The organism is Facklamia sp. P9177, from assembly GCF_050409585.1.
In the GTDB taxonomy this organism is placed as follows: Bacteria; Bacillota; Bacilli; order Lactobacillales; family Aerococcaceae; genus Facklamia.
On sequence record NZ_JBNUPE010000014.1, the window covers coordinates 1 to 47,589 of the forward strand.

Annotated in this window: 48 protein-coding genes, 1 tRNA gene and 2 pseudogenes; 13 read left to right on the plus strand and 38 right to left on the minus strand. The window is 35.9% G+C overall.

What is annotated here, in order from left to right:
* Positions 1-378: 378 nt before the first annotated feature.
* Genes ACQV18_RS07415 through ACQV18_RS07425 form a run of 3 tightly spaced genes read right to left on the minus strand, consistent with a single transcriptional unit; the run spans position 379 to position 2,739 of the window.
* Entirely contained in the window at positions 379-1,722 is a 1,344-nt protein-coding gene (locus ACQV18_RS07415) for a glucose-6-phosphate isomerase (protein WP_428874507.1), read from the minus strand.
* An 11-nt stretch (positions 1,723-1,733) separates the two neighbouring features.
* Positions 1,734-2,129 (minus strand): CvfD/Ygs/GSP13 family RNA-binding post-transcriptional regulator, encoded by a 396-nt coding sequence (locus ACQV18_RS07420; protein ID WP_428874509.1) that lies wholly within the window; start codon positions 2,127-2,129, stop codon positions 1,734-1,736.
* Positions 2,130-2,151: 22 nt separating this feature from the next.
* Entirely contained in the window at positions 2,152-2,739 is a 588-nt protein-coding gene (locus tag ACQV18_RS07425; RefSeq protein WP_428874510.1) for a peptidylprolyl isomerase, read from the minus strand.
* Between the two features lie 124 nt (positions 2,740-2,863).
* Here ACQV18_RS07425 and ACQV18_RS07430 point away from each other — a divergent pair, with 124 nt between their 5' ends.
* The 3 genes from ACQV18_RS07430 to ACQV18_RS07440 are packed head-to-tail and all read left to right on the plus strand — an operon-like array spanning position 2,864 to position 4,926.
* On the plus strand, positions 2,864-3,379 hold the full coding sequence (locus ACQV18_RS07430; protein WP_428874511.1) for a divergent PAP2 family protein: 516 nt from the start codon (positions 2,864-2,866) through the stop codon (positions 3,377-3,379).
* A gap of 13 nt (positions 3,380-3,392) precedes the next feature.
* Positions 3,393-4,394 (plus strand): NAD(P)/FAD-dependent oxidoreductase, encoded by a 1,002-nt coding sequence (locus ACQV18_RS07435; protein ID WP_428875484.1) that lies wholly within the window; start codon positions 3,393-3,395, stop codon positions 4,392-4,394.
* A complete protein-coding gene (locus tag ACQV18_RS07440) occupies positions 4,387-4,926 on the plus strand; it encodes a phosphatidylglycerophosphatase A family protein (protein WP_428874513.1) in 540 nt (179 codons plus the stop codon). Before ACQV18_RS07435 ends, ACQV18_RS07440 begins: the two co-directional genes overlap by 8 nt.
* A gap of 38 nt (positions 4,927-4,964) precedes the next feature.
* On the opposite strand, the gene ACQV18_RS07445 is transcribed toward ACQV18_RS07440, so the two are convergent.
* The 3 genes from ACQV18_RS07445 to ACQV18_RS07455 all read right to left on the minus strand — a co-directional run bounded on the left by ACQV18_RS07445 (position 4,965) and on the right by ACQV18_RS07455 (position 7,478).
* The gene (locus ACQV18_RS07445; protein WP_428882412.1) at positions 4,965-5,594 is read right to left on the minus strand and encodes a TIGR01906 family membrane protein; all 630 of its coding nucleotides are present in this window, start codon (positions 5,592-5,594) and stop codon (positions 4,965-4,967) included.
* 28 nt (positions 5,595-5,622) lie between these two features.
* Positions 5,623-6,336, minus strand: a complete 714-nt coding sequence (locus ACQV18_RS07450; RefSeq protein WP_428874515.1) for a YutD family protein — start codon at positions 6,334-6,336, stop codon at positions 5,623-5,625.
* A 518-nt stretch (positions 6,337-6,854) separates the two neighbouring features.
* Positions 6,855-7,478, minus strand: coding sequence for a hypothetical protein (locus ACQV18_RS07455; RefSeq protein ID WP_428874517.1), 624 nt, complete (start codon positions 7,476-7,478; stop codon positions 6,855-6,857).
* A 157-nt stretch (positions 7,479-7,635) separates the two neighbouring features.
* On the opposite strand from ACQV18_RS07455, the gene ACQV18_RS07460 reads away from it, so the two are divergent.
* Positions 7,636-8,478, plus strand: coding sequence for a DegV family protein (locus ACQV18_RS07460; RefSeq protein WP_428874518.1), 843 nt, complete (start codon positions 7,636-7,638; stop codon positions 8,476-8,478).
* Between the two features lie 53 nt (positions 8,479-8,531).
* Here ACQV18_RS07460 and ACQV18_RS07465 read toward each other — a convergent pair whose 3' ends face one another.
* From ACQV18_RS07465 to ACQV18_RS07480, 4 genes are all read right to left on the minus strand, one after another.
* Positions 8,532-9,647: an alpha/beta fold hydrolase gene (locus ACQV18_RS07465; protein ID WP_428874519.1), complete on the minus strand. Its 1,116-nt coding sequence runs from the start codon at positions 9,645-9,647 to the stop codon at positions 8,532-8,534.
* Between the two features lie 14 nt (positions 9,648-9,661).
* Positions 9,662-10,432, minus strand: coding sequence for a hypothetical protein (locus ACQV18_RS07470; RefSeq protein WP_428874520.1), 771 nt, complete (start codon positions 10,430-10,432; stop codon positions 9,662-9,664).
* Between the two features lie 9 nt (positions 10,433-10,441).
* Complete coding sequence (locus tag ACQV18_RS07475; RefSeq protein ID WP_428874521.1) at positions 10,442-11,332, minus strand: polysaccharide deacetylase family protein; 891 nt, start codon at positions 11,330-11,332, stop codon at positions 10,442-10,444.
* A gap of 143 nt (positions 11,333-11,475) precedes the next feature.
* Positions 11,476-11,904 carry a MarR family winged helix-turn-helix transcriptional regulator gene (locus tag ACQV18_RS07480; RefSeq protein WP_428874522.1) on the minus strand — a complete coding sequence of 143 codons (429 nt, stop codon included), beginning with the start codon at positions 11,902-11,904 and terminating at the stop codon, positions 11,476-11,478.
* Positions 11,905-12,092: 188 nt separating this feature from the next.
* Between ACQV18_RS07480 and ACQV18_RS07485 the strand changes: the two genes are divergently transcribed.
* Positions 12,093-12,344, plus strand: coding sequence for a hypothetical protein (locus ACQV18_RS07485; protein WP_428892866.1), 252 nt, complete (start codon positions 12,093-12,095; stop codon positions 12,342-12,344).
* 36 nt (positions 12,345-12,380) lie between these two features.
* Positions 12,381-12,611 (plus strand): annotated as a pseudogene (locus ACQV18_RS07490) (N-acetyltransferase family protein); the annotation flags it as partial.
* 124 nt (positions 12,612-12,735) lie between these two features.
* On the opposite strand, the gene ACQV18_RS07495 reads toward ACQV18_RS07490, so the two are convergent.
* The 12 genes from ACQV18_RS07495 to ACQV18_RS07550 all read right to left on the minus strand — a co-directional run bounded on the left by ACQV18_RS07495 (position 12,736) and on the right by ACQV18_RS07550 (position 23,362).
* Positions 12,736-13,212, minus strand: coding sequence for an S-ribosylhomocysteine lyase (locus ACQV18_RS07495; protein WP_428876612.1), 477 nt, complete (start codon positions 13,210-13,212; stop codon positions 12,736-12,738).
* Between the two features lie 58 nt (positions 13,213-13,270).
* The gene (locus ACQV18_RS07500; RefSeq protein ID WP_428874322.1) at positions 13,271-13,570 is read right to left on the minus strand and encodes a hypothetical protein; all 300 of its coding nucleotides are present in this window, start codon (positions 13,568-13,570) and stop codon (positions 13,271-13,273) included.
* Positions 13,571-13,616: 46 nt separating this feature from the next.
* A complete protein-coding gene (locus ACQV18_RS07505; RefSeq protein ID WP_428892867.1) occupies positions 13,617-16,016 on the minus strand; it encodes a DNA internalization-related competence protein ComEC/Rec2 in 2,400 nt (799 codons plus the stop codon).
* The gene (locus tag ACQV18_RS07510) at positions 16,013-16,711 is read right to left on the minus strand and encodes a helix-hairpin-helix domain-containing protein (protein ID WP_428892868.1); all 699 of its coding nucleotides are present in this window, start codon (positions 16,709-16,711) and stop codon (positions 16,013-16,015) included. Before ACQV18_RS07510 ends, ACQV18_RS07505 begins: the two co-directional genes overlap by 4 nt.
* 114 nt (positions 16,712-16,825) lie before the next feature.
* On the minus strand, positions 16,826-17,311 hold the full coding sequence (coaD, locus tag ACQV18_RS07515) for a pantetheine-phosphate adenylyltransferase (RefSeq protein WP_428875366.1): 486 nt from the start codon (positions 17,309-17,311) through the stop codon (positions 16,826-16,828).
* Complete coding sequence (rsmD, locus tag ACQV18_RS07520; RefSeq protein WP_428874317.1) at positions 17,304-17,885, minus strand: 16S rRNA (guanine(966)-N(2))-methyltransferase RsmD; 582 nt, start codon at positions 17,883-17,885, stop codon at positions 17,304-17,306. The genes coaD and rsmD overlap by 8 nt, the downstream gene beginning before the upstream one ends.
* Before the next feature lie 5 nt (positions 17,886-17,890).
* The gene (locus ACQV18_RS07525; RefSeq protein WP_428874316.1) at positions 17,891-18,247 is read right to left on the minus strand and encodes a YlbG family protein; all 357 of its coding nucleotides are present in this window, start codon (positions 18,245-18,247) and stop codon (positions 17,891-17,893) included.
* Positions 18,247-19,518, minus strand: coding sequence for an FtsW/RodA/SpoVE family cell cycle protein (locus ACQV18_RS07530; protein ID WP_428874314.1), 1,272 nt, complete (start codon positions 19,516-19,518; stop codon positions 18,247-18,249). Before ACQV18_RS07530 ends, ACQV18_RS07525 begins: the two co-directional genes overlap by 1 nt.
* Positions 19,519-19,716: 198 nt before the next feature.
* Positions 19,717-20,319 (minus strand): superoxide dismutase, encoded by a 603-nt coding sequence (locus ACQV18_RS07535; RefSeq protein ID WP_428874313.1) that lies wholly within the window; start codon positions 20,317-20,319, stop codon positions 19,717-19,719.
* A gap of 139 nt (positions 20,320-20,458) precedes the next feature.
* Positions 20,459-22,288 (minus strand): translational GTPase TypA, encoded by a 1,830-nt coding sequence (gene typA, locus ACQV18_RS07540; protein ID WP_428874312.1) that lies wholly within the window; start codon positions 22,286-22,288, stop codon positions 20,459-20,461.
* 9 nt (positions 22,289-22,297) lie between these two features.
* On the minus strand, positions 22,298-23,077 hold the full coding sequence (locus ACQV18_RS07545) for an inositol monophosphatase family protein (RefSeq protein WP_428875365.1): 780 nt from the start codon (positions 23,075-23,077) through the stop codon (positions 22,298-22,300).
* 9 nt (positions 23,078-23,086) lie between these two features.
* The gene (locus tag ACQV18_RS07550) at positions 23,087-23,362 is read right to left on the minus strand and encodes a UPF0223 family protein (protein WP_428875364.1); all 276 of its coding nucleotides are present in this window, start codon (positions 23,360-23,362) and stop codon (positions 23,087-23,089) included.
* Positions 23,363-23,897: 535 nt separating this feature from the next.
* On the opposite strand from ACQV18_RS07550, the gene ACQV18_RS07555 reads away from it, so the two are divergent.
* Genes ACQV18_RS07555 through ACQV18_RS07565 form a run of 3 tightly spaced genes read left to right on the plus strand, consistent with a single transcriptional unit; the run spans position 23,898 to position 26,573 of the window.
* Positions 23,898-25,316, plus strand: coding sequence for a hypothetical protein (locus tag ACQV18_RS07555; protein WP_428892869.1), 1,419 nt, complete (start codon positions 23,898-23,900; stop codon positions 25,314-25,316).
* Positions 25,317-25,327: 11 nt separating this feature from the next.
* Complete coding sequence (locus ACQV18_RS07560; RefSeq protein WP_428892870.1) at positions 25,328-25,927, plus strand: DUF1430 domain-containing protein; 600 nt, start codon at positions 25,328-25,330, stop codon at positions 25,925-25,927.
* Position 25,928: 1 nt separating this feature from the next.
* Positions 25,929-26,573 (plus strand): ABC transporter ATP-binding protein, encoded by a 645-nt coding sequence (locus tag ACQV18_RS07565; protein ID WP_428892871.1) that lies wholly within the window; start codon positions 25,929-25,931, stop codon positions 26,571-26,573.
* Between the two features lie 556 nt (positions 26,574-27,129).
* On the opposite strand, the gene ACQV18_RS07570 is transcribed toward ACQV18_RS07565, so the two are convergent.
* The 3 genes from ACQV18_RS07570 to ACQV18_RS07580 all read right to left on the minus strand — a co-directional run bounded on the left by ACQV18_RS07570 (position 27,130) and on the right by ACQV18_RS07580 (position 29,993).
* Complete coding sequence (locus ACQV18_RS07570) at positions 27,130-27,717, minus strand: ATP-binding cassette domain-containing protein (protein ID WP_428892872.1); 588 nt, start codon at positions 27,715-27,717, stop codon at positions 27,130-27,132.
* 64 nt (positions 27,718-27,781) lie between these two features.
* Positions 27,782-29,788: a DUF1430 domain-containing protein gene (locus tag ACQV18_RS07575; protein ID WP_428892873.1), complete on the minus strand. Its 2,007-nt coding sequence runs from the start codon at positions 29,786-29,788 to the stop codon at positions 27,782-27,784.
* 64 nt (positions 29,789-29,852) lie between these two features.
* Positions 29,853-29,993: a hypothetical protein gene (locus tag ACQV18_RS07580; protein WP_428874303.1), complete on the minus strand. Its 141-nt coding sequence runs from the start codon at positions 29,991-29,993 to the stop codon at positions 29,853-29,855.
* Positions 29,994-30,752: 759 nt separating this feature from the next.
* Here ACQV18_RS07580 and ACQV18_RS07585 point away from each other — a divergent pair.
* Positions 30,753-32,162, plus strand: coding sequence for an MATE family efflux transporter (locus tag ACQV18_RS07585; protein WP_428874302.1), 1,410 nt, complete (start codon positions 30,753-30,755; stop codon positions 32,160-32,162).
* A 156-nt stretch (positions 32,163-32,318) separates the two neighbouring features.
* Here the strand turns inward: ACQV18_RS07585 and lpdA are convergent, their stop codons facing one another.
* The 4 genes from lpdA to pdhA form a co-directional block, all read right to left on the minus strand.
* Entirely contained in the window at positions 32,319-33,725 is a 1,407-nt protein-coding gene (gene lpdA, locus ACQV18_RS07590) for a dihydrolipoyl dehydrogenase (protein ID WP_428874301.1), read from the minus strand.
* A 7-nt stretch (positions 33,726-33,732) separates the two neighbouring features.
* Positions 33,733-35,451: a dihydrolipoyllysine-residue acetyltransferase gene (locus ACQV18_RS07595; protein WP_428892874.1), complete on the minus strand. Its 1,719-nt coding sequence runs from the start codon at positions 35,449-35,451 to the stop codon at positions 33,733-33,735.
* 72 nt (positions 35,452-35,523) lie between these two features.
* Positions 35,524-36,501, minus strand: coding sequence for an alpha-ketoacid dehydrogenase subunit beta (locus tag ACQV18_RS07600; protein WP_428892875.1), 978 nt, complete (start codon positions 36,499-36,501; stop codon positions 35,524-35,526).
* Between the two features lie 2 nt (positions 36,502-36,503).
* A complete protein-coding gene (gene pdhA / locus ACQV18_RS07605) occupies positions 36,504-37,613 on the minus strand; it encodes a pyruvate dehydrogenase (acetyl-transferring) E1 component subunit alpha (RefSeq protein WP_428875356.1) in 1,110 nt (369 codons plus the stop codon).
* A 292-nt stretch (positions 37,614-37,905) separates the two neighbouring features.
* Here pdhA and ACQV18_RS07610 point away from each other — a divergent pair.
* The 3 genes and pseudogenes from ACQV18_RS07610 to ACQV18_RS07620 form a co-directional block, all read left to right on the plus strand.
* Positions 37,906-37,979, plus strand: a tRNA-Arg gene (locus ACQV18_RS07610).
* Positions 37,980-38,135: 156 nt separating this feature from the next.
* Complete coding sequence (locus ACQV18_RS07615) at positions 38,136-38,690, plus strand: hypothetical protein (protein WP_428891871.1); 555 nt, start codon at positions 38,136-38,138, stop codon at positions 38,688-38,690.
* A gap of 18 nt (positions 38,691-38,708) precedes the next feature.
* A pseudogene (locus ACQV18_RS07620) lies at positions 38,709-38,843 on the plus strand (rhodanese-like domain-containing protein); the annotation flags it as partial.
* A 97-nt stretch (positions 38,844-38,940) separates the two neighbouring features.
* Here the strand turns inward: ACQV18_RS07620 and efp are convergent.
* From efp to xseA, 9 genes are all read right to left on the minus strand, one after another.
* Entirely contained in the window at positions 38,941-39,504 is a 564-nt protein-coding gene (gene efp / locus ACQV18_RS07625; RefSeq protein WP_428874295.1) for an elongation factor P, read from the minus strand.
* Positions 39,505-39,598: 94 nt separating this feature from the next.
* On the minus strand, positions 39,599-40,165 hold the full coding sequence (gene def, locus ACQV18_RS07630) for a peptide deformylase (protein ID WP_428874293.1): 567 nt from the start codon (positions 40,163-40,165) through the stop codon (positions 39,599-39,601).
* A 24-nt stretch (positions 40,166-40,189) separates the two neighbouring features.
* Positions 40,190-41,419: a GTPase HflX gene (hflX, locus tag ACQV18_RS07635; RefSeq protein WP_428882404.1), complete on the minus strand. Its 1,230-nt coding sequence runs from the start codon at positions 41,417-41,419 to the stop codon at positions 40,190-40,192.
* Positions 41,412-42,368, minus strand: a complete 957-nt coding sequence (gene miaA, locus ACQV18_RS07640; protein WP_428882403.1) for a tRNA (adenosine(37)-N6)-dimethylallyltransferase MiaA — start codon at positions 42,366-42,368, stop codon at positions 41,412-41,414. Before miaA ends, hflX begins: the two co-directional genes overlap by 8 nt.
* An 11-nt stretch (positions 42,369-42,379) precedes the next feature.
* A complete protein-coding gene (recN, locus tag ACQV18_RS07645; RefSeq protein WP_428892876.1) occupies positions 42,380-44,104 on the minus strand; it encodes a DNA repair protein RecN in 1,725 nt (574 codons plus the stop codon).
* A gap of 20 nt (positions 44,105-44,124) precedes the next feature.
* On the minus strand, positions 44,125-44,940 hold the full coding sequence (locus tag ACQV18_RS07650; protein WP_428874288.1) for a TlyA family RNA methyltransferase: 816 nt from the start codon (positions 44,938-44,940) through the stop codon (positions 44,125-44,127).
* A 10-nt stretch (positions 44,941-44,950) separates the two neighbouring features.
* Positions 44,951-45,832 carry a polyprenyl synthetase family protein gene (locus ACQV18_RS07655; RefSeq protein WP_428874286.1) on the minus strand — a complete coding sequence of 294 codons (882 nt, stop codon included), beginning with the start codon at positions 45,830-45,832 and terminating at the stop codon, positions 44,951-44,953.
* Positions 45,829-46,074, minus strand: a complete 246-nt coding sequence (locus ACQV18_RS07660; RefSeq protein WP_428874285.1) for an exodeoxyribonuclease VII small subunit — start codon at positions 46,072-46,074, stop codon at positions 45,829-45,831. Before ACQV18_RS07660 ends, ACQV18_RS07655 begins: the two co-directional genes overlap by 4 nt.
* Positions 46,075-46,077: 3 nt before the next feature.
* Complete coding sequence (xseA, locus tag ACQV18_RS07665; protein ID WP_428892877.1) at positions 46,078-47,445, minus strand: exodeoxyribonuclease VII large subunit; 1,368 nt, start codon at positions 47,443-47,445, stop codon at positions 46,078-46,080.
* Between the last annotated feature and the right edge of the window lie 144 nt (positions 47,446-47,589).

Below are 47,589 nucleotides of genomic sequence, written 5' to 3' on the forward strand. Positions count from 1 at the left end.
AGTGACAACTTCTATATACTAGCATGGTTTAGATTTTTTGTCAAACCTTTTTGAAAAGTTTTTTAAACTTTTTTCGTTTCGGTCGTTCGTGACGACAAGAAATAATATAACATGAGTTGTTTGTTAATGTCAAATACTTTTCTAAGTTTTTTATTTTTAGCAACTCAAGATGCATTGCTCTTCGTTCGTGACGACAAGAATTAATATAGCATGGGTTGTTAGCTTAAGTCAATAGCTTTTTTAACTTTTTATAAATTTTTTGTGAATTCTTTTTTGTTCTTCAATTCTATCAATAACCTCTGATGAATAAAAATCATTTGAGACGATCTATAGTCCGACCATCTCAAATGTTTTAACTTTTATTATCGATTGATAATTCTATATTCTTTGACTAAGTTCCTTTGTTAATTCTTCATAACCATCTTTACCAAGTAAGGCAAACATATTACGTTTATAGGCTTCGACTCCCGGCTGATCAAATGGGTTGACACCATTAAGGTATCCAGAAATAGCGACTGCCATTTCAAAGAAATAAATCATTTGACCGAGGCTTTCTTCATTCATTGCTGGAATGTTAATAATAAGATTAGGTACCTCTCCGTCCGTATGGGCAATCATAGTTCCTTGATAAGCCATTTGGTTAACAGTTGACATTTTTTCTCCCTCTAAATATGAAAGACCGTCAACGTCTTCTTCTAATTGAGGGATTGTTAAATCTTTCCTAACTTTTTGGAAGTTTAATACCGTCTCAAATATATTTCGTTGGCCATCTTGAATAATTTGACCAATTGAATGTAGGTCTGTTGAAAAGTTAGCTGAACATGGGAAAATTCCTTTATGATCTTTTCCTTCAGACTCGCCAAATAACTGTTTCCACCATTCACCGAAAGCTTGTAAAGCTGGTTCATAGTTGATTAACAATTCATTGACCTTTCCTTTGCGATAGAAAATATTTCTTATAACAGCATACTGCATGGCTTGATTTTTTGCTAAATCCTCATTTAGATAAAGCTCTCTAGCAATTTTTGCCCCTTCAATCAGCCTTTCTATGCTTGCACCACTTACAGCAATCGGAAGCAAGCCCACTGGTGTTAAAACTGAGAAGCGCCCACCGATACCATCTGGGATTACAAAAGACTCATAATTATTTTGTTGGGCTTCTTTTTTTAATGCTCCTTTAGCTTGATCGGTTGTCGCATAAATTCTTTGATAAGCTTCTTTTTTTCCATATTTTTTGATTAGTTTTTCTTTTAAAACCCGAAAAGCAATTGCTGGTTCCGTAGTTGTTCCTGATTTAGAGATGATATTAATAGAGAAATCACGCTCTCCAATTACTTCTATTAAATCATTCAAGTAAGTGGATGATATGTTGTTACCAGCAAAAAGTATTTGAGGCAAACTTTTGCTTGGAGCCATCATATTATAAAAAGTATGGTTTAAAAAATCTATGGCTGCTTTAGCTCCTAAATAGGATCCGCCTATGCCGATTACTACTAATACTTCCGAGTTCTTTTGAATTTTTTGAGCTACTCCTTTAATTCGCTCTATTTCGGATTGGGGGAAATCAAGTGGCCAATCAATCCAATCCGTAAATTCAGAACCTGCCCCTGTTTTTTCTTTAAGTTCACGTAAAGAGGATTCTGCGAACCCACTTAAGTGCTCCATTTCTTTTTCTTGAAAAAAGTTCAAAGCCTTCGAATAATCAAAGCTAATTGTTTCCATTTATAAACCTCCTAAACTTCTATCTTGGTATTAAACTCATTTTCTTCAATAGAATGCATTGCTTGATCAATCCATTGTGGCATCTTATCTGCTATGGTCTTAAATCCTATGTCTGGTAAATTCCGTCTTTTTTTTCTTCGATTTCTAACAGGAAACAATGGGGTGTTAATTTTATCTAGTGCTCGCATGGATAAAGAAATTTTCTTACTGTATTCATCAATATCAATTACAACTACTTTAACTTTTTCTCCAATATTAATGAATTCATCTAAAGCCCCTACATATCCATGTTTACATTCGGAAATATGCACTAGACCCTGTTCTTCATCAGAAAGCTTTATAAAAATACCATAGTTCTGGATACCGGTTACTTCTCCTTCAATAATATCTCCTATTTTAAACTTCATATCGATTACCGTGCTTTCTCACTTATTTAGAAACGGTAACGGATTCAATCATCACATCTTCAACCGGTTTGTCTTGAGGCCCTGTTGTAACATTTTGGATAGCTAAAACATTCTCCATACCTCCAACGACTTGACCAAAGACAGTATGGCGTTGATCCAACCAAGGGGTTCCTCCTTTTTCTTCATAAGCCTTCACAACTTCATCAGGGAACCCTAAGTCTTTTAACTGTTGGAGCATATCAGCCGGTACATTTGGTGCAGTTACAATAAAAAATTGACTGCCATTTGTATTTGGTCCTGCATTAGCCATTGAAAGAGCTCCATAAAAGTTAAAAAGATGCATTGAAAATTCATCTTCAAAACTTTCTCCCCATTTGCTTTCACCACCCATGCCTGTTCCTGTTGGGTCTCCTCCTTGGATCATAAAATCTTTAATAACTCTATGGAAAATCACGCCATCATAGTAGCCTTCTTCAGCTAAAGTAATGAAGTTTTCGACTGTCCTGGGTGCTTGTTCTTTAAATAATGCTAATTCAATGTCACCCTTATTAGTATGTAAAACAACTTGACTTTGTATTTCCTCTGTCTTTAATTGTGGAAAATTATTCATTTTATCGCTCCTTATATCTATTTTCTCTATCATTTTACTCGAAAAAAAACTAAATTTATAGTTAAAGGGTCTTATTTTTGTTAAGATAGTTAGTGTTAAAAATAAAAAGAAGGATAAGGATGCTATGAATTACCCATTAATTGCTGCTTTTACCGCCATTTTTTTCGCGCAAATGATTAAATATCCAATTGCCTATTATTCAAAGCGAAGTCCTAAATTAGATATAATCACTTCTACTGGTGGCATGCCCTCATCGCATTCGGCTGCCGTCGCAAGTTTAATTGCCAGTCTTATATTTGAATACGGTTTTGCTTCAGCACACGTAGCCATAGCAACTGTATTCGGTGTTATTATCATGTTCGATTCTATGGGGGTCAGACGTCAAAGTGGTGAACAAGGCCTTGTAATTGATGCTATCGTTAAACGTCTCTCTCAATCAAATTATGAGGATATAAATGTTCAATCAATTAAAGAAAAACTAGAAGACTCTGAATTTGAAACTGAAATTATTGATAATTATCAAGACCTTATAGTTACTAAATACCTTGGACATAAACCAACAGAAGTATTTGCAGGTATTATTACAGGCGGATTTGTGGCAGTAGTCATGCGCTTAGTATTCCTTGCGTTTTTTTATTAGAAAGGCAGAAATTATGGAAAATATTTATGATATAACAATTATCGGTGCAGGCCCTGTAGGCCTTTATACCGCTTTCTTCGCTCATATGCGAAACGCAAAAGTAAAAATTATTGAGTCACTTGAGGAGGTGGGGGGGCAACCAAATCATCTTTATGGTGAAAAGTTGATTTTCGATATTCCTGCCTATCCTTCGATTAAGGGGAATATTTTGAGTCAAAAACTATTTGAACAGGTCAATCATTTTAAACCAGATATTTCTTTGGGAGAAGAAGTCTTAAATCTCTCTCCCAGAGAAGATGGCATCTATACAATTCAAACTAGTAAAGAAATTTATTACTCAAAGACCGTTATCATTGCAGCAGGTAATGGAGCTTTTCAACCCCGAAAGCTTGGAATGGATAATGCGAATCATTTCGAAAATCATTCCTTACATTATATTGTTAAAAAACCTGAACATTTTAAGCATCAGAGGATAGCAGTATGTGGAGGAGGAGACTCTGCAGTTGATTGGGCACTCACCCTAGAACCAATTGCTAAAGAAGTCTATTTAATACACCGACGTGAAAACTTTCGAGCTTTAGAAAGCTCAGTATCCAAATTACATGCCTCGTCTGTTAAAATTCTAACCCCCTATAAAATTTTAACCTTAGAGGGTAAAAATCACCAGCTCGAATCACTCAAGCTTCAGCAGGTGAAATCAAAAAAAATAGTAGAACTTTGCCTCGATCAATTAATTGTCAATTATGGCTTTTCTAATTCTTTAGGCCATATAAAAGATTGGGGACTCAAGCTTTCTCGCAACCAAATCAAAGTTTCATCATTAATGGAAACTAATTTGCCTGGTGTTTTCGCTGTTGGGGATATTGCTGACTATCCTGGTAAGGTAAAGATCATTGCAGCTGGATTTGGTGAAGCCTTATTAGCTGTTAATCAAGCCTTACACTTCATCGATCCTAATTATCGACCGTCGCCCTTACATTCATCAACTATTTTTGAAGGAGAGTTCAATGACTAAAGATTATATTCACTTAAAACACCTAGAATCCAGATCCTATGAATTGCTAGCTGAAAGAGGTGTTAGCATCGAAGAAATCGCTAAAATCGTCTACGATTTACAAAATACTTATGTTGAGACTTTAACTATGCAAGACTGCATTGATAATTTACATGCTGTGATGCAAAAACGAGAAGTTCAAAATGCTATTATAACTGGAATTGAATTAGATATTGCTGCTGAAAAAGGACTTTTGTCTCCACTTCTATGTGACTTATTAATGCGTGATGAGAGCCTCTATGGAATAGATGAAATTCTGACTCTATCAATCGTCAATGTTTATGGATCAATCGGTCTTACTAATTTCGGTTATTTAGATAAGCTTAAACCGGGCATTATTGGTAAACTAAATGATGAAAAAGATCAGCGGTGCAATACATTTATTGATGACATCGTGGGTGCCTTAGCCGCTGCCGCTGCAAGCCGAATTGCGCACGCACAACCACAAACTGATGAAATTTCCGTTCCTCCAAAAAAACCAAGTCATTTATAAGCTAAAAAAGATAAGCTCAGCAGCTGAGCTTATCTTTTTTATATTTTCTTTTTAATAAACAAATAAATAATTCCTAACAATAATTCATATAGCATAACGACAACAATTAGTAATAGAAAGAAGTAACTATCTGGAAGCACATTAATGACAGGATCTGTTAAAGGATCAAACAGCCATAAATCATTTTTAAAGAAAATTTGGTGAAAAAGAATAAAGATTTTATCAAAAGCGATAACTGCTAGAAATAATAAACCAATTGGCAACATGTAACTTAGCATCATATATATCTTAAGATAGGGATTACGTCTCCTCTGCTTGCGAATATTTATCAAAACAATCGCTAAAACAAAAATTAAAAACAAAGCTGCCATCATGGTTAGCTGGATTAAAACTTTAACTTCAGCAAAATGCTGAATCCCTCCGTCAGAAGAGGCAAAATCAGGCAATAGCATTTGACTTTCCATCGGATGGGTTAAGAAATCAACAATTGTTTGATAATTTTGATTTAATTGCTCACTCGTTAATCCAACTGTTTCATGCAATTTAAAATATTGATTAAAGATTCTATAAATAACTGGCGATAGAAAAACGGTCAATGAGATTGCCCCAGTTAAGGATGCTAGGCAAAATAAGCAAACTCTGGCAAAATTTTTAATGTGGTCAGTCAAACTATGGATCCTCGCTTTCTAATAAAGGCTAGTTGGGGCGTTTTTTTATAACGAAATCCTTCTTATGATTGATTCTGTTTGTCGGCTTATTCATCTTATTAGACCCGACAGTCAAATTGTTTTTACTTTCAGATTTACTTAGTGAGTGGCTTTTTTCATTTCTTCTCTTAATTTTAGGTGTAACAGTCTTAGAACGATGGCCGAGATTTTGAATTTTTCGATTCGTTCTTTTTTGATAGCTACGTCCCCGTGTGTTTTTATTTGAAGTTCTTGGATAAAGTGTCTTACTTTGAATGTTATTTATCTTGCCCGCCCTCAATCGATCTAATAAATGAGGATATTCAGCGATAGAGCTTTTTTTTCCAATAACAAAATACTTGGCGCCAAAATTACAATATTCATTGATATAATCCTCTAACGTTTCAATACGTTGATCGAAAGCCACTTTGGGTGTTCCGATTTGATAAAACCCTCTTAAGCGAAGCTGATTAAAAGCCCAATCACCAACAATATAATCATACTTAGCGAAGAGGTCTTGATAGCGATTATAGAAGGCTTCAAAGTCAAAAGCTTCTTGATGATTAATAATCAAATCGTATTCTTCGTCTTCAATCATTAAGGAACTGTCATTTAAAAATTTAATGTTTTTAATAACATCTTCATTTAATTCATCGCCCGTTAGGTCATCCAATAGTCGATCTATTTGTTTGTTAATTTTTAACTCTTTTGTTGAATCTGTCATAATTTACTCCTGTTCTAAAGGGAATTCTCCCTGAAAATAATCACTGATAATATGTCTTAAAATTAAGAAAAATAATCGTTAGTTTATCGTATTTCATTATAAACGGTAAAAAGGAAGATAGACACAGTCATCTAGACTGGCTAGACAATACATTTGTTCATTGTCTAGCATTTCATAATCTATTAGCCATCGATTAATCCATCGTTCATAGAAACACCTTTAAAGAACATTGTAGCAAAAAATATACCTCCAAATCCATTGCCAAAGAGTCCCCTACTTGCTAATGTAAACTTTTGATGATTCATTTATTCGGAAAGAAATCTTAATAGCTACCGCTTTGCTCAATACGCTTTCTTTGGTATTGATATAAACTACTCTGATATATCGCTTTTTCAGCTATCAATGCTATTTTATTAATAGATAAAACATGCAATTTAATTAACTATCCTTCTGCAGTTACATTTTTAACTCGTTATAAAAAGACCTCCTCTTAATAACAAAAGGAGGTTTTAAATGGACTATTTAAAAATACCTAAAAGTATATAAGCGACAATTAAGAATATTACACCAAATATAAGGTAAGTCATCCATTCTTTTTTTAGACGCGGAATTGGTTTTGCAATCACATAACCGGCAGCTAAGACTATCATAACAACCATGATAAGCACTGAAAAGACAGTTGCTGGTATAAGATAACTAAGTAAATAAAGTATCGGTAAGACAATAGCTACTGAAATTAAGGGAAGACCCAAATAGAAATTCTCTTCATCTATTTGATAAGCTTGAAATTCCAAGGGACGGTTAAAATGTGCTAAACGAATGGCTACAGCAGTTAAGTAGACTGCAATAGTAATCATACCTAATATTCCACCTTGAGTAGCTGTTAATAATAATCCAATTGGAATCAAACCAAAGGATAGAAAATCAGCTATAACCTCTAACTCTGTGGAAAAAGCTAGTTGTGCATCTGTTTGGTCAAATTGCTCAGAAATATCAATTGAATACTCATTAAGAATGGCTCCTATCATCATAGATATTAAACCATACTCAATTGCCCCTATATAGGCAAAGCCTAATCCTACAATCGAAAAAACTATTTGAACTAAGACGATTAAATTGGACCGATGTAGATCTCCTAACATAATCTTTCCTCCTCACATGAAATGTATGTCAACTCCTATTTTACCGATAATATGCTGTTTTTAGCAAGTGTTAAAATTAAACTTTCAATAAATTGAAACTGATTCTGAAATTAGTTATACTACTGATAATTAATTGACCATAATTGGGGGAAATATTATGCAGTGGAAAATAGTAACTGACTCTGGCGCGAGTATTCGTTCTGTCAAAGATATCAACGAGGAAATAGAGTTTGAAGTTGTTTCTTTAATACTGAATATCGATGAGCATACATATAAAGATAACAATCAAATGGATACCCAAACTCTAGTTAATAAAATGGAAAGTGGCCAACAGACTGGAACTGCTTGTCCAAGCCCTGAAAGTTATGCACAAACATTTGAGTCCAATCAAAATGTTTTATGTTTCACTTTATCTTCAGGTGTTTCAGGCTCTTACAATGCTGCTTGTTTAGGAAGAGAGTTAGCCTTAGAGAAAAGTCCTGATGCTAATATTAAAATCATCGACAGTCGATCGGCTGGAGCTGAAATCGACCTACTTATTACTCTTGCTGCAAGTATCATTAAAGAAGAGACTGATTTTGATTCGGTAGTGGCAAGAATTGAAAAAGAACATTTAAATACAAATGTCAATTTTTTGTTAGAATCTGTTGATAATCTAGTAAAAAATGGCCGAATATCTAAAATTGTTGGAAACATGATTGGATTACTAAATATACGTTTAATCGGAAAAAGAAGTTCTGAGGGTACAATTGAACTTGCTCAAAAAGCTAGAGGCCATCAAAAAGCAATGAAAAAACTTTGGGCAGAAATAAAAAGCAAGGGATTTAATGGAGGGAAAATATTTATTAACCATGTCCTAAACCCGGAAGCGAGCCAAGAACTTCAGTCAATGATTCTTGCAGAATTTCCACATGCAGAAATTAATATTTTACCTTCTTCTGGCTTATGCACTTTCTATGCTCAAAGAAATGGTCTAATTGTTGGCTACCAAACCAAATAATTCAAACAAAGAAGGCTGCCTTAAACATCCCTTAAGGCAGCCTTCTTTGTTTACTATATATTTTTATTAATAAAGTGAAGGATTTGACTCACTATCTTTCTCACTTGATCATCATGTCCTAAAAGAATCTCGTGCTCACTTGAAGGTACAAGGAAGTTTAATGAATTTGGAAGACAATTATAAAAATGGAAGATACCCTCTTTTTTTACAATCTTATCACTAGCTGCTCGGAAGATGAGACTTGGAAAAGTCATTTTCTTGATTTCTTTTTCTTGATGGATAGTTTGCAAAGCATCTAAAGATGCCTTCAACCAGTTAATAGAGCCTGACTTGGTAGGATAAAGATGAAGTTTTTTATTGAGTTCAAAAAAGAAGCGCCCTCTTACTTCAGAATTGGACAGCTGATTGGGTGTTCTGAAAACTAAATGGTCATCTATTCCTCCATTTGAATCTTCAGGTAAATAATTCTTACCCCGGCCGACTTTTTGCATCAAGCTAGCGCTCATATGCGCCAATTCCATTGGCATTCCCTTAGTATCAATCGCAAGCATTGGGGAGGATAAAATAAGACCATCTACTAAATCTGGCCATAATTGAGCAAAGCGAGAACTGACAGCCCCACCCATTGAGTGTCCAAATATAAAGAGAGGCTGTTCTTCTCCACCCAGTTCTTTAACCCTTTTTACTAGGCATTTTAAATCATTGATATAAACGTTAAAATCTATAATATCAATTTGGGTTTGGTTAGGTGATAATTTAGATTCCCCATGTCCTCGTGCATCATAAGTCAGTACTTGAATTCCTGATTGTAATAAATAATATACTAATTCTCGATATTTTTCTTTAAATTCATTAAAACCATGGACAATAAGGCAAGTTGCTTTGGCTGTTTCTAAAGCATAGAAGTCATAAGCTAAGTGATAAGCCCCTTGGTTAATTGATCCCTCTTGTCTTAAATTATCGATAAATGGGCTTAGTTTTTCATCCCAATTCTTCTCATATTCTTCTTCTTGCAACCAATCCATGGAATTTTCAATTTCAGCTAATTCAAGCAATCTTTCAGCATGACTAATCTTAGGAAGTGGATGCTTAAAATTTTGATGTAATTGAGAAGCTAGAGAAATACTTGCTAATGCAAGAGACCATCTAAGGTAATTGTTACTTTTCATATTATCCTCCCTATTTAAAGTTTCTGTGTGTCAAAGTTTAATACCACAACAATCCGCACATAGGACGAATCATCTAGACGAAAATCACTGGCTGAAGCTTTAGCAGATATAAATACCGACCGCATGTCAGAAAAATCTTCATTTTGTTCGAAAAAAGCTTTGGCTAAATATTGAGCGAATACTGCTTCATCTTTAGACCAAGTATCTAAATGAATATCATCAGACGAAATAAAAACCTCATATAAGTTTTCGCCAATCCGATATTGATTATTTTCAATCTCGTAAAAACGCTCGCGGAAATTTAGTCCCTCTTTAGTTTTAGAATCTAAATATACATAATTGTCTAACTCATCGAGTCTAAGTAGATTCCCATTTGACAAATATGGTGCTAGATAGACTGTTTGTTGTGGGAAATAAACTCTGTTAATTGCTTCTATAAATGACCTGTTTAGCTGACTTATATCTAACTGATTATTAAAAGAGTCTGCCATTTGCTGGCCTTTGATAAATCGAGGATGTGCTAAAACTGCTTGTGGATACTGGATGGGTTTTTTATTCCCTGGGTACGACTGAATCTGATTAATTATATCGGGAGAGTCTTCATCTGGAACTTTTTCAATTCCAATCAGTTCCTTAGATATTTTACTGAGTCTTTGATAAGTGGATAAACCTTCTTGAGACAAAGCTTGATCGATCATTTCTTCATGAAAGTGATAGATGGTGCTTAGTCCAAGTATTATAAATAAGAGTTTAAAATAAAAAGATAGAGGAAAATATTTTTTCACTCGATTCGCCTAGCTTTCTTTTTCAAAATTTGGTTTACGAATTAATAAAGGATCAACTATATGGTAACCTTGCTCACGATAACCGTCTACCATCCTCGAGATAGCACCATTAGTCCATGGACGATCATGCATAAGAATGTTTGCTCCTGCCCTTAAATAATCATTATTTAAAGACACTTCTAATAAAGCTTCACTTTCTAAATACTCATCCATCCAATCATATCCAAAATTCCAAGTCATTAATTGCATTTCTAGTTCTTGGCATATCTGATAGGTATCCATGTTAAACAAACCAAAAGGCGGGCGGAACCATCTTGGTTTTTCTCCTGTAATTTCTTCAACCAAATCACTTGTTTGTTTAATTTCTTGATACTGCTGGTCGTAGGTCATTTCTTTTAAGTTAGGATGATGCTGAGTATGATTACCGATTTCGAATCCCATATCATAAATTTGCTTGGTAATCTTTCTCCCCTTTTCCTCTGTTAAGAACATACCATTCACTAAGAAAATAGCATTTACATCCTTAGCTTTTAATTGTTGGGCAATTTCAAGTGCATAGGAATTCGGTCTTTGAGGCGCATCATCAAAGGTAAATAAAAGAACTTTATGATCACTACTATCGTATAAAGGAAATATTTCCGAAGAAATATCAGGGTTTTCTTGCATATAGTAGGCATAGCCATCCTCATCGACTTCCGCATAGTTAGAATAATCTGTCCAAGCTTGACGAGTACCATCCTTTTTTAAAGAACTTTCTTTAGTGGAATCTTCATCGTAAGTACTCTCTAGTATTTCTAATTCATCAAGCTGTACTTGTTTTGATTCTGTTTCTTCGTTTAAAGGCGCCTTTTGACAAGCGGATAAACAAAATAATAAAAGAATTAAAGCCGAGAATTTCATCAATAATTTGTCCTTTCTAAATCCGATTTGCCTTTTTAGTTTATCATAGAAAGAATTAAAGTTAAAAGCAAGACTATCCTAATACAAGCTACATTTAACAAAAAAGTCCCTAACTCACTAAAAGAGTTAGGGGATCAAGCAGGCTATTCATAGCGAGTTAACTTTTGTAATAAGCGTTTCATTTCGAGCACTTCATCTGTAGTGAATTCTTCAAAAACTTCTAACAAATGTTTACGGTGCTCAGGATAAATCTCATCCATCAACTTAGTACCTTCTGCTGTAATTTCAGCAAAAGTTACACGACGGTCATTTAAATCTGGCTTTCGTTCCACATAACCCTTATTACACAACTTATCAATCACGTAAGTGGTTGAAGAGGAAGCAATTAAAATTCGATTCCCAATTTGTTGAATTGGTTGAGGGCCACGATTATATAATAATTCTAATACAGCAAACTCCGTTACATTCATATCTGAATGATTCGCATCTTTTTTCACCAATTTCTCAAAGTAGGCATGTGCTCTCATCATACCAATATATGTTTTTAAAACTTCTGTATCTCGATCTAACATCTACTCTCACCTTCTTATCTTAAAATTTTTAATCTCGAAAGCGAAATAATTATATCTTATCTATTAAAATTAGTCAATCCATTCCAATAAAAATCTAAAAAAATGTGTTAAACGTAAATGATAATGTCTCAAGAGAACACAAATCAAAATGTCCCACTTCTGAGTTATACTTCCTTCAGGGGGATTAGATGGGAGTTTATTTAATAATGTTCGAACAAAGAATATATGCCGTCATTCAATCGGTTGCACAGGGCCGAAAATCAAAAGCCAGAGCCCAGGTGGAGCTCGGTTTAACACGTCGCTCAATTAGTCGACGACTAACTGTCTATAAAACCGATGGTAAATTAGGCTTTCAACATGGAAATGAAGTGATTGGCTTTGCTTACCTTAGTGGTTTTTATAAAGCCTTTTTGCCTCAGGCTACTTTACTTTCAATCTAGACAGCTGAAGGTTGTCCAGTAAAGGGGGGCGGTCATGAACTTTATACGGTGATAGTGTTGATGCTCTCTCAAACTAGTATCGAATACATCATTTCTACCATTGTCGCTGATAATTATCGCTCTCTAAGCTTTCATGAAAAAGAAGGCTTTAAACCTATGCTTACTTTCCCAAAATTAGTGCGCAAAGCTGAACGCTTTATTGATGTGATTTGGATGCGAAAAGCTATAAGAGCTGTTTCACCAAACCATTCAATATCCAGCAGTTGAATTCGACTTTGAAAGAGACCAATTAATTACTGATTAATTATATCACTACACAGTCAAATAAATAGCAGGTTTGTTGAAGTTTCATTTTAAACTCCATTATAAACCTGCATTTATTTTTGAAAAACTATTCGGGATAAGTAAAGCTTAAATCAGTCACTTTTTCAAGATTTTTTACATATCGCTTTGCTTGATATTTAGCCATTGGTAGGTTTTGATCGAGATAATTTCCACAATCTCTGGCAGTAGCACCAGGTATCTCCCCTTCAAAGTCTGCTGTGAATTTAAAGGTTTCTTTAATTAAATTCAAAACTTCTAGCCCTTCTAAGGCGTCCGTTAAAATTAAATAGAAGCCCGTACGACAGCCCATTGGTCCAAAATAAATGACTTCCTTTTTATATTTTTCGTGATTACGTAAAAAAGTTGCTGCTAAATGCTCAATTGTATGTATTTCTGCTGTATTCATTACGGGTTCAACATTTGGTGCTGTGAAACGTAAGTCATAAGTATGTAGTTTTCTTCCACCAATCTCATCTGTTCGAGACAAGTAGATACCGGGTTTTAAGATTAAATGATTGATGGTAAAACTTGGTATTTTTTCCAATAGAATTCCTCCTTTATATTGCTTCCAATGTAACGAAAGAAGAATTATCTGTCAATTTTTAGTTAAATAAAAAGTATATTAGAATAAAATGGATGATTAAACGCAAAAGATGATGACTTATATTAGCTTGTCGACTACTTACCAATCGATCGCGATAGAGCGTAATGGAAAGGGCTAGTAACAAGATAGAAATAGCAATGTCTAAAGGTTTCAAGCTTGACCATAAATTCATTAGGGTCAAAAGAAATAGCAAATCAATAACAGTCAACGTTATCTTTGAAATATTGAGCCCATTTTTTATTCCTAAAATGCCAGTTATAAACACTATAGATGCATAGATAAAGACTATTATGTTCATCACAAACCTCCCTTTACTTCAATTTTTTAAAATATATCATATATCGCTAATATAGTAAATGTGTATTTCTAATCTGTATATTTAAGTTCTCCTTGTTTATTGCTGTTCTAATTGACCAGCCATAAAAAGGTAAGTATGAAATTTCGATAGCACCGACATCTTGTGTATCTAAATAATTAAGGTGTCTTTTTTCTAATTTTTCAATTGTTTCACTATGAGGATGATTATAAGGATTGTCCTTCCCAGATGATATGAGCGCTAATTCTGGTTGCAGTTGGTCTAATAGATCTTCACTAGTAGAAGTTTTACTACCATGATGACCAATTTTTAAAACGTCTACTTTTTCACTTGAAAAAACTTGTAACAAAGATTTTTCTAGCTCAATTGGTAGATCTGCCATATTAAGAAATTTTTTATCGTCTATTACAAAAGAAGTGATTAGCGAAGAAGCATTACTAAAATCATCTTTAAGACTCGCAGGCATATCCAAACAAATTATCTCAATTTGATTGCCTCCTACCCTCACCTTAGTTCCCGGATTTAAGATGTGATGCTGGGTCTGATTAGGAATTTTATTTGCCATGGTTTGCCATATTGCTGACTCTTTAGTGAATTTTGAATAATACAGATGTTTTATTTCAATCTCTTGGATAAGTGTTATCAAATTACCAAGGTGGTCGATATCTGGATGAGTGATAATGACGCCTTCCAAACTAGCAATTCCTTGTGATTTTAAAGCTGGAATGACATTTTTTAAAGCAAATTGAGCATCCAATTTATTTTTCTCCTGGTAGCTAGCCATCTTCCCTCCGGTATCAACTAACCAAGCCTCTTTTGAAAAAGCCTTTTTATAGAGTAAAGCATCTCCTTGCCCTACATCTAAAACGATGATTCGCTCACGTGGATCAAGATAAGGATAAAATAATATTCCGATTGAATAACCGATAATTAAAGATTGCCAAGCTAATTTTGGGTTGCTTTTTAAATAATAAAACCAAATAATAGCTATACCAAGTAAAAAGATTGGTAAGAAAAAGTTTCCGTTTCCTAATAAGATTGTCCCGCTTTCTATAACAGAATGAAGCGAAAGGAATTCCCACATTCTTTGGAAGACATTAGATAGATAAGTAATGAACTTTAATAAAGCTGGATAGTACTGACTAACATATAATAAAATTGAAAAAGAGAACATGCTTGGCAAAATCCATCTTTCGAATATAGGCGTAAATAAAAGCACGACTGCTAGTTGTAAAAAATTAATGGTATAAGTACTTGAGAGTAAAAGGGGCCATGAAAATAAGAAACAAAATAAAGTTAGTTCACTTTTTTCTTGCCAAGTAGTTGAAAGGCTATCGACTATACTTCCTTGATAAAAATAAATCAGATACGACATTATGAATGATAAAAGAAAGGCTAAACTTTTTATATTGAAGGGATTAATAATTAGGAGGGTTATATAAATTACTGACAAAACATCTAAAGAAGAAAGTGGCCAATCAAACCTTTTGCGTAAATCATTAATTATAATAACCGACATAGAACGGATAACACCTATAGGCCAAGCTACTAACCATGCAAAAAAGGTTAAAAGTATAAAATTGATTTTTTTACTTACTAGAGGAGAAATACCTATTCTTAATAAGATAGCATTGAGAACTCTTCGGAGATAGTTGACATGAAAACCTGAGATTGAGAAAAAGTGTAAAATTCCTAAAGTCATAAAGGCCTGTTTATAATCTTGATAAACTGTGGAATTTAAATTGTAGAGTAATTTATTATGAATACTAACTAAAGGAATCTGACCACATTTTCTTATATAATGTGTTAACCTTGCTCTAACATTAGCAAGTAATACTAAGGGATGGTTGATTAAATTAGATTGATTCAATGAAATTTTTTTAATTTTCTTTACCTCCACCCCCCAAGCTATGCCTTTTCTTTTTAAGTAACTTTGATAGTTAAAAAGATCAAAATTGCGATTAGGCTCTACTTGCTTAATTTCGCCTTCTATTTCTAAACGATAGGAGCTAAGGGTTAAGTCAGGTAAATTTTCTTGCAAAGCTTCCTCATTCCAATAGGTCACTGTCACAGGGAAAGTTGTATCATTTTCGATAATTAAGAAGACTTCACCATAAAAAGCATTTTCACTTTGTTGGATTTGGTTTGGATTGATAGTTATAGTGGCTTCAATTTTTTCTTGGTCATTAAGCATAGAAAGTTGTTCTTGTAACTTGTTTTCTAAAAACCGATGCCTTACGAACACTAACAATAAAAAAAAGACAGCTAAAATGATTACGGCCTTATTATCACACTTAATAATTCGTATAAGGCTTAAACAAAATAGAATGAAGAAAGACAAGGTGGAATGTATAAGAAACAATAAAAACAAACTAATTAGCATAGCAATTAAAGTCCAGTGATAACGACAACTTGTCAATTTATTCATTGCTGAAGCCCTACTGTAATAAGGTCTTTTAATCCTTCAAAGGTTTTTGGACCGATGCCTGAAACTTGTAAAATATCTTCAGTGGCTTGAAAAGAACCATGGTCCTGGCGATACTGAATGATTTTTTGAGCTTTAGAAGGACCGATTTGTGGCAAAGTTTCTAATTCTGCTTGATCTGCTGTATTAATATTAATGAGTGTTTGCGTCTCCTCTTTATTAGAAGATCCTACCAACATTAACTCCTGGTTTAAGGCCGATGTTTTCTGCTCGGATTGCTCGTTTATGATCAGGGTATCCCATTCCGACTGACTATATACTGTAACCATCATCTGATCTTCTAACAGTAACGCTAAATTTAAGCTGTCTTGTGCCGCATCTTCAGTAAAACCTCCAGCCTTATCGATTAAATCAATTAAACGTGATCCTTGCTGTAATTGATAAACTCCTGGTTTCATAACCGCTCCCTTCAAATCTACATAAAGTTGTTTTAATACAGTGGTCTCATTTTCTTGACTGGTCATTTCCAATGCTAGTGAATGCTCTTCTGCTTGTAAATCAACAGTATCCCTTAATAAATTGTTTTGATTTAGCATCATAAAAACACATACACAAGCAACTAATATCAATAAAAATGGCTTATTTCTAATTTTTGCATAAACAGACGCTTTTTGACTTTCTTCAAAATAAGACTTCATGACTTTCCTCCTCACTTGACAATCTTAAATACAAGGAGAATTTCTTAAAGGCGCTTTTAAGACCCCCAGCATCAAAATACTGAGGGTCTTAAAATAAGCTTTGGTTATCTCTTTTTATTTTATCCTTTGAGCAAGTGCTTGGGCAACATTTGGAGGAACCATTTGCGAAATATCTCCACCAAAATAAGCGATTTCTTTGATTAAACTGGAGCTTAAATAGCGATAATTTTCATTCGCAAATAAAAGAACTGTTTCAAGGCCTGGGAGTTGGGTTCGATTAACAGTCGCAATATTCGCTTCATATTCAAAATCTTGTGCCGAGCGTACTCCCCGAATAAGGGAAATCGCCTTAACTTTTTGATAGTAATGAGCAATTAAGCCATCTTCTAAGTAATCAATTTTTACATTTTTAAATGCTGCTGTAGCCTCTTCGATTAAAAGCTTTCGCTCCTCAACTGTAAAGACGGTCTTTTTTGTGGTATTCACTGCAATTAATACGATTACTTCATCAAACAATTGACTGGATCGCTCAATCAAATCTAAGTGTCCATATGTTAAGGGGTCGAATGAACCAGGAAAAACACCTACCCTTTTACTCATACTCTTCGCTCTCCTCACCTTGGTATTGATATATTCGAATGACTGTAATCCCATATTTTTTATTTTTTAATTCAAGAAAATTAGGGATTTCTTTTACGGAATGCACTTCGTCAGCCTCAAGAACTATTAAGCAACTCGGATTTAGAAAATCATTTTTGATTAACCACTCTAAGTCTTGCTCAACTTGATTTTCAGCGTAAGGGGGATCAAGAAATACAAGGTCAAAGGCTCGTTGGTTTTTTAGACCCCAATCTAATAACTTTGTCCGGTTTTTGCCACTTAGAAGTACAAACTTTTCTTCTTCTTTTGTCATCTTTATATTTTCTTTAATCGTTAAAACGGCTCGCCGATCTTTCTCGCACATAACAGCTCCTGCCAGTCCTCTTGAAACAGACTCTATGGCCAAAGCTCCTGATCCCGCGTAAAAATCCAAACAATAGCCATCAATCGGTAATCGATTAGCCAAAAGGTTAAACATCGATTCTTTTATTTTATCGGTTGTAGGCCGTGTGTTTTTCCCGGGAACCGCCTTTAAAGGACGAGATCGATAACTTCCTGCAATGACTCGCATCATACCACCTACTTCTTATCTTTTGCTTCTGGGACGATTTCTTGGGCGAGATCTTTAAAGAATTCGTCAAAGGAAACCTCTTCTTCCTCTTCTGCTTTTAAATCAGGATCAATTCGATCCTTTATAGCATCTTTAAAAGTCATATCGATATCATCTCGGTATGAAACCTCTACTTCCCGCACAAAATTTAATTTACGCAAAGAAGATAAAGTTTCATCAAGCTGAGAATCATTCACGTACATGATGGCATATTTCAAGCGTTCACTTAAATAATGTACTGTGCCATATTTTCTTAATTGCTTCCATTGTTTAAGACTATATAACCATACAACAAGCGATTTTCTTTTTACTGCTTCAAATGTCATTAGCGTCCACCTTTCAAATTGGATACTTTTGAGCGATTAGTTGTTTGTCTCATCCGAGCTTCTTCACTGATGAATTTTTGAACAATGCCTATTATTATCAAATTGACTACCATGCTCGTCCCTCCATACGATATAAAGGGAAGTGTCACTCCAGTAAGGGGGATTAAACTTGTCAATCCTCCAATATTTACAAATGTTTGCGTAAAGATTAAAATAGCAAATCCCGTAATACAAATACGGTGAAACAATTTACTCATCATACTGGCTGTTCTGAGTAAGTAAAAAACTAAACCAAGTAATGTTAAGATTACAGCGCTTACCCCTAGCAATCCTGTCTCTTCTGCTATCACTGATAAAATAAAATCTGTATGAGCGGCAGGAAGCATTTCTTTTATTACTCCTTGACCTAAGCCCACACCGAAAAGGCCACCATTAGCGATTGCTTTATAGGATTGAATGACTTGATAGCCTGTCCCATGTTGATATTTAAACGGATCAATGAAAGATCCTAAACGTTCAAAAAAGTGCCTTCCAGTACCCACAAAATAGTCTGCAAAGTATATTGAAACAATATAGATAACTATAGTAACAACAATAAAAAATAACAGAGAAAGAATATTCTTCTTTCTTGATAAATTAAAAATCATAAACAGAGAATAAGCACAAAAACCAATAAGTACTGTTGTGCCTACATCAGGCTGAATTAAAACAAACATTGCCGATATTATCATTAAACCAAAGGGCAAAATGATATACCAAAAAGAAGACTTTTCTAGTGCTATCAGATAAGTTCTTTTAAAATAAACAGCCAGTCGACTACATGTGAGCACCATAGCTATTTTAAATAGCTCAGAAGGTTGAAAATTATATCCTCCAATATTGATCCAAGAAGATGCCCCTCCTCCTTCCTGACCGAAGAAAGTAGCATAAAAAATTAAAACCATTGTTAGAAAATTGAGTATATTAATTAAAAAGATGTTAGAAAACCATCCGTTTGGAACAAGCCGAACGAGTAAAATCATGCAAAAACCAATCAAAATTGAGAGGGCTTGCTTCTTCACCATGGCTAATGGATCTTGTGACATGGTAGAAGAAAAGACGGCTAACATGGAAAAAAGTAGTAAAACAATGACAATAAGACTTAGTAACTTATCGCCCTTTCCATATAGATCAAATTTTTTCTTAAAGCTTGTGATAAAACGCTCTTTATTCATTTCTTTAGAATCTACTTCTCTAGTTTTAGGAGTGATGTGAAAGACTTTGTTTTCCATAATTATTCCTCTCTAATTCGCTAAAAACATTATAGCATAAAGCATCAGTAGTGGGTATTTATGAAAATAAGATCGGGATTTACTCTGACTAGGAATTAAAAAAGCACTTACTTTTCTTAAGTTTAAAAACTTGGAAAGTAAGTGAAAACTAAATAGATAGTTTTAAAAATAATCATTATACTTATTTATTCATAAATATTATGCTGAAAAGCGTTCTGCAACTTTGTCCCAATTAATAATAGACCAGAAAGCTTTAACGTAGTCCGGACGTCTATTTTGATAGTTTAAGTAGTAAGCATGCTCCCAAACGTCTAAACCTAATAAAGGAGTTAAACCTTCAGTTAAAGGATTGTCTTGATTTGGAGTGCCTAAAACTTTTAGTTTGTCGCCATCTTTAACTAACCAACCCCAACCTGATCCAAATTGACCGGTTGCAGCTTTTGTAAATTCTTCTTGGAATTTTTCGAAAGACCCAAATTCTTCATCAATTTTCTTAGCTAAGTCTCCAGAAGGCTTGTTGTCTTCTTGAGGAGCTTGTAATGATTCCCAGAATAGCGAGTGGTTATAGTGGCCTCCACCATTGTTGCGAACAGCTGTTTGAATATCACTTGGAAGTGATTTTAAGCTCTTGATAATTTCTTCAATCGATTGGTCAGCATACTCAGTTCCCTCAACAGCTGCGTTTAATTTAGTAACATAACCATTGTGGTGTTTAGTATGGTGAATCTCCATGGTTTTTTGATCAATAGCGGGCTCTAAATTATCATATGCATAGGGTAATTCAGGTAATTTGAATGTCATTTTTACTCCTCCTAATTCTGTTATGATCTTTATCATAACATGCCACTATTGTCAGACAAAGAAATATGCTTATATATCTATTCACAAAGGCATTGAACCCAAAGATACTCTTTTATTATCTTCGAGTTCTATGTTTATATTATTTTTTATTTTTTTTCGCTTTTTCACGGGTTGATTTGTCTAGAATACGTTTGCGTAAACGGATTGCCATTGGTGTAATTTCACAATATTCATCATCTGCCATGAATTGTATAGCTTCTTCCAATGTCATTTTTTTAGTGGATTTAATCACAGCTGTTTGGTCTTTGTTAGCTGAACGGACATTCGTTAATTGTTTTGCTTTAGTGATATTAACCGTCAAATCATTCTCACGATTATGTTCGCCAACAATCATTCCTTCATATACCTCCGTACCAGGTTCAACAAAAATCGTTCCACGATCCTCAAGATTCATAATTGAATATGTGGTTGCTTGACCGCTATCGATGGAAACTAAGGTTCCGTTACGACGCTGACCAAGTTCTACATTAATCACCGGACGGTACTCATCATAAGTATGGTTCATAATGCCATATCCCCTTGTTAAAGACATAAATTCGGTTGAGAAACCAATTAAACCACGAGCTGGAATTGAAAAGACCAGACGAATCTGTCCATTGCCAGAGTGAACCATATCTGCCATTTCACCCCGACGATTACTGATAGCCTCGATAATGCCCCCCATGTATTCTTCCGGGGTATCGATTTGAAGACGTTCAAATGGTTCTGACTTAACGCCATCGATTTCTCTTATAATCACTTGCGGACGTGAGACTTGGAATTCATAGCCTTGACGTCGCATATTTTCGATTAAGATCGATAAATGTAACTCCCCACGTCCAGCCACCTTGAAAGTATCTGGCGAGTCTGTTGGCGTAACATTTAAAGAAACGTCTGTATGCAATTCCTGCATCAAACGATCTTCCAAATTACGCGCAGTAACATACTTCCCTTCACGGCCAGCGAATGGAGAATTATTGGTTAAGAAGTTCATTTCTAGAGTTGGCTCATCGATATGAAGCAATGGCATAGCCTCTGGATTATCAACTGAAGCAATCGTTTCTCCTACATAAATATCATCCATTCCAGAAATTGCAATTAAGTCTCCGGCCATCGCTTCTTTAATTTCAATTCGGTCTAATCCAAGAAAACCATATAATTTTGTCACCCGGAAATTCTTCTTAGAGCCATCAATCTTAATAACCGTTACCGCATCCCCAACTTTGATCTTGCCACGGAAAACGCGACCGATTCCAATTCTGCCGACAAAGTCATTGTAATCAAGCATGGTGACTTGACACTGCAGTGGGTCATCTGAATTATCAATTGGTGCTGGAATATGTTCAATTACTGATTCAAAAATTGGATCCATGGTATTTTCTTGGTCTTGCAAATCACTAGAAAGCGAAGAAGTCCCATTAATAGCTGAAGCATAAACAACTGGGAACTCTAATTGATCATCATCTGCGCCTAATTCAATCAATAGGTTAAGCACTTCATCAACAACTACCTCCGGACGAGCCGATGGCTTATCAATTTTATTAACAACCACTAAAGGAGTCTTACCTTCTTCTAAGGCTTTCTTCAACACAAAGCGTGTTTGAGGCATAGTACCTTCATAAGCATCTACTACCAAGATAACGCCATCAACCATTTTCATAATACGTTCTACTTCACCACCGAAGTCTGCGTGTCCAGGCGTATCCATGATATTGATCCGTGTTCCCTTGTAATTTACAGCTGTATTTTTAGCTAAGATGGTAATGCCACGTTCTCTTTCAATATCATTGCGATCCATTGCACGATCGTCTATCTGAGCTCTAGCATCTAAAGTATCCGATTGCTTAAGGAGCTCATTAACCAAAGTGGTTTTACCATGGTCAACGTGGGCAATGATTGCAATATTTCTTATGTCATTTCTTATTTTCATTAAATTCTCCTAATTTTCTTTTGAATTAATTATCTGTAATACTTCCTCATAAACTGCAGCGTTAGAGAAGAGACCAGGATTCGCTGTTAAAAGGTTCAGATCCTGTCCGTTAGGTTGACTATACTTAAAACCTAAAGATTCTAAAATTGCTACTCCCGCTGCAAAATCCCACGGCATTAAACGACTTGCTAAATAAAAAGCGGATTCCCCTCTAATAACGGAAATCATTTCATAAGCTGCACAACCATAAGACCTTGAACCCAGAGATGCATGTAATAATGCTTGACTATTAAATTGGTTTTCAACTAAAATGTGGGCGTTTGTCACCATAAGCCCTTGCTCTAACGAATTAATTTCTAATGGTATCAGAGGACGATCATTCAAAAAAGCGCCTTGACCGACAAACCCATAATAAAGATCGCCTTGCATTACATCATAGATATAGCCCGCTAGCGGCCGACCGTCTTTATATATACCAATCATGACGCCAAAAAAACGCCCTTGCTTGACAAAATTCAAAGTTCCATCAATCGGGTCAATTATCCATAAGACTCCATGAGTCTCTTTAATCGAATGTCCCTTTCCTTCTTCGCCTAATACACGATGGTCGGGATAGTAAGTGTTAATTTGTTGGGTAAAATAGGCTTCTACTTCTTTATCCATCCGTGTGACTAAATCACTTGCGTTCGTTTTTTCTTCAACCATTAAATTGGTATTCAAGGAAGCGATCAACGAGTCCCCAGCTGTTTTTAACCAAGATATTACACGTTGATGTAATTGAAAATCCATAGTGACCTCCTAAGGCATTTTTAACGTTTGGGAATCTTTCAATGTTTTAGCTTTTTGCATGCATCGATAGATAGAGTATCCCGAAGCCGCTTGAAATTCACGATCAATTTGTTTTTCTTCACTTATCGAATTGACAATTTCTTTAAATGCTCGATACTTATCTTTAATCCGTTCTACTCTAATTCCTCTTTCATAGGCGGACTCAACCCCTGCTAAAAAATCAACAACGATCGTAATTTCTTGACTTGACCAATCTTCATTTAATGGATAGGAATAACTAGACATCTTATTACACCTCCAACAAATTCATTTCGGTTAATACTAATATAACGCATTTTTACGCAAATGAAAAAGTATTTCGAATATAAAACGTTTTCTTAATAAGATACATTGTTCTACTCAATCAAAAAGCGGATCCTAGTCAATAGAGCATACTAATTACCGTCAAAAACTCCTCACATTCAATATTTTGAACGCCTCAAATATAAAATGTTAAAAATAGTGTTTTATTTGCAACGTATCTTTTTATCTTTCATTCATGGATCTGTTTCTTGCTTGTTTAGAAAGGCATAATACTCCGGTGAAAGAGTTTTGGTAAACTCTCTTTCCACTTTCGGGACTACTTTGAGCGTTAAGCATACTTTTCTTATTGTCAGCCCACTTTTATAATAATTAATGAGGGGCTAGAAAGTAACTTGGAAATTCGGTAAAATTTTGTTAGAGAACGATTAACTTTTCCAAGGCCCTTTGATAGTTGTAAAGTGCTTTCGATCATTTGTTAACTCTTAATGGCTGATTATAACTCAGAGGAAGGTATCCTATGAAAAAAATATATATTACCTTATCAAATTTAATCATGTTACTACTAGTGATAAACGTTATGAATTTTTCCGCTGAGATCGTTACTTTTTCGCAGTATCCAGGGGTTCAAATCATAAATTTTGATCAAAATATTCAGCGGGATGAATTTGAAGCCGCATTACATGATTTTGCACAACAACATGAAATTCTCGTGGGCCGAAGAATAGTAGAACCAAATGAATCTGGCCAGACAAATTTTACTTATGCCCTTTATGGTGATAAAAAATTGCCCGCTAAAATAGTTAAAGCCACTAACGAGAGTATTCAAAATAGTGATTTAGCAGCAAGTTACTTAGTTTTCGAAGGAGCTTCCTCTCAATCTATCCTGAAGGAATATTTTGAACAATATGGAGCAAAAACTATCGTTATTCCTGCGACGAGTCCTTTTCAATATGCAAAGAACTTGTACTTAAATCCCTCCGTCATCATCACGCTAGCAATTCTGCTGCTGACTTATTTTTCACTGTCTTTAATACAAATTATAAAAAAAGCAAAAGTAATAGGCATCAAAAGAATTTCAGGTGCAACTACAAAGACAATCTATCACCAATTGATATCTCAGGATATACGCTATGTTATTATGATGATATTTATTACAACCTGTCTTTCAGGCCTTTTGTTAAAAATAAACGGACATTCAACGTGGTATCTTTTTAGCATAACATTTTATTCTTTACTAATCTTTAATAGCATCATTTTGTTTTTAAATCTTTGTTTGAGTCTAATACTTTATATCTATACTGATCAATACAGGCTTTTTTCAATTATAAAAGGAAAATTACCTTATCGTTTTCTGCTAATTTTCATGCTATTCGGTCAAGTGTTTTCTGTATTTATTTTAGGCTATACGATCGATCAATCTTTAACCCTTGCGGATTCACTACATACTCTCCGGAAAGCTTCTAATAAATGGGAAGGTAATGCTGAGTTATTTGATATTAAATTTGGGCTAGCGCCGTTGATGAATTCTTCTAAACATAACAAACAATCCTTCAAAAAATGGTATTCTTTTACCCAAGAAGCATTAAATGAACAGGATGCTTTCTTTATAAAAGTACAAAATAATGGTTTGGAAGTAAATGAATTTTCTGATCCTGCTCCAATTCAAGATGCTAACCTATTTAATAAAGTAATTTTTGTAAGTCCGAATTATGTCAAGAGAGAAAAATTTGATTTATCTGAAGAAAGAATTGAAAGATTTAATCATTTAAGTCTAGGAGAATTTGGTCTTATTATTCCAAGAGAACTTCAAGATTCAAAAAATCAAATTGAAAATTACTTTATGGATTATTTAACAACGTTCAGTCGTGAAGGAGTCGAAAACGATTCTAAAATATTATATGATGTAAAGCCGATTACTTTTTTTCTGATCGTTTGAATTCCGTGTTCTTGTACAATACAGAGAATTTTTCAAAAGAGACTGTTTCAAATCAACAGTATCTATCTCAGCCAATTATTGTTGTAATGTCACCTGAATCTACGGGTAACACCTTGCCTTCATATATGCATTGGATGATTAATGCCGCTAAAAACATTAAGTATACAGGGTATGATGAAACAATTAGTCTTTTAAAAAAATATGATTTATATTCTAAAATATCTTATTTAGTTAATTCAAGACAAACATACTTGGAAAAAATTACTAATTATAAAACTCATTTAATCACTCATTTGTTTGCTTCCTTTTTCGCATGTTTATCCTCATTATTACTTTTCATTTGTATGAATCAAGTTTATTTTAACCAGTTCCGTCGTGATATTTTAATAAAGAGAATCTCAGGGTTAAATTTTTGGCAAAATCATCAAGTTTATCTTGCATTGCAATTACTAATTTTTATCATCGCTTTTGGTTTATCAATGATAATAGCTAATCATAAAGTGAGTGTTTTAATCAATATAATCATCTTTTTGTCAATCGCTTTATTATCCCTAGTATTCCAAGCAAAAAAAGAAAACCGTCAGTCTTTAACCCTCTTGAAAGGAGCTTAATATGATTCAAGTAACTCATCTTCATAAAAATTTCGGCCAACGTTCCCTATTTGCTGACTTGAATTTGAACTTTGAAGCTGGCACGTCCTATGCCCTAACCGGTCAAAGCGGATCGGGGAAAACCACATTATTGAATATGATTGCCCATCTTGAAGTTTATGATCAAGGACAGATCCTCTTTAAAGGCCAAGATCTTAAATCGATTAAAGACTTCGTCTTCTTTCGTGATTATTTAGGTTACCTCTTCCAAAATTTTGGCTTAATTGAAAATGAAACCATTGAAGCCAATCTAGCTTTAGGGCTAATCGGAAAGAAGCTAAGTAAACCGGACAAAAAGACTCGCATGCATGAAATCTTGGACCAAGTGGGCTTAAATTATTTGAAGTTAGATCGCAAGGTCTTTGAATTATCTGGTGGAGAAGCCCAACGAGTCGCACTTGCTAAGGTAATCTTAAAAGATCCGCCTCTCATCCTTGCAGACGAACCCACTGCATCGATTGACATTGAAAACGCTAAGGCTATCATGAAAAAACTCCTCTCTCTCAGTAATGATAATCGTGTCATCCTCATTGCCACCCATGATCCATTAGTTTGGGAGATGGTTGATCAAGTAGTGGATTTGAATGCGTTGCATCAGAAACATTAATACGAACAGTCACTTCTTTAATGTTTCTACCGCGAAAGCCAAATGAATTCTTCTCTGTAATGAATATGAACTATTTGAAGTAATTATGTAATTATGAAATCTTTTATTATGATGTGATAAGCTCAACGTATGGTAATCACCGATTGCCAATAATTCTGGTACAAATCATGTCAGGCAAATTAATAGCATCGATCTACTTCTTTTTAAATGAGTACTTATTTATTGCCACTACGCTTTCAACTCACACAAGCATCTTCCTCACAAAGCTAGCAGTGTCGGATAATTCTTACGTGTGGCCGATTGCAACTTAATCTATATCTGTTCTACTGCTAGCTTCTCGATTGAAGGATTTTATCGCACTTTTTACTAAATCTGCTATTTTTTTTGAAAGACCAAGTATGATGTGACCCTCAAAAGTTAGAGATAAAAACTAACTTTTGAGGGTCACATCATACTTGGTCTTCTCTAGCACTTGGCTTTGCCCTACCTTCTATAGTTGGCAAAGAGCTAACTATTCATACTAATTGACTAATCTTTATATTATTCTTACCCAAAATTAATGGAAACTTGTTGGCATACCCAATCGATCCATTGAAACAATCTCATCAGCCATTGTCCAAATAGATGGATTATGAGCAACAAAGATAATGAGTCTATTCTCATCTCTCAAGGAGAGCAAAATATCCATAATCGCTTTAGCTGTCTCAGGGTCAACGGATGCAGTAGGTTCATCCGCTAAGATAAGAGGAGAGTTTTTAAGAATAACCTTAGCTAAAGCCACGCGCTGTGATTCTCCTCCTGATAATTCAAAATTTTTCTTATTGAGACTTAAATAAGAGAGACCAACACGCATTAAAGCTTCTTTTTCCTTCTTGTGTTGCTCAGTTTTACTAATTTTTTGACCAATTAGACCGAGTTTTAAGTTTTCTTCAATCGTCTGACTTTCTATGAGACCAAAATTTTGAAACAAATACCCCAACTCCTGACGGAAAAAATCACTCGATTTATACTTGCTCAACTCCTTATTCCGAAAGGAAATCGTTCCATCATAACTTTCAAGTTTCCCCATCCTATTCATAAGCGTTGATTTACCACTCCCACTTGAACCAATCAAAGCAAAAACCTTATTGGCTTCAAAAGTCATAGAAAGATCTGAAAATAAGACACGGTCACCAAACTATTAGCCCACTTTTTCTAATCGAATCATCTTAGGCTCCTTTCAAAATAAGCATCGCCATTTTATTTTCCTTTTTCATTTGCAAATGCAATTGTAGGACTGAAATGCCGGTAAACAGTAAAAATACCAAGCAAGCAAGCACGATATCCGTTACAAGAAAGACGCTGCCAATAACACCCAGCAAGAAAACAAGTATCTGCGCTAGCAGATAGTTTCTATGAATTTCTAAGAAACGAAGGCCTGCTATGCGTTTAATAAAGATATCGCGTCGAAATTCTTCAAAATAAAGTTGATTCATCGTATGAAACATTAAAATAGACGTCACAATGCCTAATACTGCCCCAGCAATCATTGCCCAAACTTCTCGTTGCAGATTATCCAGTAAGGTTTGATGGATTTGATACCCTGTCTGAAGTTCAGCCACCCAATTTTCAAGTCCGTATTTTGCAATCAGTGATTGGGCATCTCCTAAACGATCAAAAAAGAAATAGGACGATAGCGCTTGCTGCCAAAACAAGTAAGATTGTTCACCCGTTGAATGTGGAGTCAAAACAATGATAATCGGATCTTTAAGGAATTGTTGATAGGAAAGGGGCGTTGCATTATAGACAAATCGCTGATATCCCGTTTTTAAGTATGCAACAGTCGCCTTCATTTTTTGACGGTTATCCTGGCTAGCCATAAGCGTTGTTGTAGCGTCTTCAAAGACGGTCTGGTAATGACTTGCATTTGATTGAAGCTTATCTGGCAAAAGGAGAACGAACTCACCTACAGCTAACTTATTTAGTTTCCTGTCGATTTCGGGAGGCACTGCAATCTGTTGCCGTTTTAAATAGCTAGGAGTGACAATCAAGACGTTGCCTTGTGGTTGATAAAGCTCATGATCAGATAAGGGTAGACTAACAGTACTTGGTCCTCTTTGAAACCCTTGTTCTGCTAAATAATGCCTTGAAAGAATCGCACGATTTTCTGAGATGGCTTGATCCATCAATTGAAACCATGTTTGTTGTTTCTCAATCATTTCTTTCTTGTTTCCGATTGAGCCACTTCGGGCAAAATTCAGAGAGACGAGCTGATTTTCTTTTTGCCAAATAGCCTGACCTTGTTTTTGCTGTTGCAAGGCATGGGTATAATTTAGTGTCCAACTAACCCCTATAGAAACAATAATGAAAGCTAAAAATTGACCCATTAAAATGAGACTAATGATTCCCCTCACCGGAATTTGTCCTTTTATAACCTGCATCAAGTGCACTTTTTTAATACCGACTGCAAATAAACTAGCAAAGAATAAGGAAATAATCAGCAAAAAAAGATTGTAAAGGAATAGACCCGCTCCTATTGTATAAAAAGCTATCAAAGGGGTTGAAACTACTGATTTTAGAATCATTGCTAACAGGAAACCAGCGCCTAGACCGATTGAAAGGTTAACGAGGTCTCGACCAATGGGTCTGAGAAAAATTCCCCAACGACTTTCGCCAGAAATTAAACGAATGCCCGCTGTTCTTAGAGCACGAATTTGATAAATTAAACTAAGCGCTCCAAAGGTTAAAAAGAAAATCAGTAAGCCGATGAGTTGAAAGCCATTACTAAATATGGAAGCTAGAACGGTAACCCCAGAAGGAATAGCTGGAGAGAGTCTAGTCAATCCTGCATCCTTTAATGTTGTTTTCAATAGATCTAGGTCTAAATTTCCCTTAAAGATAAAATAGTTAGTCAGTACACTACTCGTTTTAGCTGCTTCCCTTGATTTTGCAGTGAGACCTGGTGGTAATTTTCCAGTTCCAAAAGTGGTATAAGAAAAGACGGGCTTTCCGTCTGCCCCAGGTTCTTGGTGCTGAATGGCGATGAGACTATCTGTATCTTGTGCCAATAAGGTTAAATGATCGGCCACCTTCTCAAAATCAGCCTCAGAAGAAGCATCAAATACCGAAACATTTGGATAATAATAAGAAACATAGGTATCTCCCCAAATGTTAACCACCCATACCAAAAAGAGACCCACCAATAGATTCGACAGAATAATAAAAATCCGCTTCATATGCTCCCCTCATTTTTAAAAAGCGGGACTCAGCCCGCCCAATCTGATTAATTATCAAATACTACTATGTACAACTTGATAAAATTTTAAAATCCTGCATCAAATACAACTCTTTCACCAAGGTTTGTATTGATAAAAGCGTAAGAAGTATATCTTGCATTTTTAGAATCGAAACTTTCATTATTCCGCGTTCTACTTCCGACATAAGATATCTCCTTCCAGGTATTGGCACTTAAATTCCCAAACTACTACAAAGCAACTTAATTGTTTTAACTCTCATTATAATACTCTATTATCACTCCTTTATATAAATTAAAATTATTTAGAATGTTTAATGCTTTAATGAACGGTCATTGACTATGAATTTCATTTCTAAATTGTACATAATCTCAACAATTATACGAAATTAAAAAGTTCAAATATATTCTAATATTGAATTTATATTTTTTCAATTAATTATGTTTTATTTTTAATAGCCTTTTTATTAATAGCTTACAACAATCAATTAATTGCAAATTAATTCTATATCTTATACCCGCTCTTCAGCTAGAAAACACTGAGTTTATAAAAGAGATGTAATCCCAGCTTCCCGCTTCAATTATTCTTCATTTAATCGCTAGTGCTAAAAGATGATCAGAAACTAAGAAGATTGTTCATAAAGGAATATCGACTATAAACTTCCAAGATAAAAAAGTACCACTAGGTCATGTATAGTGGTACTTGTTAAAAAATGAATGTCTGTTTCTTATAAAGAATAATCATCATTTTATGTTTTCCACTCTCGAAAACTTATGTCACATCCGCGTATTGCATAATCCTATTCCATAAAATTTTATTAAAAATTAACTAGATTTCACAAATTTTCTTTTTTAATTGGATCGTTTTACCTTTAGAATTTTTTTATGTTATAATGGGAAGTCGATTATCATAATAAAAATAAATTTGCTAAGAAAGGAAGAAATTTGTGACAGAAACTAATCCCTCGCTTGAAATTCCTAACATACACAACCCTCTTGAAACTGAACCCGTGTCCAAATTACTTAAACAATTTGCAATTCCCAGTATTATTGCCAACCTGGCCAACTCTCTTTACAATATCGTAGATCAAATCTTTATTGGACAAGGAGTTGGCTATTTAGGAAATGCAGCAACCAATATCGCTTTTCCGATAACGACGGTCTGTTTAGCCATCGGATTACTCACAGGAATTGGCGCCGCTGCTAACTTTAATTTAACTATTGGTCGAAAAGATTTCACTACGGCTCGCAATACACTCGCAACAGCCTTTGGATTTTTACTTTTATCGGGAATTCTTCTCGCTCTTATAGTCTTTTGGCAAGCAGGTCCACTAATGAAATTTTTCGGAGCTACTGAAAAAGTTTATCCTCTGTCCGTTCAATATGTACAAATTATTGCTATCGGCATTCCTTTTTTTATGTTGAATATTGGTGGAGCAAATCTCGTTAGAGCAGATGGTAGTGCAAAATACTCCATGATAAGTGTTCTCGTAGGGGCAGCAATCAATACAGCATTGAACCCTCTGTTTATTTTCGGATTTAATTGGGGAATGCGTGGTGCTGCTTTGGCCACAATTATCGGGCAAATAGTCTCAGGACTTTTTATTCTTGCTTATATTCCAAAATTCAAACTAGTATCCATTCATTTTCGTGAAATAACTATCCAGCTGAACGAACTTTGGCAAATATTTAAACTGGGTATCAACTCTTTTGTCTTTCAGTTGTCAAATACCGTCGTTCAAATTGTCCTCAATAATACTCTTAAATTTGCCGGAGCCAACTCTATTTACGGAGCGGATATCCCAATCGCTGCTGCTGGTATTACCATTAAAATTAACACCTTGTTCATAGGTGTTGTCATCGGAATCGTTCAAGGAGCTCAACCTATTTTGGGTGTCAATTACGGCGCTAGAAACTATCAGCGCGTTAGAGACACTTTCAAATTAGAGATGAAAGTTTTAGCCGCTTTCTCATTAATAATGTTTGTTATCTTCCAAACCCTCACCCGTCCTTTAATCCGTATCTTTGGTAATGGTGAGGAGTTATACTTTACTTATGCCATGCATTACTTACGTAGCTTTTTATTCATGACGGTTATTATAGGCATGCACATTGGAATGGCAAATCTCCTATCAGCCATTGGTTATGGCTTTAAGAGTGCATTATTGGCCCTTAGTAAACAGATTTTTTTCTTGCTTCCCCTCATTTTGTTTTTTGGCCACCAGTTCGGTGTCGAACAAGTCCCTTTGGCAGCCCCTATCGCGGACGTAATGGCTTTTATCTTAGCTAGCTATGTCATTTATCATCAATTCCAATCAATGCCAAAAAAGGATCTGGGAACACTGCCTCCTCTTTAAGGATGCAAATCGTCTAACCTTAAAATTTAAGCCCCCTGCATGATTTTTGCAGGGGGCTTAAATTTTTCCCCTAGTTGATTATTAAATACTGTCCCTTTTAGAAAACGAATAAAAAAACCCTTGATAGAAGTTGTTCTATCAGGGGTTATAGAGTTATTACATGTGAATTGGCATGCCGAGTGCTGCTTCAGCTGCATCCATCGTTGCTTCACTTAACGTTGGGTGCGCATGAACAGTTAAGGCAATATCTTCAGCATTCATACCGGCTTCAATTGCGAGGGTGATTTCTGCTAATACATCTGAGGCACTTGGCCCAGCCACTTGAGCTCCGATAATGACATCGTCCTCTTTTCTTGTAACCAAACGAACAAAACCATTATAGTGATCTAAAGCTACTGCACGGCCATTACCACCGAATGGGAATTTAGTTACAGTTACATCAATCCCCGCTTCTTTAGCAGAGTCCTTAGTGTGTCCTGCTGAAGCTAATTCAGTGTCAGAATAACATACAGACGGCATGGCTTTATAATCAACAATGTCTTTTCCACCAGAAATTGCTGATGCAGCAACTTTCGCTTCGAATGAAGCTTTATGGGCTAACATGGCTCCAGGAACGATATCGCCAATGGCAAAAATGTTTGGATTAGAAGTACGTCCTTGATTATCTACTTTAACCAATCCACGTTCATCTAATTCAACACCTGCTTGTTCCAAACCACAGTTGTCAGTGTTTGGACGGCGTCCTACAGTAACCATTACATAGTCCGCTTCAACTTGAATTTCTTTACCTTTGCGCTCATAAGTTACAACCACACGGTCTCCCTTTTCCTCAGCCTTCTTAGCCATTGCGTTTGTGACGATTTCGGCTCCTAAAGCTTTTAGATCTCTTTCAACAAGACGTGTCATATCTTTTTCAAATGAAGGAATAAATTGTTTAGATCCTTCTAAGATAGTCACATTTGTTCCTAGGTTTGCATAAACGCCTCCTAGCTCTGTACCGATAATTCCACCACCGATAACCACTAGATCTTTAGGAATTTCAGGCAAGTTTAATCCACCTGTTGAGTCAATCACACGGCCTTTGAATTCAAAACCTGGAATTTCAATAGGGCGAGATCCTGTTGCAACAATTGCATTTTTGAAAGTATAGGTTTGCGCTTCTTCACCGTTGACAACGCGAAGAGTATCTTTATCAGAGAAGAAAGCTTCTCCTTCAATAATCTCCACCTTATTTTTCTTAAGAAGCATTTCCACACCAGAAGTCATTTTCGCTACAACTTCATTTTGCTTCCAATTTTGGGTTTTTTCCCAATCAATTTCCACATTTGAAGTAGAAACACCAAATGTTTCACCATGTTTTGCTTGATGATACACGTGCCCTGCTTGAATCAAGGCTTTTGAAGGAATACAACCCACGTTTAAACAAACGCCTCCTAAGTATTCTCTTTCAATAATTGCTACTTTTTGTCCAAGCTGTGCAGCACGAATAGCTGCTACATAGCCTCCAGGACCTGCTCCAATTACGACGGTATCCAATTCCATTGCGAAATCTCCAACTACCATTTGATCACTATCCTTCCATTAATAATAGTTCTGGGTCTGCAAGAAAACGTTTCACTTCATTCAGTGCACGCTGTGCAGTTGCTCCATCAACAATACGGTGGTCAAAGCTTAATGACAACTTACATACACGTCCCACAGCTAATTCACCCGCTTCATTGACAACTGGCTGTTGCACAATCGAACCGAATCCTAAGATGACTACTTCAGGATGATTGATAATCGGGCTGAACCACTTTCCGCCGGCTGAACCAATATTTGAAATAGTCATTGTTCCACCTGACATTTCAGACATCAATAATGAACCATCATGAGCCTTTTCAGAAAGCTCAACAATTTCATTAGCAATTTGGAACATATTCTTAGTATTAGCTTCTTTAATGTTTGGAACGTATAGTCCCCGTTCTGTATCTGTCGCAATACCTACATTATAATAGTTTTTGTAAACAATTTCATTAGAAACATCATCAATTGATGAATTTATCACTGGATATTGCTTAGCAGCTGCGATTAAAGCCTTCACAACATATGGAAGAAAAGTCAATTTGACCTCTTTATCAGCAGCAATGACCTTATATTTCTTACGGTGTTCCCATAGTTTAGACACTTCAACTTCATCGAATAAAGTAACATGGGGAGCCGTATGCTTAGAATTGACCATTGCCTTAGCGATGGCATTTCTAGTGCCTGATAAAGGCACACGTTCTTCACGCTCAGTTTGATTGGATACAAATGGCTTGGCTTCAGATTTTGACTGTTGAGCTTCCGTTTTAGCCGCAATTTCTTCATTTGTGCTAGAAGTAGCCACTTTTTGCTCAGACTTATTAACTGGTAACTCCATTTTGGCCGATGCGGCGAAGTTATTAATATCTTCGGCTGTGATGCGACCGTTCTTGCCGGTTCCTGCTACTCGTGTGATATCAATTGCCCTATCACGTGCAAGTTTACGAACGGATGGCATTGCTAATACGCGACGGTTCGCTGCCTCTTCATCCGATAACCCTTGAACATGTGGTGCCTCTTTAGTTACCGTCGTTTCAATTACTGGGTTTTTCTCAGCTGGAGATGCTGCATCATCATAAGAGTTTGCTAGCGCTTCTCCTTGTTCTTCCCTACTAGTTGAATTGTCGGTTTGACCATTGTGTTCTGGCGAGTCAATTTCAACTAAAACTTGCCCTAATTGCGCAATTTGACCAGTCTGTACATGAATTTTCTTAACGATGCCAGAAACTGGAGAAGGTAATTCTTCAATTGATTTATCATTTTGAACTTCTACTAAGGTTTCGTCTTCTTTAATTGTTTCACCTTCTTTTACGGACCAAGAAACAATTTCTCCTTCCATAATCCCTTCCCCTAAAGCAGGTAATTTAAATTGGAAAAATGCTGTGTTCGAATTAACTTTTGCTGTTTGATCTACTTTTGAATCAGATGCTTCTTTGGCTGGACTCGCCGGCGTTTCTTCGCTCTCAGGGTTAGCTTCGTTTTCAAATCCTGGCGCATCAATTTCAACAATTATTTGACCGAGCTGAGCAATTTGACCGGTTGCTACATGAATTTTTTTTATAGTTCCAGAAACTGGAGAAGGTAATTCTTCAACGGATTTATCATTTTGAACCTCGACTAAAGTGTCATCTTCTTTAATTGTGTCTCCTTCTTTAACCGCCCAAGAGACGATTTCACCTTCCATAATCCCTTCGCCCAAAGCTGGTAATTTAAATTGGAATGCCATATAATTTTTCTCCTTTTCTTAACTTGACTCGAAAGCAAGCAGATGGAACATCTGCTTGAAATCATTTATCGTCTAAAAATCTTCTAATTCCTTAGCCTTGGCCACAATATCTTCTGCATTTGGTAACCAGTCTCTTTCAGCCATTCCAAATGGGAAGATGGTATCAGGAGCAGCTACGAATCCAATTGGTGCTTTCAGAGAAAGAACTGCACGTTCAGAAACCTCAGCAATCACTTTGCTTCCAACACCCGCTTGACGTTGCGCTTCTTGAACTACAATTACTTTTCCTGTTTTTTCTACCGAAGCAATAATTGTTTCAATATCTAATGGTTGAACTGTTCTTAAGTCAAGTACCTCAACATCAACGCCTTCTTTAGCTAATTTTTCTGCTGCTTTGACCGATTCTTGTACCATAGCACCATATGCAATTAAAGTTAAGTCTGTACCTTCTTTAACAACTTTTGCCTTGCCTAAAGGAACAGTGTATTCTCCTTCTGGAACTTCCTCACGGAAAGAACGGTACAATTTCATGTGTTCCAAAAAGTACACTGGATCGTTATCTCGGATCGCTGAAATTAATAAGCCTTTAGCATCATATGGATTAGAAGGAATTACCACTTTAAGGCCTGGTGATTGAGCTAAGAGACCTTCTAATGAGTCTGCATGAAGCTCAGGTGTGTGAACTCCTCCACCAAAAGGAGAACGGAATGTAATTGGTAGGTTACGGGAAGCTCCCATACGGTAACGGGTACGCGCGGCTTGAGCTACAACAGAGTCCATTGTTTCAAAAACAAATCCATTAAATTGAATCTCAGGAATTGGACGGAATCCTTCAAGAGCTAGCCCGATAGCCATGCCACTTATACCAGATTCAGCTAACGGTGTATCCATTACACGTTCTTCGCCAAATTCTTCTTGTAAGCCTTGAGTAGCTCGGAAAACCCCACCATTTTTACCCACATCTTCTCCAAAAACAAGTGTGCGGTCGTTTGTGCGCAATTCATTGGCTAAGGCTTCTGTAATAGCCTCAATCATTGTTAATTTAGCCATAATTATTTATTCTCCTTTGCTTCAAATTTACTAATTTGTTCTTGTGTTACAAAATCTGGTGTCTCATACATATTTTTTAAAAAATCTGAGATTTTTTGTTTTGGTTCTTGGTCAGCTAATTTAATGGCATCTCTAACTTCTTCTTTTGTCCTTTGAATAACTTCTTCTTCTTGTTCTTCTGACCAAAGTCCTTTAGCAGTTAGGTAGTTACGCATACGAATTAAAGGATCTTTAGCGCGCCATTCTGCTTGAGAGCCTTCTGCTTGGTAACGTTTTGGATCATCTCCAGAAAGGGTATGAGGACCAAAACGATAACAAACAGTCTCGATTAGTACCGGTCCATTACCTGCAATCGCATATTCCCTAGCAGCCTTTGTAACTGCATAAACAGCTAAAATATCCATCCCATCCACTTGAATACCAGGAATGCCGGCTGCTACAGCTTTTTGAGCTAAAGTCGGTGCGGCTGTTTGGACAGAACGGGGCGTTGAAATCGCCCAGCCATTATTTTGAACAACAAAGACAGCTGGTGATTGATATGCACCAGCAAAGTTAATTCCTTCATAAAAGTCTCCTTGTGAAGAACCACCATCACCCGTCCATGTCATCGCAATCGCTTGTCGTTTATTCTTTTTAATTCCTAAGGCAACTCCCGCTGCTTGAACATACTGTGCACCAATAATAATTTGTGGTGGATACGCCTTTAGGTCTTCATCAAAAGTTGATCCAGCTACATGTCCTTTTGACCATAGAAAAGCCTTATGTAAAGGAAGTCCATGCTTAATTAATTGAGGAACATCACGGTAACCAGGTAACAGTACATCTTCTTTTTCAGTAGCCAATACAGTACCTAATTGAGAAGCTTCTTGACCAGAGGTTGGAGCATAGAAACCTAAACGTCCTTGACGGTTAAGCGCTGTTGAACGCTCAAATAATTCGCGAGCCCAAACCATTTCTTCCATAAATTTAACCATGTCTTCCTCAGTAACATCACCTAAAAGATCTGGATTAACAATCTTCCCCGCTTCATCCATCACTTGAACCATTGAAAAATCAAAATTATCTGGCATCAATAATTCATCCATTGTCACTTTTGCTTTAGCTCGTGCCATTCTTTCACATTCCTCTCATTTTTTGTCCTTAATAACAGTTAAATTAAAACTGTAGCAATAATTGCTCATTTTCAACGATAACACCTTAGCTGCCCAATTGCAAGAAAAAAGATGAGTTATGTATACAATTACAATTAAATCATAGGTTTTTATAATAAACTTTGATAAAAAATGCACAAAGAACTCTGTTTTATCTGTTATAATTTTCAGTGATAATCTGTTATATTTAGTGATTTTTTATGAAACAGCTTGACAATCAAAAAAAAAAAAACTATAATAATGTAGCTGTTATGTGCCAGTAGCTCAGCTGGATAGAGCAACGGTCTTCTAAACCGTAGGTCGCAGGTTCGAATCCTGCCTGGCATATTTTATAACATTAAACCACCTCAATTGTTCTCTATTAATAGAGTTCGTTGAGGTGGTTTTTATTTTGATTATTTAATATTCTGATAGGTTGCTTCTACTTATATAATTATTTCACAGATGTTTATTACCATTTATTACTCAATAGTACTAAAATACATGAAGGAAGGATATTATAAAAAAATCATAAATATACTTTTAGTATTTTTATTATCACTAGGTCTTAGCTCGTATAACAGTTTTATTGCATTTGCAAGTGACACGGAGAACTCAAGTGCTGAAACAGCTGAGCGTGAGTTAAATGGAGATAAAGCTGATTTCAATCGTTTCAATGGAGTTTATATCGTTGATGTCAATTATTTGGCTTCCAGATTTGGCAATTCAGATACTATAATTATTGACACCCGCGGTCAAAAAGAAGCAAAAAAAGGCCATGTTTCAGGAGCAATTGCTAAATCTGATATTCAATTGGTTAAAGATCAAATAACCTTAGAACCAGTGGAAGCAACTGTCAAAGATATCGATCGTACAGCTGTTATTGATACACACGAATTAACTGAGACAATTGCCAATTATAAAATCCTTGACTCACTTGAAAAAAAGGTGGTCATTTGCCTGGCGCAATTAATATTCCATATACAGAATACAGACCTTTATAATGAGGAGGTTTTATTAAAATCAAATGAAGAATTCGAAGCTCTTTTCATAGAATAAGGATTTAATAAAGAGGATGCCATCGTCACTTATTGTCCAAGCAATTTTCGTTCGGCCTATATGCAATTAATTATGGAAATGCTAGGTTTTGAAAATGTTAAGAACTATGAAGGTTCTTATTATAATTGGGCAACCTTTACTGAACTTGATTAACTGATTAAAAGCCCCTTGCTGAATCTTTAATCAGCAAGGGGCTTTTATCTTCGAACAATCATGATATAAAAAATTCATTAAGCTGCGTCTTTTAAACTTATTTGTTAGCTCTTCCCTTATAAGATCCGTCAGCTGTTCCAATTTCTAATGCTTCACCTGCTTCAATAAAATCAGGGACGTTTACAACTAAACCTGTTTCCATTGTAGCTGGCTTGCCTGAGCCAGTAACGGTTGCTCCCTTAATCGAAGGTTGAGTTTCCGAAACAGTCAAGACAACCGTTCCTGGTAATTCAACTCCGATTACTTCATGACCGAAGAATTGAATTTTACAGTTCATATTATCTAATAAATAGAATAGCTCATTTTCAATGGTATCAGCTGGCAGTTCATATTGCTCGTATGTTTCTAAATCCATAAACACAGCCATACCGTCCATTTTGTAAAGATATTGAACTTCTTTAGTGTCTAAATATGCGCGTTCAAACTTTTGATCAGGTCGAAAAGTAGTATCATAGGTTGCACCTGAGCGAACATTACGAAGCTTCATACGCATAACAGTATTTCCTTTACCCGGTTTATGGTGACTAGCTTCTAAAACTTTAATCAAGTTTCCCTCGTCCACAAAAGTCATACCGGCTTTTAAATCTGTTGCTGAAATCATCTTATCTTCTCCTAACTTCTTCAAATTACTTAAGTATTATATCATAGAATATTAAATTCAAACAATCTATTCTCTAGATTAGCTAATACTTAAACTAAATTATTATTAAATCCTTGTTAGCATACCAAGGCGCTTGCTCATTAATATGATCATAAAACATGATACCATGCAAATGATCAATTTCATGCTGAGCTACCACAGCTTGATAATTCCTTAATTTTAAACTATGTTCATTCCCTTCCAGATCTTGATACTTGAGTGTTATTCTTTGTGGACGAGGCACATAACCTTCTACTTCACGATCCACTGATAAGCACCCTTCACCTTCACTTAAAGCGACTTCCTGAACAGAGTGTCTCGTAATCACTGGGTTAACGAAAATTTGACTCATTTCTTCACCAGAAATGTTGCCTTCATCATCAAATTGATAAATATGCATAGCAAATATCTGTTTGCTTATATTTATCTGTGGGGCTGCTAAACCTACCCCCGGTCTTAACCCATATTTTTCTGCTTTTTCCTTATCTTGGCTATTCTTTAGAAACTCTAACATTTCCATGGCTTTTTGTTTTAACGAAGGATCCATTGGGAAAGTTACCTTTTTTGCTTTTAAACGCAAGGTTGGGTGACCTTCTTTAATAATATCTTTCATCGTTAACATTTTCATCCTCCTTTATAGTCTCTGCTAGTCATTTTGTTTACGACGGTATCCTGTCACTCGATAGAATTGATTTTCTTCATCGAAGTCTAAACTCTCGACTAGCGTATTTTGTTGGTAATGCGATAAGAGGTCTGCTTCTTCGGGTAAAATTTTTACAGAGTATGCCTCAGCTGACTGAATACAAAGAGCCCAAATCGCTTCTTTTAATTTTTCAATGTCCGTCGCTTCTAAAGCGGAAATCGTTATATTTGGTTTTTGAACAGCAACAAATGACTCTTCCATTGCATCTTTTTTATTATAAACCGTTAAAACCGGAATATGGTCTGCTTCAATATCTTTCAAAATACGGTTGACTGTTTCTTCATGCATGAGATGGGCAGGATTGGAAGCATCAACCACATGTAGTAAGACATCCATATAACGGATTTCTTCCAATGTTGACTTGAAGGATTCGATTAATTGAGTAGGTAGTTCTTCAATAAAACCGACGGTATCTGTCAAAGTAAACATTGGGTGACCATGAATGGCAAATTGTCTAGTGAGAGGATCTAGAGTGGCAAATAATTGATCTTGTACGAAAGTTTCACTTTCCGTTACTTGACTCAAAATAGTCGATTTGCCAGCATTAGTATAGCCTACTAAGCCAATGTTAAACTCACGACCACTGTGGCGATTTTCGCGTGTTCGTTTACGATGCTGCACCACTTCCTGCAAATCTTTTTTTATTTGGGTAATGCGAGAGCGGATATGACGGCGATCGGTCTCTAATTGCGTTTCACCTGGACCTCTGGTACCTATCCCTCCTCCCAAACGAGACAGAGACTTACCTTGGCCACCAATTCTTGGTAATAAATATTGATATTGCGCTAAACCAACTTGTAGCTTTCCTTCGCGACTCTTAGCTCGCATGGCAAAGATATCGAGGATTAATTGAACACGGTCAATGACTTTCACACCTAATTCAGCCTCAATTACTTTGTTCATACTTGGTGAGAGTGCATTAAAAAAGATAACTAGGTCAATAGCGTCACTTTCTACATAGAGCCGGATTTCTTCTAACTTGCCAGACCCAACGGCAGAATGATGATTGAGTCTGGGTAAGTTTTGTATCATTTTTTTAATGACCACACCTTTTGCTGTTTGGGTCAAGGATTCCATCTCTGAGATTAATTCCATAAAACGATCTTCTTGATAAGTATCCGTTCGGATACCCACTATTAGGACTCGTTCAGGCCCTTTTCTTGTTTCAATCATTTTTCTCCCTTTCAATTTCTTCTAGGAAATTTGCGATTAATTCATTTGCTTCATCTTCATAATCTGGATTGCTTAAATCAATCCAATGCTGATTTTTCATGCGGTTACGATACCAAGTTAATTGTCTTTTTGCATAGCGCCGGCTATTTTGCTGAATAGTCGTAATCGTTTCTTTAAGTGATTGATTTTGCTCAAAATAAGGCCACCACTCTTTATAGCCAATGCCTTTCATACTTGAAAGCTCTAGATTTTTGTTAAGCTGATACAGCTGATGGACTTCATTTTCCAATCCTTCTTCGACCATTAATTCAACTCTGCGGTTAATTCGACTATACAATTCCTCGCGCGGACGATTTAAAATGATCAATAATTCATTAAACCGTGATTGACGGTTACTTATATCGGTCTGACTTGAAAAAAGTTTGCCTGTTTGCTTAATAACTTCTAAAGCTCGTACAATCCGACGGCCATTTTGTATTGGGATTTTCTTTGCAGCTAAAGGGTCGATAGCATTCAATTCTTGCCATAGAATACCTTCGCCTTCGTTTTGCAATCTTTCTTCTAAATGTTTACGGTAGTGAGAATCCATTGATTCCTGACCACCAAATGAAAGGTCATAAAGTAAACCCTCTAAATAAAGACCTGTCCCCCCCACTAATATGGGCAAGTCTCCTTCCGCCAAAATTTGTTCGATTGCACGATTGGCATCGGCCTGAAACTGACTGGCATCATAATTATCTTGCGGGTCGTAGATGTCTAAGAGATGGTGAGGTACTCCTGACATTTCTTCCGATTTAATTTTTCCTGTTCCAATATCCAATCCACGATATACTTGCATTGAATCCGCATTAATAATCTGCCCTTTGAAACGTTTAGCCAAACGGATTGAAAGAGTGGTTTTCCCAACTCCTGTTGGTCCTGTAATCACTACTATCGGTAGTTTATTCAAACAAAAACCCCCTAATTCTTTTGATAGGATGTGAGCAGGTCTTGAGCTACTTGTAGACTGGATTCAGATTGTACTTCACCAGACATCATGCCAGCAATCATGGCTACTCGCTCTTCTTCTGATAAATAATCCACTTGTGTAACCGTGCGCTCTTGATTAATTTCTTTTTTAATAATTAGCTGTTGATTGGCTGCGGCAGCTACTTGTGCTAAATGGGTGATGCATAAGACTTGTTTATTTTGAGCGATTTTAGCCAGTTTACTCGCTATAGCACTAGCGACTCTACCAGAAACCCCTGTATCAATTTCATCAAATATTAAGGTCTCAACTGCTTGATTTCTTGCGAAAATTGTCTTCAAGGCCAACATAAATCGTGAAAGTTCACCACCAGATGCTATTTTAGCCAGTGGTTGACTATCTTCTCCCAAATTAGTCCTTGAGTAGAATTCAACTTGGTCCATACCCGCTTCATTCAAACGTAAATAAAAATTGGAAAAGAATGGTTGCAAATTAGAATCAGACTCTACCTGTCGCATCTTGACCTCAAATTCAGTATGCGGCATGTAGAGTTCTTTTAATTGACCTTCAACTTCTGAGACAATTGCTTTGGCTGCTTCTTTACGGAGATTGGATATGCTTTGAGCTAATTCAAAGGCTTCTTCATAAGTTTTGAGGAAGGCTTCCTGTGTTTGTTTTTGATAACTTTCAAAATGTTTAATTTGATCAATTTCCTTAACGAGTTCAAGCTGGTAATCGATTAACTCTTCAATATTACGCCCATATTTTTTTTGAACTTTTTCCAACTGACTTAGTCTTCTTTGAATTTCATCCATCACTTGTTCATCATAATCTGGCACATCAAAAGAAAAAGCAATTTCTCGGCTTAATTCTTTTAAATCTACTTGCAGGCCTTGTAAGCGCTCCTCAAATGACAAATATTGATTATCAAATCTTCCCAAGTGCTGTAACAGATAAAGCACTCGCTCAATTTGCTGATCGACACTAGCTTCTTGATCGGTCATTAGCTGGTTGGTTTCATTAAGATACTGACTCATTAACTGTGCATTTTGAAGTCTCTTGCTTTGTTGTAGCAGTTGCTGATCCTCATCTGCCACTAAATCTAAATTTTTTAATTCTTCTAACTGAAACTCTAAATAATTTAAACGTTGAAGTGCATCTTGTTCGTCAAACTTCTTAGTTAACAATTGCTGTCTTAAATCTTGATAGTGATTATAAACTAGCTGATATTTTTCTTTAACTTGAAGTAAGCTCTCACTAGCAAAAAGATCCAGTAACTCAAGATGTCGTGAGGAGTCTAACAGAGCTTGATGTTCATTTTGACCATGAATATCTACCAAATAACGACCAATTCGTTTTAGCATGGTCACATTAGCTGGTCGTTGATTAATTTTAATAACATTTCGTCCACTCTTATGGATCTCGCGTTGAATCAAAAAGGCATCTTCTGGATCCTCAATTTCAATTCCAATTGCTTGCAATTGCATTAAGAGCTTTTCATTTCCTTGTAAACTAAAAAGACCTTCAATAAAGAGATTTGGGCTTCCTTTTCGCACAAACTCAGTAGACCCTCTTCCACCACATAAGATACCAATCGCATCAATAATAATCGACTTTCCCGCTCCAGTTTCCCCTGAGAGCACTGTCATCTGTTCATCAAAATCAATAGAAACTTGATCAATAATTGCAAAGTTTTCAATTCTTAAACTGATTAACATAAGGCACCTCTTTGCATTGTTTATTCAAAAGCTTGATGGCTCTCCTCCACAATTTTTGCGATGGCAATTGTTGAGTGGCTTTGATTATCTACTTGCCTAGCATTGATTAAATGCACTAAATATTCAATATTCCCTTCGCCTCCTGTAATTGGCGAATAGGTAAGCTCTTTAATAACAAAGCCAATTTTACTAATAAAGGCTAATACTTCTTCAAGGACCTCTTGATGAACTGCTGGGTCTTTTATGACACCCTTTTTACCAATCCGACTAGGTCCTGCTTCAAATTGTGGTTTAATCAAGGCAATAACAGAACCATCTTTTTTTAGAATCGGCTGTAATGGTGGCAAAATTAAAGCTAAAGAAATAAAAGAGACATCAATTGTTGCTATTGTTGGCTGTCCTTTTGTAAAATCTTCGAAGCGAGCATAGCGAAAGTTTTGCCGTTCCATTACGACTACTCTAGGATCTTGTCTTAAGGAATAAGCTAATTGATTGTAACCTACATCTAAAGCATAAGATAAGCGTGCGCCATTTTGTAAAGCCACATCGGTAAATCCTCCTGTTGAAGCACCGATATCTAAAAGTAGATGGTCTGTAATATCAATATTGAAAGAAGATAAGGCTTTTTCTAACTTTAATCCCCCACGCGATACATAAGGGAAAGGTTTCCCTTTCAGATAGAGCTCGCGATCAATCGGTATTTTTTCACCTGGTTTATCATAGCGCTGATCGTTTTGATCATAGATTTTTCCTGACATAACCAGACGGCGTGCTTGTTCACGTGAGTGAGTAATTCCTGCTTGGACCACTAGCTTATCGACTCGTTCTTTTTTCATTCATTACTCCTTATAGGTGTTTTTCAAGAGGTGATAGAAAGTTATCTAACTGTTTGAAAGATTTATGGCTAAGCTTTTCTAAATCGTTTAAAGCTTTTCTGGCTAACTTGATTTCTTCAATCAAACTCGCTTTAGCTTGTCCTACTCCTAAAAGACTAGGATAAGTTGATTTATGATTGATAATATCTGAGTAAGTTAAGCTATCCACTTCTTCATTCAAGTCTATGACATCTTTTAGATCATTATGAATTTGATACGCAACACCGTAGTGCTGTCCAAAAGTAATCATTAGATCGCTTTCAGCTTGATCAGCCTCTAAAATAATTGTAGCTGCTTTCATAGCAAATATAAATAAAAGGCCAGTTTTCATCAAATGAATTTGTTGTAACTGCTCAATGTCTATCGTTTTATTTTCTGCCTTAATGTCATAAAGCTGTCCAGCAACCATTCCAGATGAACCTGCAGCATGAGCCAATTCTCTGATCAGAGCGACCTTCTGATGGGCTTGCAAGCTTTCATCTTTAGATAAAATTGCGAAAGCATCCGCTTGAAGGGCATCACCAGCTAAGATTGCTGTGGCTTCATCAAACCTAACATGAGAGGTTGGTTGGCCTCTTCGCAGTTTATCATCATCCATGGCTGGTAAGTCATCATGGATTAAAGAATAAGTATGGATAAATTCTAAAGCAATGGCTGTTAACATAGCCTGATCAATTTTCTTTTTGTTAAAAATCGCAATAGTTGTCAGTAAAAGTAAGGGTCTTAATCTCTTTCCACCGCTATTAAGCGAGTAGACCATTGGCTTCACCATTTCTAAAGGTGAATTTAAAGAGATAACTTGCTCTTGCAAAGCCTGTTCAAATTTGGAACGTAAGGGCCCACCTAATATCATTCTGTTTTATTCTCCTCATCTAAAGGCTGTAATCCCGATTCAGTCATCATTTTGGTAACTGTCGCTTCGGCTTCCGTTAATTCTTCTTGGCAATGCTGACTTAATGAAATTCCTTTTTGAAAGGCTTGTAAGGCATCTTGAAGTGGTAGTGTCCCTCTTTCTAATTGTTGAACAATTTCTTCTAACTCTTGTAAAGCTTGTTCAAAACTAATGGTTGATTCTACTGTTTTATTTTCTGTCATCGATTAATCCTCCCTATCTATTGGCTCATTTTTATCGAGTGATTCTACTAAAACATTCGCACGCCCCTTATATAATTGGATATTTAAACGGTCTCCTTCAGTTAATTGATGACTTGAAGTTACTTGTTGACCTTCTTTTTCAACTAAAGAATATCCTCTTGCCATTATTTTCAGCGGACTATATGCATCTAATAAGGCACTTGCCTTCATGTGCCTATCGTACTTTCTTCTTAAATAATCATTGAAGGAGCGTTGTAAACTTAGTTGAAGTGTCCCTAATTTTTCTTGACGGTAGCTAATTTGTTGTTGAGGATTATAAGCATATACAGCCTGTTTTAGTTGATTGATTTTTTGTTTTTGGCGTGAAAAATATTGTTCTTGACGCATTTTCAATCGTTCATTTAAATGCATAACACTCTGCACGTAGGATTGGTACAGTCTTTCTGGCTGAGTAAGAACATATGATCGAGCAGATCTTGCCAGACGCTCTTGAGACCATTCTAAGCGCCCTCGAAAAGCATTTATTAATCGTACTTGTTGCTGGCTAATCGTCATTAAAACTTCTTGCAGCACAGGAACAGATAGTTCCGCTGCAGCAGTCGGAGTTGGAGCTCTTAAATCAGCCACTAAATCAGCAATCGTAGTATCGGTTTCATGGCCAATCGAAGATATTACTGGCAAGGGACATGCAAGAATAGCATGGGCAACTCCTTCATCGTTAAAACACCATAAGTCCTCAATCGAACCACCTCCGCGTGCTAAGATAACACCATCGAAAGAAATAGTGCTTTCTTCTAGCCGCTTAAATGACGCAACAATTTCTTTAGCCGCTTCCTTACCTTGAACTTTAGTAGGAAAGACAACAATTTCGACAATTGGATAACGACGTTGAACAGTCGTAATAATGTCACGTATGACAGAACCCGATGGGCTAGTTATCACTGCTAGTCGTTTAGGATATTTACATATTTTTCTCTTGGGACGATCAAAAAGTCCCTGGGCTTTCATTTTTTCTTTTAATTGTTCAAGTGCTAGGTATAAAGAGCCAATTCCATCAGGCTCAATATTTTCAACATAAAGTTGATACCTTCCTCCACCTTCATAAACTCCTACTCTAGCCGTTACAAAAACTTTCATGCCTTCTTCTAATTGGTATTTTAAACGGTGAAATTGACTCTTGAACATAATCGCATTAATTTGGACTTGGCCTTCTTTTAAAGAAAAATATTGATGAGAATTAGGACGATAACGATAGTTAGAAATCTCTCCCAAGACTCTAATCCTTTGAATATGCGGGTCACGATCAAATTTTTGACTGATATATTTTGATAAGGCTCCTACCGTGATATAGTTCTTTTGATCTTGGGTCACTCCATCACCTCTCTTGATATCATTCTTTTCTATTTTAGCACAATCTAATTCAGAGAACTAGAAAACAAAAAGAACCAGGCAATCATTGACTCTAGAGTTGTCAAACATATGTTACACAAGGTGCTTCTAAATGGGCATGCTTAT

Excerpts from the sequence above, each read along its gene's own strand:
- rsmD (WP_428874317.1), bottom strand. The coding sequence starts at position 17,885 with ATGATGCGAGTCATTGCAGGAAGTTATCGATCTCGTCCTTTAAAGGCG.
- recN (WP_428892876.1), bottom strand. The coding sequence starts at position 44,104 with ATGTTAATCAGTTTAAGAATTGAAAACTTTGCAATTATTGATCAAGTT.
- ACQV18_RS07595 (WP_428892874.1), bottom strand. The coding sequence starts at position 35,451 with ATGGCATTCCAATTTAAATTACCAGCTTTGGGCGAAGGGATTATGGAA.
- ACQV18_RS07440 (WP_428874513.1), top strand. The coding sequence starts at position 4,387 with ATGACTAAAGATTATATTCACTTAAAACACCTAGAATCCAGATCCTAT.
- ACQV18_RS07415 (WP_428874507.1), bottom strand. The coding sequence starts at position 1,722 with ATGGAAACAATTAGCTTTGATTATTCGAAGGCTTTGAACTTTTTTCAA.
- ACQV18_RS07525 (WP_428874316.1), bottom strand. The coding sequence starts at position 18,247 with ATGACATTTGAAGCAGTAAAAAGAAAATCGCTTGTTGTATGGTTATAT.
- ACQV18_RS07485 (WP_428892866.1), top strand. The coding sequence starts at position 12,093 with ATGGGAGTTTATTTAATAATGTTCGAACAAAGAATATATGCCGTCATT.
- ACQV18_RS07480 (WP_428874522.1), bottom strand. The coding sequence starts at position 11,904 with ATGTTAGATCGAGATACAGAAGTTTTAAAAACATATATTGGTATGATG.
- ACQV18_RS07565 (WP_428892871.1), top strand. The coding sequence starts at position 25,929 with ATGATTCAAGTAACTCATCTTCATAAAAATTTCGGCCAACGTTCCCTA.
- ACQV18_RS07475 (WP_428874521.1), bottom strand. The coding sequence starts at position 11,332 with ATGAAATTCTCGGCTTTAATTCTTTTATTATTTTGTTTATCCGCTTGT.
- ACQV18_RS07500 (WP_428874322.1), bottom strand. The coding sequence starts at position 13,570 with ATGAACATAATAGTCTTTATCTATGCATCTATAGTGTTTATAACTGGC.
- ACQV18_RS07425 (WP_428874510.1), bottom strand. The coding sequence starts at position 2,739 with ATGAATAATTTTCCACAATTAAAGACAGAGGAAATACAAAGTCAAGTT.
- ACQV18_RS07535 (WP_428874313.1), bottom strand. The coding sequence starts at position 20,319 with ATGACATTCAAATTACCTGAATTACCCTATGCATATGATAATTTAGAG.
- ACQV18_RS07570 (WP_428892872.1), bottom strand. The coding sequence starts at position 27,717 with ATGACTTTTGAAGCCAATAAGGTTTTTGCTTTGATTGGTTCAAGTGGG.
- ACQV18_RS07550 (WP_428875364.1), bottom strand. The coding sequence starts at position 23,362 with ATGTCTAGTTATTCCTATCCATTAAATGAAGATTGGTCAAGTCAAGAA.
- ACQV18_RS07655 (WP_428874286.1), bottom strand. The coding sequence starts at position 45,832 with ATGATATTAGGTGGGCCCTTACGTTCCAAATTTGAACAGGCTTTGCAA.
- lpdA (WP_428874301.1), bottom strand. The coding sequence starts at position 33,725 with ATGGTAGTTGGAGATTTCGCAATGGAATTGGATACCGTCGTAATTGGA.
- ACQV18_RS07555 (WP_428892869.1), top strand. The coding sequence starts at position 23,898 with ATGAAAAAAATATATATTACCTTATCAAATTTAATCATGTTACTACTA.
- hflX (WP_428882404.1), bottom strand. The coding sequence starts at position 41,419 with ATGATTGAAACAAGAAAAGGGCCTGAACGAGTCCTAATAGTGGGTATC.
- ACQV18_RS07600 (WP_428892875.1), bottom strand. The coding sequence starts at position 36,501 with ATGGCTAAATTAACAATGATTGAGGCTATTACAGAAGCCTTAGCCAAT.
- ACQV18_RS07450 (WP_428874515.1), bottom strand. The coding sequence starts at position 6,336 with ATGACAGATTCAACAAAAGAGTTAAAAATTAACAAACAAATAGATCGA.
- ACQV18_RS07435 (WP_428875484.1), top strand. The coding sequence starts at position 3,393 with ATGGAAAATATTTATGATATAACAATTATCGGTGCAGGCCCTGTAGGC.
- typA (WP_428874312.1), bottom strand. The coding sequence starts at position 22,288 with ATGAAAATAAGAAATGACATAAGAAATATTGCAATCATTGCCCACGTT.
- ACQV18_RS07465 (WP_428874519.1), bottom strand. The coding sequence starts at position 9,647 with ATGAAAAGTAACAATTACCTTAGATGGTCTCTTGCATTAGCAAGTATT.
- efp (WP_428874295.1), bottom strand. The coding sequence starts at position 39,504 with ATGATTTCAGCAACAGATTTAAAAGCCGGTATGACTTTTGTGGACGAG.
- ACQV18_RS07430 (WP_428874511.1), top strand. The coding sequence starts at position 2,864 with ATGAATTACCCATTAATTGCTGCTTTTACCGCCATTTTTTTCGCGCAA.
- ACQV18_RS07420 (WP_428874509.1), bottom strand. The coding sequence starts at position 2,129 with ATGAAGTTTAAAATAGGAGATATTATTGAAGGAGAAGTAACCGGTATC.
- ACQV18_RS07460 (WP_428874518.1), top strand. The coding sequence starts at position 7,636 with ATGCAGTGGAAAATAGTAACTGACTCTGGCGCGAGTATTCGTTCTGTC.
- ACQV18_RS07455 (WP_428874517.1), bottom strand. The coding sequence starts at position 7,478 with ATGTTAGGAGATCTACATCGGTCCAATTTAATCGTCTTAGTTCAAATA.
- ACQV18_RS07580 (WP_428874303.1), bottom strand. The coding sequence starts at position 29,993 with ATGTCGGAAGTAGAACGCGGAATAATGAAAGTTTCGATTCTAAAAATG.
- ACQV18_RS07575 (WP_428892873.1), bottom strand. The coding sequence starts at position 29,788 with ATGAAGCGGATTTTTATTATTCTGTCGAATCTATTGGTGGGTCTCTTT.
- ACQV18_RS07510 (WP_428892868.1), bottom strand. The coding sequence starts at position 16,711 with ATGAAGTCTTATTTTGAAGAAAGTCAAAAAGCGTCTGTTTATGCAAAA.
- ACQV18_RS07505 (WP_428892867.1), bottom strand. The coding sequence starts at position 16,016 with ATGAATAAATTGACAAGTTGTCGTTATCACTGGACTTTAATTGCTATG.
- ACQV18_RS07650 (WP_428874288.1), bottom strand. The coding sequence starts at position 44,940 with ATGAAAAAAGAACGAGTCGATAAGCTAGTGGTCCAAGCAGGAATTACT.
- def (WP_428874293.1), bottom strand. The coding sequence starts at position 40,165 with ATGTTAACGATGAAAGATATTATTAAAGAAGGTCACCCAACCTTGCGT.
- pdhA (WP_428875356.1), bottom strand. The coding sequence starts at position 37,613 with ATGGCACGAGCTAAAGCAAAAGTGACAATGGATGAATTATTGATGCCA.
- ACQV18_RS07660 (WP_428874285.1), bottom strand. The coding sequence starts at position 46,074 with ATGACAGAAAATAAAACAGTAGAATCAACCATTAGTTTTGAACAAGCT.
- ACQV18_RS07615 (WP_428891871.1), top strand. The coding sequence starts at position 38,136 with ATGAAGGAAGGATATTATAAAAAAATCATAAATATACTTTTAGTATTT.
- coaD (WP_428875366.1), bottom strand. The coding sequence starts at position 17,311 with ATGAGTAAAAGGGTAGGTGTTTTTCCTGGTTCATTCGACCCCTTAACA.
- ACQV18_RS07545 (WP_428875365.1), bottom strand. The coding sequence starts at position 23,077 with ATGGATTTTCAATTACATCAACGTGTAATATCTTGGTTAAAAACAGCT.
- ACQV18_RS07530 (WP_428874314.1), bottom strand. The coding sequence starts at position 19,518 with ATGGAAAACAAAGTCTTTCACATCACTCCTAAAACTAGAGAAGTAGAT.